Origin of the sequence: Arenimonas malthae CC-JY-1 (assembly GCF_000747075.1) — a bacterium.
GTDB lineage: Bacteria > Pseudomonadota > Gammaproteobacteria > Xanthomonadales > Xanthomonadaceae > Arenimonas > Arenimonas malthae.
In genome coordinates this window covers 1-57,176 of record NZ_AVCH01000150.1, presented here as the reverse complement: position 1 = coordinate 57,176, position 57,176 = coordinate 1, and the positions used below count along the sequence as shown (strand labels likewise).

The 57,176-nt window shown below is 63.2% G+C and carries 53 protein-coding genes and 3 pseudogenes (1 of these 56 running past the window's edge); 24 read left to right on the top strand and 32 right to left on the bottom strand.

The genetic code is table 11. The features are described from left to right. From N790_RS15615 to N790_RS07100, 3 genes are all read right to left on the bottom strand, one after another. Positions 1–517, bottom strand: the start of a protein-coding gene (locus tag N790_RS15615; protein ID WP_211251965.1) for a HesA/MoeB/ThiF family protein. 653 nt of this gene lie to the left of the window's left edge; the window shows 517 of its 1,170 coding nt (coding positions 1–517); it begins with the start codon at positions 515–517; its stop codon lies off the left edge, out of view. A 269-nt stretch (positions 518–786) separates the two neighbouring features. Then, entirely contained in the window at positions 787–1,191 is a 405-nt protein-coding gene (locus N790_RS16865; RefSeq protein ID WP_084062742.1) for an E2/UBC family protein, read from the bottom strand. A 2-nt stretch (positions 1,192–1,193) separates the two neighbouring features. Next, positions 1,194–1,436, bottom strand: a complete 243-nt coding sequence (locus tag N790_RS07100; RefSeq protein WP_043802548.1) for a multiubiquitin domain-containing protein — start codon at positions 1,434–1,436, stop codon at positions 1,194–1,196. A gap of 167 nt (positions 1,437–1,603) precedes the next feature. On the opposite strand from N790_RS07100, the gene N790_RS07095 reads away from it, so the two are divergent. The 7 genes from N790_RS07095 (at position 1,604) to N790_RS07070 (ending at position 5,885) form a co-directional block, all read left to right on the top strand. After that, positions 1,604–1,822 carry a hypothetical protein gene (locus N790_RS07095; protein ID WP_043802545.1) on the top strand — a complete coding sequence of 73 codons (219 nt, stop codon included), beginning with the start codon at positions 1,604–1,606 and terminating at the stop codon, positions 1,820–1,822. A 12-nt stretch (positions 1,823–1,834) separates the two neighbouring features. Then, positions 1,835–2,446, top strand: a complete 612-nt coding sequence (locus N790_RS07090; RefSeq protein WP_043802544.1) for a hypothetical protein — start codon at positions 1,835–1,837, stop codon at positions 2,444–2,446. Between the two features lie 14 nt (positions 2,447–2,460). Next, a complete protein-coding gene (locus tag N790_RS15995; protein WP_043802542.1) occupies positions 2,461–2,931 on the top strand; it encodes a helix-turn-helix domain-containing protein in 471 nt (156 codons plus the stop codon). Between the two features lie 4 nt (positions 2,932–2,935). After that, a complete protein-coding gene (locus N790_RS15605; protein ID WP_084062740.1) occupies positions 2,936–3,829 on the top strand; it encodes an ImmA/IrrE family metallo-endopeptidase in 894 nt (297 codons plus the stop codon). Positions 3,830–4,050: 221 nt separating this feature from the next. After that, positions 4,051–4,500: a hypothetical protein gene (locus N790_RS07080; RefSeq protein ID WP_043802576.1), complete on the top strand. Its 450-nt coding sequence runs from the start codon at positions 4,051–4,053 to the stop codon at positions 4,498–4,500. Between the two features lie 340 nt (positions 4,501–4,840). Then, positions 4,841–5,218, top strand: a complete 378-nt coding sequence (locus tag N790_RS07075) for an antitoxin Xre-like helix-turn-helix domain-containing protein (RefSeq protein WP_043802539.1) — start codon at positions 4,841–4,843, stop codon at positions 5,216–5,218. Beyond that, positions 5,178–5,885, top strand: a complete 708-nt coding sequence (locus tag N790_RS07070) for an RES family NAD+ phosphorylase (protein ID WP_211251964.1) — start codon at positions 5,178–5,180, stop codon at positions 5,883–5,885. Before N790_RS07075 ends, N790_RS07070 begins: the two co-directional genes overlap by 41 nt. Here the strand turns inward: N790_RS07070 and N790_RS07065 are convergent, their stop codons facing one another. From N790_RS07065 to N790_RS07040, 6 genes are all read right to left on the bottom strand, one after another. Continuing rightward, on the bottom strand, positions 5,886–6,938 hold the full coding sequence (locus N790_RS07065) for a two-component system sensor histidine kinase NtrB (RefSeq protein WP_043802536.1): 1,053 nt from the start codon (positions 6,936–6,938) through the stop codon (positions 5,886–5,888). It abuts the gene before it with no gap. Between the two features lie 39 nt (positions 6,939–6,977). Then, positions 6,978–8,111: an acyltransferase family protein gene (locus N790_RS07060; RefSeq protein ID WP_156969979.1), complete on the bottom strand. Its 1,134-nt coding sequence runs from the start codon at positions 8,109–8,111 to the stop codon at positions 6,978–6,980. Further along, positions 8,108–8,785: an ABC transporter permease gene (locus tag N790_RS07055; protein WP_043802533.1), complete on the bottom strand. Its 678-nt coding sequence runs from the start codon at positions 8,783–8,785 to the stop codon at positions 8,108–8,110. The genes N790_RS07060 and N790_RS07055 overlap by 4 nt, the downstream gene beginning before the upstream one ends. Continuing rightward, positions 8,782–9,666 (bottom strand): ABC transporter ATP-binding protein, encoded by an 885-nt coding sequence (locus N790_RS07050; RefSeq protein ID WP_043802531.1) that lies wholly within the window; start codon positions 9,664–9,666, stop codon positions 8,782–8,784. Before N790_RS07050 ends, N790_RS07055 begins: the two co-directional genes overlap by 4 nt. Continuing rightward, entirely contained in the window at positions 9,663–10,067 is a 405-nt protein-coding gene (locus tag N790_RS07045) for a GntR family transcriptional regulator (RefSeq protein WP_052385760.1), read from the bottom strand. Before N790_RS07045 ends, N790_RS07050 begins: the two co-directional genes overlap by 4 nt. A gap of 505 nt (positions 10,068–10,572) precedes the next feature. Next, on the bottom strand, positions 10,573–11,934 hold the full coding sequence (locus N790_RS07040; protein ID WP_043802530.1) for an IS1182 family transposase: 1,362 nt from the start codon (positions 11,932–11,934) through the stop codon (positions 10,573–10,575). A 254-nt stretch (positions 11,935–12,188) separates the two neighbouring features. On the opposite strand from N790_RS07040, the gene chrA reads away from it, so the two are divergent. Next, entirely contained in the window at positions 12,189–13,448 is a 1,260-nt protein-coding gene (gene chrA / locus N790_RS07035) for a chromate efflux transporter (protein ID WP_084062739.1), read from the top strand. Between the two features lie 176 nt (positions 13,449–13,624). On the opposite strand, the gene N790_RS07030 is transcribed toward chrA, so the two are convergent. From N790_RS07030 to N790_RS07010, 5 genes are all read right to left on the bottom strand, one after another. After that, positions 13,625–14,158: a DUF6197 family protein gene (locus tag N790_RS07030; RefSeq protein ID WP_043802526.1), complete on the bottom strand. Its 534-nt coding sequence runs from the start codon at positions 14,156–14,158 to the stop codon at positions 13,625–13,627. A gap of 166 nt (positions 14,159–14,324) precedes the next feature. Then, positions 14,325–15,083, bottom strand: coding sequence for a hypothetical protein (locus N790_RS07025; protein WP_043802524.1), 759 nt, complete (start codon positions 15,081–15,083; stop codon positions 14,325–14,327). 135 nt (positions 15,084–15,218) lie between these two features. Continuing rightward, positions 15,219–16,367 carry a phospholipase D-like domain-containing protein gene (locus N790_RS07020; protein WP_084062737.1) on the bottom strand — a complete coding sequence of 383 codons (1,149 nt, stop codon included), beginning with the start codon at positions 16,365–16,367 and terminating at the stop codon, positions 15,219–15,221. Then, positions 16,364–17,353 carry a TerC family protein gene (locus N790_RS07015; protein WP_043802520.1) on the bottom strand — a complete coding sequence of 330 codons (990 nt, stop codon included), beginning with the start codon at positions 17,351–17,353 and terminating at the stop codon, positions 16,364–16,366. Before N790_RS07015 ends, N790_RS07020 begins: the two co-directional genes overlap by 4 nt. Positions 17,354–17,434: 81 nt before the next feature. Next, positions 17,435–17,755: an HPF/RaiA family ribosome-associated protein gene (locus tag N790_RS07010; protein ID WP_169742156.1), complete on the bottom strand. Its 321-nt coding sequence runs from the start codon at positions 17,753–17,755 to the stop codon at positions 17,435–17,437. 104 nt (positions 17,756–17,859) lie between these two features. On the opposite strand from N790_RS07010, the gene N790_RS07005 reads away from it, so the two are divergent. Then, the gene (locus N790_RS07005) at positions 17,860–18,816 is read left to right on the top strand and encodes a LysR family transcriptional regulator (protein WP_084062736.1); all 957 of its coding nucleotides are present in this window, start codon (positions 17,860–17,862) and stop codon (positions 18,814–18,816) included. Positions 18,817–19,275: 459 nt separating this feature from the next. On the opposite strand, the pseudogene N790_RS16425 reads toward N790_RS07005, so the two are convergent. The 4 genes and pseudogenes from N790_RS16425 to N790_RS06995 form a co-directional block, all read right to left on the bottom strand. After that, positions 19,276–19,500, bottom strand: a pseudogene (locus tag N790_RS16425) (hypothetical protein); the annotation flags it as partial. After that, a complete protein-coding gene (locus tag N790_RS15990; RefSeq protein WP_156969978.1) occupies positions 19,497–19,823 on the bottom strand; it encodes a TraR/DksA family transcriptional regulator in 327 nt (108 codons plus the stop codon). The pseudogene N790_RS16425 and the gene N790_RS15990, both read right to left, overlap by 4 nt. A gap of 20 nt (positions 19,824–19,843) precedes the next feature. Further along, positions 19,844–20,725, bottom strand: a complete 882-nt coding sequence (locus tag N790_RS07000; protein ID WP_043802515.1) for a universal stress protein — start codon at positions 20,723–20,725, stop codon at positions 19,844–19,846. A gap of 10 nt (positions 20,726–20,735) precedes the next feature. Beyond that, positions 20,736–22,214: a SulP family inorganic anion transporter gene (locus N790_RS06995; protein ID WP_043802513.1), complete on the bottom strand. Its 1,479-nt coding sequence runs from the start codon at positions 22,212–22,214 to the stop codon at positions 20,736–20,738. 253 nt (positions 22,215–22,467) lie between these two features. On the opposite strand from N790_RS06995, the gene N790_RS06990 reads away from it, so the two are divergent. The 3 genes from N790_RS06990 (at position 22,468) to N790_RS15600 (ending at position 24,594) form a co-directional block, all read left to right on the top strand. After that, positions 22,468–23,010 (top strand): NUDIX hydrolase, encoded by a 543-nt coding sequence (locus N790_RS06990; protein ID WP_043802510.1) that lies wholly within the window; start codon positions 22,468–22,470, stop codon positions 23,008–23,010. Positions 23,011–23,121: 111 nt separating this feature from the next. Then, positions 23,122–23,745 carry a tyrosine-type recombinase/integrase gene (locus tag N790_RS06985; RefSeq protein ID WP_043802508.1) on the top strand — a complete coding sequence of 208 codons (624 nt, stop codon included), beginning with the start codon at positions 23,122–23,124 and terminating at the stop codon, positions 23,743–23,745. 378 nt (positions 23,746–24,123) lie between these two features. Next, complete coding sequence (locus tag N790_RS15600) at positions 24,124–24,594, top strand: very short patch repair endonuclease (RefSeq protein ID WP_084062734.1); 471 nt, start codon at positions 24,124–24,126, stop codon at positions 24,592–24,594. Here the strand turns inward: N790_RS15600 and N790_RS15595 are convergent. After that, complete coding sequence (locus N790_RS15595) at positions 24,572–26,077, bottom strand: DNA cytosine methyltransferase (RefSeq protein ID WP_084062733.1); 1,506 nt, start codon at positions 26,075–26,077, stop codon at positions 24,572–24,574. The two genes, N790_RS15600 and N790_RS15595, sit on opposite strands and share 23 nt — an antisense overlap. 207 nt (positions 26,078–26,284) lie before the next feature. Between N790_RS15595 and N790_RS15590 the strand changes: the two genes are divergently transcribed. From N790_RS15590 to N790_RS15575, 4 genes are read left to right on the top strand one after another with little or no spacing between them, the layout of a single operon-like run. Then, positions 26,285–27,790: an ATP-binding protein gene (locus N790_RS15590; protein WP_084062731.1), complete on the top strand. Its 1,506-nt coding sequence runs from the start codon at positions 26,285–26,287 to the stop codon at positions 27,788–27,790. A gap of 21 nt (positions 27,791–27,811) precedes the next feature. Continuing rightward, positions 27,812–30,523 (top strand): Z1 domain-containing protein, encoded by a 2,712-nt coding sequence (locus N790_RS15585; protein ID WP_084062730.1) that lies wholly within the window; start codon positions 27,812–27,814, stop codon positions 30,521–30,523. Further along, entirely contained in the window at positions 30,513–31,484 is a 972-nt protein-coding gene (locus tag N790_RS15580) for a PD-(D/E)XK motif protein (protein ID WP_169742155.1), read from the top strand. Before N790_RS15585 ends, N790_RS15580 begins: the two co-directional genes overlap by 11 nt. 11 nt (positions 31,485–31,495) lie before the next feature. Then, a complete protein-coding gene (locus tag N790_RS15575) occupies positions 31,496–33,550 on the top strand; it encodes an AIPR family protein (protein ID WP_084062727.1) in 2,055 nt (684 codons plus the stop codon). Positions 33,551–33,641: 91 nt separating this feature from the next. Here the strand turns inward: N790_RS15575 and N790_RS06970 are convergent, their stop codons facing one another. From N790_RS06970 to N790_RS15980, 5 genes and pseudogenes are all read right to left on the bottom strand, one after another. Next, positions 33,642–33,929 (bottom strand): hypothetical protein, encoded by a 288-nt coding sequence (locus tag N790_RS06970; RefSeq protein ID WP_043802500.1) that lies wholly within the window; start codon positions 33,927–33,929, stop codon positions 33,642–33,644. Positions 33,930–34,144: 215 nt separating this feature from the next. Continuing rightward, positions 34,145–34,912, bottom strand: a complete 768-nt coding sequence (locus N790_RS16690; protein WP_245593755.1) for a hypothetical protein — start codon at positions 34,910–34,912, stop codon at positions 34,145–34,147. A 159-nt stretch (positions 34,913–35,071) separates the two neighbouring features. After that, positions 35,072–35,521, bottom strand: a pseudogene (locus N790_RS16860) (TniQ family protein); the annotation flags it as partial. Beyond that, positions 35,503–36,321 (bottom strand): hypothetical protein, encoded by an 819-nt coding sequence (locus N790_RS15985; RefSeq protein ID WP_156969977.1) that lies wholly within the window; start codon positions 36,319–36,321, stop codon positions 35,503–35,505. The gene N790_RS15985 and the pseudogene N790_RS16860, both read right to left, overlap by 19 nt. Before the next feature lie 206 nt (positions 36,322–36,527). After that, positions 36,528–39,041: a PDDEXK family nuclease gene (locus N790_RS15980; protein WP_156969976.1), complete on the bottom strand. Its 2,514-nt coding sequence runs from the start codon at positions 39,039–39,041 to the stop codon at positions 36,528–36,530. 537 nt (positions 39,042–39,578) lie between these two features. On the opposite strand from N790_RS15980, the gene N790_RS15975 reads away from it, so the two are divergent. From N790_RS15975 to N790_RS06950, 5 genes are all read left to right on the top strand, one after another. After that, entirely contained in the window at positions 39,579–40,505 is a 927-nt protein-coding gene (locus tag N790_RS15975; RefSeq protein ID WP_156969975.1) for a hypothetical protein, read from the top strand. 856 nt (positions 40,506–41,361) lie between these two features. Continuing rightward, complete coding sequence (locus tag N790_RS06965; protein ID WP_043802497.1) at positions 41,362–42,339, top strand: CBASS cGAMP-activated phospholipase; 978 nt, start codon at positions 41,362–41,364, stop codon at positions 42,337–42,339. Between the two features lie 15 nt (positions 42,340–42,354). After that, entirely contained in the window at positions 42,355–43,494 is a 1,140-nt protein-coding gene (locus N790_RS06960) for a CBASS cGAMP synthase (RefSeq protein WP_043802496.1), read from the top strand. A 6-nt stretch (positions 43,495–43,500) separates the two neighbouring features. Then, positions 43,501–45,180 carry a ThiF family adenylyltransferase gene (locus tag N790_RS06955; protein WP_043802493.1) on the top strand — a complete coding sequence of 560 codons (1,680 nt, stop codon included), beginning with the start codon at positions 43,501–43,503 and terminating at the stop codon, positions 45,178–45,180. Continuing rightward, positions 45,168–45,638, top strand: coding sequence for a Mov34/MPN/PAD-1 family protein (locus N790_RS06950; RefSeq protein WP_169742154.1), 471 nt, complete (start codon positions 45,168–45,170; stop codon positions 45,636–45,638). Before N790_RS06955 ends, N790_RS06950 begins: the two co-directional genes overlap by 13 nt. A gap of 68 nt (positions 45,639–45,706) precedes the next feature. On the opposite strand, the gene N790_RS06945 is transcribed toward N790_RS06950, so the two are convergent. The 3 genes from N790_RS06945 to N790_RS16420 form a co-directional block, all read right to left on the bottom strand. Beyond that, on the bottom strand, positions 45,707–46,315 hold the full coding sequence (locus tag N790_RS06945; RefSeq protein ID WP_043802492.1) for a Cap15 family cyclic dinucleotide receptor domain-containing protein: 609 nt from the start codon (positions 46,313–46,315) through the stop codon (positions 45,707–45,709). 2,071 nt (positions 46,316–48,386) lie between these two features. Next, positions 48,387–48,752, bottom strand: coding sequence for a cupin domain-containing protein (locus N790_RS06940; RefSeq protein WP_043802489.1), 366 nt, complete (start codon positions 48,750–48,752; stop codon positions 48,387–48,389). Positions 48,753–48,793: 41 nt separating this feature from the next. Further along, complete coding sequence (locus tag N790_RS16420) at positions 48,794–49,447, bottom strand: CPBP family intramembrane glutamic endopeptidase (RefSeq protein WP_052385758.1); 654 nt, start codon at positions 49,445–49,447, stop codon at positions 48,794–48,796. Positions 49,448–49,540: 93 nt separating this feature from the next. Here N790_RS16420 and N790_RS16415 point away from each other — a divergent pair, with 93 nt between their 5' ends. Beyond that, a complete protein-coding gene (locus N790_RS16415; protein ID WP_052385757.1) occupies positions 49,541–50,182 on the top strand; it encodes a TetR/AcrR family transcriptional regulator in 642 nt (213 codons plus the stop codon). Positions 50,183–50,298: 116 nt separating this feature from the next. Further along, on the top strand, positions 50,299–50,790 hold the full coding sequence (locus N790_RS06925; protein WP_043802486.1) for a YybH family protein: 492 nt from the start codon (positions 50,299–50,301) through the stop codon (positions 50,788–50,790). A 6-nt stretch (positions 50,791–50,796) separates the two neighbouring features. Here the strand turns inward: N790_RS06925 and N790_RS06920 are convergent, their stop codons facing one another. The 4 genes from N790_RS06920 to glnA form a co-directional block, all read right to left on the bottom strand. Beyond that, the gene (locus tag N790_RS06920) at positions 50,797–51,057 is read right to left on the bottom strand and encodes a hypothetical protein (protein ID WP_156969972.1); all 261 of its coding nucleotides are present in this window, start codon (positions 51,055–51,057) and stop codon (positions 50,797–50,799) included. Positions 51,058–51,164: 107 nt separating this feature from the next. Next, positions 51,165–52,544, bottom strand: a complete 1,380-nt coding sequence (locus tag N790_RS06915; protein ID WP_043802482.1) for a sensor histidine kinase — start codon at positions 52,542–52,544, stop codon at positions 51,165–51,167. Then, on the bottom strand, positions 52,541–53,899 hold the full coding sequence (locus N790_RS06910; protein WP_043802479.1) for a sigma-54-dependent transcriptional regulator: 1,359 nt from the start codon (positions 53,897–53,899) through the stop codon (positions 52,541–52,543). Before N790_RS06910 ends, N790_RS06915 begins: the two co-directional genes overlap by 4 nt. Positions 53,900–53,973: 74 nt before the next feature. Next, positions 53,974–55,383, bottom strand: a complete 1,410-nt coding sequence (gene glnA, locus N790_RS06905) for a type I glutamate--ammonia ligase (RefSeq protein WP_043802562.1) — start codon at positions 55,381–55,383, stop codon at positions 53,974–53,976. 312 nt (positions 55,384–55,695) lie between these two features. Between glnA and N790_RS06900 the strand changes: the two genes are divergently transcribed. Beyond that, positions 55,696–56,490, top strand: coding sequence for an undecaprenyl-diphosphate phosphatase (locus tag N790_RS06900; RefSeq protein ID WP_043802476.1), 795 nt, complete (start codon positions 55,696–55,698; stop codon positions 56,488–56,490). A gap of 19 nt (positions 56,491–56,509) precedes the next feature. Here N790_RS06900 and N790_RS16410 read toward each other — a convergent pair. Next, positions 56,510–57,176, bottom strand: a pseudogene (locus N790_RS16410) (hypothetical protein); the annotation flags it as partial.

Below are 57,176 nucleotides of genomic sequence, written 5' to 3'. Positions count from 1 at the left end.
CGTCCACGAATCTTGCAAGCACATCAGCCTTGTACTCACCGACGTCACTCTTGCGAGCACCGCGTACACGGTTAAGATTGGTTTCATCCAAGCAATCGTTGTCGATTATTAGGATCTCCCCCACGCCGGCTCGTGCGAGAAGAGTGATGACTGGGCTACCAGTACCACTTGCGCCAATGACGCCAACTCGAAGGGATGCGAGTGCTTCAACGAAAGGCTGACCAAACGCGGCGGCTTGGCGAGATCGGAACCCAGTTGTGTCCTGCTGCGCAAATGAACCCAGCTGAATTCGGCTTCCGATGATTGCGATGTGGCGAGCCGGCACGGGAAAGTTTGGCGCGGAGGAGGAGCGAACTCGGCCCTTCCACGTGCCGTTCGCTAGCAGAAGAGCGACCAGATTGACGTGGCCACCGTTCCTATTGCTCAGCGCCTCCAATAGTGCACGCTCATTGGCAGAGTCAATCTCGGAGAACGCCTCGTAGCCAGTTGGATGATTGTGCGCGAAGCCTAAGGCCAAGCCGTCTTCCTCACACCGACGAAGAATCTCACGGAGAGGACCTAAATTGAACGAGACGTGAGTTGGCGAACTTCCGGTTACCCAGGGCTCTTCCATGGGTATGACGTCCACAGCCACGTACCTGTCAGAAACTGCGAGGTCAGGTACGACGAAGTGATGCCGTTGGAAAAGGACCATCGCGGCCCGCTCATTCCCCCTAGGATCCGCCTCTAGGAATGATCGGAGCTTAGCGTCCAGACTAGACAACAAAGTAATTCGCGGTCCATCCATCATGTATTTGGATTCCTGAGCGCCCAGTCAATTCTTCGGAGGATCGAGGAAACATCGTCCTTCCCACTTCGCCACGCACTGCGACTTCCTTCTGGCCAATGCCGCGACCACCTGCAGTACTCGCGTCCATCTCGCATGTGGTTCTCGCTGGCGCCGGCATTTGATGTGTTGGGAATTTGCACCCCGTCCCTGCGGACGAGTCGCGGGTGAGTCCAGAACATATCGTTCCCCGACTGGTTATAGCTGACGGGGATAAGTACGAGCACCTCGCACGTGTCGACCTGGTACAGATCCCGAGGCAGCGCTAGCTCCTTGAAAACCAAGTGGCGGGTGCGCTCATCTTCGTCGAACAGGACCCCCTGTTCGACGAGATGCTCGTAATCGACGTCGAGGAGCAGGCCCATAGTCAGCCTGCCTGTGACCCGACGGCCTGGGTGGAGAAACGCTCCGGGCCAGGGCGACTGAGATCGACAGTGGTGCCCGGAAGCACCTCCCTGTCGGGCCTCCCAGGGACCTTCTGAAAGATGCTCACCCCCGCCGGCACCGAGGCGAGCTGTCGCAGCTGCGCCTCAGTGATGATGCCCTCGGGCCATTGATAGGGCTCGTTGTCGACAAACAGCTCGGGATTCTTTGCGTTTTCGTTGTGCATTACACGTTCTCCATATCCGGGAGGCGGAAGGCTCACGGTGGATGTATAGTAAATCCACGGATTTGGTATTGCAACTGGTGTGTAACTGTTGCGCAAATAGCCTGTTCCTATTGACAATCTGGTCATAAACGCTATACTCTCGGACTGCCCCACCCAAGGAGACCCGCATGAACACCGCATCTAAGCGCGCATTAACGGTTGTCCTCTCGGACGCAGAAATGAGCGTCCTGGAGGCCCTTTCGGCGCAACGCTCCCTCACCAAGGTTGGTGTGCTGAGGCAGGCCCTGCGCCTTTATCAGACTGTCGATAGCCGCCAGCAGCGTGGCGAGAAGCTTTTTTTTGAGAATGAGCGCAGCAAGGAAAAGGCTGAGCTAATGCTGATCTGAGTTCGTTCGCTCGTGATTCAGCTTTTCAACCGGCAGACAGGCCAGTTCGAAGACGCCGAACTGTCGCCGATCGAAGCGCAAGATATCGCCGACTACCAGAAGCTGTGGATGCCGGTGATAGACGCGCGCGTCCAGCAGCTGAGAGCGAGTGGGCAGCTCACGCTCCAGGCGCTCGGAGATGCGAACATCGAGGACGCTGGTTGGGAGTGGGCGAAGAAGCACCAGGCCCGAACCGAGCTCCGGTGGCGCTCTTTTGCCCTTCGATGCGATGGGCGAACTCAAGGGCTGATGTTTGTGGATCTGCTTCGCCGGTGCCGCTTGCCAGAAAGCGCGGACGACCACCTCGTCTATGTCGACATTTTGGCTACCGCTCCTTGGAACAGGGAAAGACTGGTCCCTCAACCGCTTTACCGCGGCGTCGGCACGGTGATGATGGCGGAAGCAATCAATCTCAGCTTCGAAGAGGGCTTCGATGGCCGCGTGGGATTGCACGCACTTCCGAAAGCGAACGCTTTCTACTCCCAGAGGTGCCTGATGGAGAACATGGGCCCCGACGAGAAATACGACGACCTTAACTATTACGAGCTCTCGGCTGCACGCGCCGATGAGTTCCTGAGCCGCTAACTCAGGAGGAAGAAATGGCTGAGAGACGAGTCCTGGACGCAAGCTGGTACAGGCGAAACATTGAGAGAGCTGGGGATTTGGACTTCATGGCAGGTCCGGTTTCCCCGCTTGAGTACCGAGAAGAGGAGCTTCCAATCACCATTGCTTTTGGCACGCTGGTGAGGCTTGAGCGTAGAAGTAAAGGCCTTACGGTTGGCCAGTTGGCGAGGAAGTTGGCCATCGACGAAGACGAGGTTCGATTGATTGAGCATGATTCTTCATATCGAGCTCGCCCTCGAACTATTGTATGCATTGCCAAAGAGTTTGATCTTCCAAGCAAAGAGGTAATGAAATTGGCCGGTGCCGCTAGATCCAAAGATCATGCGCTGGAGGAGGCCGCCTACAAATTCGCTGCATATTCGGACGACTTGGGCGCACTAACATCAGAAGAACAGAAGATGCTGATGAGCTTCGTGGCGTTTTTGAAGGACAAGGCGAGGATCTGAAGAATTGAAAGAGCTTGTCGGCAATCAAGAGCAGCGAGAAATCGACAAGCTTGTCGATAGGATTCTCAAAGATCTTGGGAATCCCGAGCCGCCACTGAGCCTTCCGCAAGTCCGGCAGCTGCTTGCCCTGGATCTCACCTACTACTCTTCGACTGATGTCGGCCCGCTCACTGAGTTTGCGCATCGTATTCGAGTAGCCGGAAAACAACTGGCCGCTCGTCCTTCGCTATTGCTCGACGTCGTGAAGAAGGCAAAGTTAAGCGGCCTCTGGATGCCAGACAATCGACAGATTTTCATTGACCAAGAGGTTCCGAAACCGAAACATCGCTGGATCGAGGCGCACGAAATCACCCACAGCTTCATTCCTTGGCACGCGGATTTTCTACTCGGTGACGACGAGATGACGCTGGATCCTACATGCCATGAGACCATCGAAGCAGAGGCAAATTTTGGTGCCGGAAAGCTGCTTTTCCTCGGCAACCAGTTTTCCAGGGAAGCCAGGGACTACAACCCATCCTTCAAGAGCATCTCGGCGCTGAAGAATCGCTTCGGCAATACACTTACATCAACATTCTGGCGATTCGTGGAGGATCGAGACCCCGGCGCTGCCGTTTTTGGGCTGATCAGCATTCACCCGCGACACCCTCACGTCGGGGCCCGCGTGGACGGCTCTCCTATCCACCACTTCGTGACGTCGGGTGGATTTCGAACCCGATTTCCCGCGATTGGCCCACTGGACGTGTACGAGCTGGTACGTCGTAATTGCACCTGGAATTCGAAGGGTCCTGTGGTCGGCGGGCATGACGTTCTGCTTGATGGAGCCGGCACCCCTGTCCGCTTCGTATTGGACGGCTTCTCGAACACTTATCAAGTTCTAACCTACGGTATCGCGCTTTGAAATTTGGCTGAGGGCTAATAGGAAGAAGCACCTCGTCATTGATTCCGGGAGAGCGAGAGATCGCGGGGTCGAGTTGGGGCACTAGGAGCCCAGCACTTTGGCGGCGCCGACCCTAAAGAGGCGTCATCGACTCCGCGAAGCGCCCCAACGAACCAATCGGCTACGATTTAGCTATGCCCGTCTCAGATGCCAGAGCATTCGCCCTACTTCGCGCCTTCGGGATGCTGGAGTTCAGCCTAAAGGGCCCGGCGGGCTTTCTTACAGGTGATGGCAACGCACGAGGCAACCAGCGCGTGAAGGCAAAGGTGGATTGGCCTTTGTTCGATCGCGTGGTGGCTGAGTTGCGGCCGGAGCACTTCCTTGATCGAGTGTCCACGCCAACTCGCGTCAAACTTCTTGGCGGAGGCCGCAATCGACCGAAGGTGCAGTTCCTCCAAATCGCGGCCGACGGCAGTAGGAGCGTGAGCTACGAGGACAGCCCTTTGCCACACAACGACGCCTTAGCAATGGTGGTTGCCATGCGGCGCGTGCGTAACAACTTATTCCATGGTGGCAAGGAGGACCCGTTGCAGGAGCCCTACCCAGGCGACGACGAGGAATGGGTAGTTTCTGCCCAAGAAGTGGTCGACCTGCTGCTAGATTTGCTGGACCGTCGGCTACTCTCGCCCTAGGCAAGTCAACGACTGGCACTTAGCGCCTATGCAAAGTGAGCACCGCAGCAACGATCTGCCTGCGCCCTAAGGTCACGACGCAATAGGGGGGAGGAAGCAAGGTGGGGCATAACGTCCGGTCCAAAGCGGAAGTAGGCAGCGGCTTCGCCGACTGCGGCTTGATTGGCGTAAGCATAGCTCGGGTCAGAAGGTGCCGGAGCCGGTATTGTTCCGCTGAGGGAACAACAATGGCCGATCAACCTTTGCTTTTACCAGGGAAAAACTATTCTTGTTTTCGGATCAGCAAAAATCTTGCATGTGCAATTCCATGCGCGCAGTATTGCCTTGGAAAGGAGGAGCCATGCGCCAGCCCGCCCTCGAAACCCCCTCGCCCGACCCGGCCGCCGTGCTGGCCAAGGCCGTCACCCGCGCCGCCGACCACCTGGGCCTGCCCAAGGTGGCGCTGGGCCGCATCCTGGGCCTGAGCCAGGCCACGGTCACCCGCCTCTACCAGGGCCGCTACCGGCTCGACCCCGCCAGCAAGGCCGGCGAACTGGCGCTTCTGCTGCTGCGCCTGTTCCGGTCGCTCGATTCCATCGTGGGCACGCCGGAGGCCGCGCGCGCCTGGCTGGAAGGCGAGAACCTGGGCCTGGGCGGCCGCCCCCGCGACCTCATCCTCGGCCCGCGCGGCCTCGTGCATGTCACCGACTACCTGGACGCCCACCGCGCTCGCGGCTGAGGCCCGCCCCTGGCAGGGCCGGGCCTGGCGCTTGGTCGAGGCGCAGCACGTGGTGTCGACCATGAAGCTGGTGGACGACGTGGCCGAACAGCGCCTGCTCGAGGACCTGCTCGAAGCCGCCAAGCCGCCGCTGCCGGCCGCCGCGAAAGGCCTGCACTACCTGCTGGCGACGCCTTTCCGTTACCCGCCGCTGCCGCGCGGTTCGCGTTTCCGCGCCGCCGGCGAACCGGGCGTGTTCTACGGCGCCGACGCGCTGGCCACCGCCTGCGCCGAGCTGGGTTATTGGCGCTGGCGCTTCCTGCGCGATTCGCCGGCGCTCGAACGCCTCGACGCCATCGCGCACACGGCCTTCCTGGCGTCCATCCGCACCACCGCGCTCGACCTGCGCGCGCCGCCCTTCGACGCCGAGGCCGCACGCTGGACCGCGCCCGACGACTACACCGCCACGCAGGCGCTGGCCCGCGTGGCGCGCGACGCGCCGGTGGGCGCGATCCGCTACGACTCGGTGCGCGACCCGGCTCGCGGCGCCTGCATCGCGCTGCTCACGCCAAAGGGTTTCGCGTCGAAGTCGCCGGTGGGCGCGCCGCAGACCTGGTGGCTGGCGGTGCAGCCGCGCCAGGCGGTGTGGCTGCGCGACCGCGAACGGCTGGCCTTCGCCTTCGGCTGATCAGGCCTCGGGCGCGGGCGCCTCGTCGTCGCCGTCGGGCACCGGGATCAGCAGCGTGAACACGGTGTGCCCCGGCCGCGAGCGGTAGCCCAGCGAACCGCCGTGCTCGCGCGCCACCTGCTGGGCCAGCGGCAGGCCGAGGCCCGTGCCTTCGGCGCGGCCCGACACCAGCGGCAGGAAGATGCGTTCGGCCAGGTCCTCGGGCACGCCGCGGCCGTCGTCGGCGATGTCCACGCGCACGGCCAGGCGGTGCGCGCGGTCGCCGATCAGCACGTGGTGCTCGGCGCGGGTGCGCAGCTGCACCTGCGAGGCGCCCGATTCGAGCGCGTTGCGCACCAGGTTCCACAGCGCCTGCACCAGCCGGTCGGCGTCGCCGGGGAATTCCGGCAGCGAGGGATCGAAATCGCGCACCAGCTTCACCGCCCAGCCGGCTTCCACTTCCGCCAGCTGGCGCACGCGTTCGAGCACGGCGTGGATGTTGGTGGGCGCGAACGCGCGCGGCGGCGCCGGGTTCATCAGGCGCTCGACGAGCGCGGCGAGCCGGTCCACTTCCGAACCGATGAGCCCGACCAGCTCGCGCGCATCGTCGCCTTCCACGCGGCGCGCCAGCAGCTGCGCGGCGCCCTTCATGCCCGCCAGCGGATTGCGGATCTCGTGCGCCAGGCCCTTGAGCGCGGCGGACAGCGCGGCCGGCAGCGCGGTGGCGGGATCTTCGCCGGGGAATTCATCGGCCGGGTGCGCTTCCACCCGCACGCCGCCGTCTTCTCCGCGCGCCAGCCACAGGTCGGCGAAGTGTTCGCCGGCACCCGGGAAGGCCAGGCGCGCGCGCCGCACGCGCAGCGCCTCGCCCGACTCCGGCAGGCGCGGCAGCAGTTCGGCCAGGCGCCCGGCTTCGGCATCGAGTTCGGCCAGCGCCAGGCCCTGCAGGCGCCGCGCGCTGATGCCCAGCCAGCTGGCGAAAGCCGGGTTGCAGCCCTGCAGCCGGCCTTCGGCGTCGAGCCAGGCCAGGGGCGTGGCGAGCTGTTCGGGTTGGGGCGGGGAAGCGGGCGGCATGGCCGCCAGCATAGTGGAGCCGGCGCCGCCTGCGCGGCCCTAGCCGACGAAGCGGCGCAGCGGCGTGTGCCTCACCAGCGCCTGGTAGGCCAGCAGGCAGCCGGCGAGCGTGCCGGCGCTGGCGAGCGCGAATTTCAGCGGCCAGGCCCAGTCCAGGTCCATCAGCAGGTACTGCAGCGCGAACAGCAGCGGCAGGTGCAGCAGGTAGGTGAAGTAGGACGACTGCGCCAGGTAGCGCATCAGCGGGTTGGGCCGGTCGAGGAAACGCTGGCCCAGCCCCAGGCACAGCACGGTGAGCCAGGCGCTGAGGCCGGCTTCGAGCGCGGCCACGCCCCAGGACGCGGTCAGGCGCTCCGGGCCCGGCGGTTCGACGCCCAGGCACCACAGGAACAGCACGTAGAACACCGCGCAGGCGAGCGCCAGCCGCGGCAACCACGGTTGCACCCGCGCCAGCCAGTCCGGCGCCGCGTGCAGCAGCGCGCCGAAGGCGAAGAAGGCGCCGTAGAATCCGATCGCCCAGAACTGCGGGAGGAATCCTTCCGGCGCCGGATGCGGGGCGCTCACCGACGCCAGCGCCGGCACCAGCAGCAGCGGCAGGCCGGCCAGCAGCCAGGCCGGCGAACGCCGCATCAGCGCCGGCGCGAAGCGGCCCAGGTCCAGCGTGCGCAGCACCCAGTGCAGCACGGTGAACAGCAGCAGGTAGTACAGGAACCACAGGTGGCCGGTGGACAGCGGCGCCGGCGCGGCATCCGGGCTTTGCATGTGTTCGCGCAGCATGGCCAGCATCGGCGACGGGTGTTCGACGTTCAGCGCCGCCCACACCGTGCTGCCGGCCAGCGCCGCCATCACCAGCGGCCAGGCCAGCACGAAGGGCACGGCGATGCGGCGAACGCGCTGGCGCAGCAACGCCGCCTGGCCGCGGCGCGCGACCACCCACGCGGCGAAGAAGCCCGCGACCACGAAGAACAGCGGCATGCGCACCAGGTGCAGGCCCCAGGCCAAGGCATCCACCCACGGACTGGCCTGGCGGTCGGCGGTGGGAAACCACGGCTGCATCAGCGGGCTGTAGGCCAGCGCCGCGTGGAACAGCACGCCCGCCAGCATGGCCAGCGCGCGCAGGTGGTCCATGTAGTGCAGGCGCGCGTCCACGGCGGGGACGTGCGGGGCGTTCAATAGAAGGCCGCCTTGCGCGCGTGGTGCCAGGCGGTCGCGCCGAGCACCCCCACCGACAGCCCCGCCAGCGTGGCCAGGATCAGCACCGCGGGCGGGGACCAGGCGATCGCGTCCTGCTCGATGCGGCCCTGGATCTCCGGCACCTGCCCCAGCGCCATCAGGTAGGGATTGATCAGCACCATCGTGCCGATCATGGCGAAGGTACCCCAGCCCTCCGATTCCACCGACATCACCACGGCCAGCGACACGGCGTAGGCGAACGCGATGTAGGCGAACACCAGCAGCGCGTACACGACCAGGCCGTCGGGCAGCGGCGTCAGCAGCACCGTGGCCAGCGTGCCGGCCAGGATCACCAGGAAGGGCACCGCGAAGGTGAGCAGGTTGCCCGCCAGCTTGGACACCGTGAAGTCGAGCGGCGACACCGGCAGGCTCATCACGAAGGCCAGGGTCTGCTCCTTGCGCTCGGCCATCAGCGAGGTGCCGATGGAAAAGCAGGCGACCGACACCAGCACGATGATCAGCATCAGCGAACCGACGTAGAAGGCCCACGGCTTCGCCAGCCCCAGGAAACACAGGGCGACGATGCCGGCCAGCACGTAGAAGGCCAGCTGCTTCTGGAACAGCTGCCAGTCCTTGGCGACCAGCAGGCGGATGACAGGCGTGTTGAGTTTCATGCCACGGCTCCCGAACGCACGGCGGTGATGAAGATGTCCTCCAGGCTCATCGGGTCGGTGCGCTGCACCTGCAGGCCCCGCGCCGACAGTCGCGCCGGCAGGTCGTCGCGCCAGGCGCGCGCCTTGATCTCGACCAGGCTGCCGTTGGCGCGCACGCTGGCGATGTCCGGCCAGTCCGCCAGGTCCGCGGGCAGCGGGCCCTGGCAGACCAGGCGCCGCCAGTTTTCGAGGAAGGCGTGTTTGTCCGCCGAAGCCACCAGCCGGCCCTGGTGCAGGAAGGTGATGGTGTCGGCGAGCTGCTCGACGTCGTGCGTGTTGTGCGACGAGAACAGCACGCTGCGGCGTTCGTCGCGCAGCACGTCGGCCAGCGCTTCGAGCACTTCGATGCGGGCCACCGGGTCGAGGCCGGTGGTGGGTTCGTCGAGCAGCAGCAGCCGCGGCCGGCGCGCCAGGCACAGCAGCAGCAGCGACTTCACCCGCTGGCCGTGCGAGAAGCCGCCCACGGCCTGGTCGGGGCGCAGGTCGAAGCGCTGCACCAGCTCGGCGGCGTAGGACTCGTCCCAGCCCGGGTAGATGCGGCGCACGAGTTCGATGTGCCAGCGCAGGCTCTGGCCGCGGTACAGGCGCATGTCCTCGGAGGCGTAGCCGATGTCGGCCTTCGCGGCCACCTGTTCGCCGGGCAGGCGGTGGCCCAGCACCGTCACCTCGCCGGCGTCGGGCGCGGCCAGGCCGGTGAGCAGGCGCATCAGGGTGGTCTTGCCGGCGCCGTTCACGCCGACCAGGCCCATGACCTGGCCTTCGGGAAGGGTGAGCGACACGTCCCGGAGCGAAAAGTCCGGGTAGTGCTTGCTGATGCCGGCCAGGGAAAAGGCGGGAGTCATGGCAGGGGTCCTTTCGGGGTTCCGGGGTCGGCCGCGGGGTCGTCGGCCTGGTCGAGCAGCCGCTGCAGGTCGGCGCGGGTCAGTCCGAGCCGGGCGGCGATGGCGAGCAGCGCCTCGAGCTGGCGCCGCAGTTCGTCGTGCATCAGCGCCGTCGGCAGGTCGCTGCGTTCGGCGACCACCGAGCCCTTGCCCTGGCGGGTGGCGATGACGCCGGCGCGCTCGAGGTCCTCGTAGGCGCGGCGCACGGTGATGACGCTGACCCGGCTGGCCGCGGCCAGTTCACGGATCGAAGGCAGCGACTGCCCGGGCGCCCAGTCGCCGGCCATCACCTTGGCGGTGACCTGGTCGACGATCTGCTGGTACATCGGCCGCGGGTCGCTGGCCGAGAGGAACAGTTCCATGGGCACGCGCTAACTGTGCTGCTGTGATATGCACAGTATGCACAGCCATGGCGACCCGGGCAAGCCCCGCCGGGGCCACCCCCTCCTGGGCAGGACTCCATAGTTTGTACGGATTGCACAGACTATGTGCTTGGGCGCGGGGCCGGCTCTCCGGCGGCGGGAGGGCCCTGAAAACGAATACCGCTTCCGTCCAGCCAGAATGTCCGGGGCTGTTACACGCGCCTAGAGCCAGGTCCATCGAGGTGCCTGACCCTCGCAGGGCCACCAAAGACCACGCGAGTGCAGACGCTGGTCAACTTTGACATCTACGCCGGAAGGGGCTGCCCAGCGATTCTGGTGCTGACCGAGCCAGTCCATTGGTGCGGGCGCCGGCTGGGGTCCGCTTCCGGCCTATTCCGTTGAAAAACTCACTTTCTAGCGGGCGGCTGGGTCCGGCGGTTGGGCCGGACCAGTGATTATTTGGCCAGCGGCGACGGGAAAATGGGCGGGCAAGCGCCCTTTGTCCTCAAAGGGTCGTTGCCATTGCCGCTTCGGGGCTTTTCGGCATCAACCACGCTGCCATTCTTCGTAAATTCTGTGCGGTTGCCGCCAATAGGAACTCATCTCTGGCACTTTTCAGGCCGCGTAGCCGCAACCTGTCTAATCGCAAGATGCGTTTGAGGTGCGCGAACAGCATCTCGACCTTCTTCCGATGTCGCCGTGACTGGGCGTATCTCTTCGTCGTCGACAGTTGGCGCGCCACGTCTCGTGCGGACTCGTTCACCTGGCGGGCGATCCTTCGGTGAGTCGTGTTAGGGCAGCACTTCGACTTCAGTTCGCAGCGGGCGCAGTCGTGAAGGTTGCTGCGATAGATCAGCGTGTTGTCGGCGGTTGGCTTACCGCTGGATAGCAGTGGCTTGCCCTTGGGGCAGCGGTATTCGTCCGCGTCCGCGTCCCAGCGGAAGTCAGACCGCCCGAGCGACCCATCCTTTCGCTCGGCTTTGTCCCAGACCGGCACGTGGGGCTCGATGCCCTTTTCATCCACCATCCAGCCCAGAATTTCCGACGTGCCGTAGGCGGTGTCGCCGATGAGCCGGGTCGGCTTGAGGTCGAAGCGCTGCTCGACCCGATCGACCATGTTCCGTGTCGCTTCGACCTCGTCGGTCTTATACGCAGGCGTGGCCTCCACATCGACGATGACGCCCGCCTTTACATCGATCAGGTAGTTGGTCGAGTAGGCGTAGAAGGCCGGGCCGCCGGGCGCCGCCGTCCACTGCGCCGCCGGGTCGGTTAGCGACACGTTTTTGGGCGGCGTGCGCGGTGCCTCGGCCTCGTCGAGCGCCTCCAGGTACTCGCGGACCGGGCGCGTGAGCGGCGACTCCCGGTCCCAGGCGGCATCAACGCCTGGTACGCCCCGCTGCCGGTTGGCATCGGCCTTGATCACGCTGGCGTCGATCGCGAAGCCCTCGCCGCCAACGAGGCCTTCGGCCAGGCAGCGCTCGAGCACCTTCTCGAACACGAAGCGCAGGGTGTCGTTGTCCCGGAAGCGGCCGTGGCGGTTCTTGGAGAACGTCGAGTGGTCCGGCACGGCATCTTCCAGACCCAACCGGCAGAACCAGCGGTAGGCCAGGTTCAAGTGGACCTCCTCGCAGAGCCGGCGCTCCGAGCGGATACCGAAGCAGTAACCCACGATCAGCATTCGGATCAGCAGGGCCGGATCAATGGAGGGGCGGCCGGTGTGGCTGTAGTGCGGGGCAAGGTGCTGGTGCAGCTCGCCCAGGTCAAGGAACTGGTCGATGCCCCGGAGCATGTGGCTCGCCGGGATGTGGTCTTCGAGGTTGAAGGCGTAGAACAGGGGCGCTTGCCCGGCTTCCAGACGTCCCATCATCGCTGCGATTTCCGCTGGATCGATGGGCAGCTAGTGGACCAGATTAAAAAGCCAGAATCAACGCTCTGAACCAATGCTGTTGTCCAGCTCGGCTACTTCTGAGAACGCGCGCTTGTCTTCGACGGTCAGATCCGGCTACTGCGGCGAGAGCTCCACGACGCGCATGACGGCGCGCCGGCAAGAATTCTGCCCAAGGCATATCATCGCTGCCATAACATGCTCATTATTGGGCTGTCTCGACTGGATGGTGACGGATGAAACCGAGTGGCGCTCCTGTAGCATCAGATTCACTTGACGCTCAATCCGATTGCCGCGTTCCTCGCGAATCGATGTGGCGGCTATTCCTGCGGTTCCTGCGTTTCGGCGCATTGGCCTGGGGTGGCCCAGTCGCGCAAATCGCGATGATCCGGCAGGAACTGGTCGATGAGGAGCGCTGGATCACTAGCGACCATTTCAACCGCGTTCTCGCGCTGTACCAAGTCTTGCCTGGCCCAGAAGCGCACGAGTTGTGCGTCTACTTTGGAATGCTGTCACGCGGACGCTGGGGAGGCATCCTGGCCGGCCTCGGGTTCATGCTGCCCGGCTTCCTGCTGATGTTTGCGCTGTCCTGGGCCTATGTTCGCTACGGCCTGGATACAGGTAGCGTGGTGGCTGTCTTCGCTGCAGTGCAGGTCGCGGTGGCTGCCCTGATCGTCCGGGCGGTAATCAGGATCGGCGGACACGTCGTCACCAACCGCTGGCTATGGGCGATCGCCCTCCTCGGTGCCGGCGCACAACTGGCGGGAGTGCACTTCGGGTTGATTCTCATCGGGGCGGGACTGATCTACGTAGGTGCGCGTCGCGGCTTCGTGGGGACTGCGGTCGCCGTGATCGGGTTGGCCACCACTGCAGTTGTCGTTCTTGCCTGGCGCAACGGCGGTCTAGACGGATTGGATGCGCTCAGTCTGGGTGGATCCGTTGGCGGTTCGCCGGAACCCGAAACGGTGTCGTTGCTGCTGCTGTTCTGGGCTGGCTTGAAGGCGGGCATGCTGACTTTTGGCGGCGCCTACACCGTCATCCCGTTCTTGCAGCGCGATGCCGTTACCCAGGGTGCCTGGATGAGCAACACCCAGTTCCTCGATGGCATCGCGCTTTCCGGGCTGCTTCCGGCGCCCCTGATCATCTTCTCCACGTTCGTTGGCTATCTCGGGGGCGGGCCATGGGGTGCCGTGGCGATGACGGTAGGCATCTTCCTGCCCGCCTTTGCCTTCACGCTGCTGGCGCATGACCCCTTGGAGCGGCTGGTCCAGCAGCCCCGCATCCGGCAGTTCCTGGAAGGGGTTACCGCGGGCGTCGTGGGCTTGATAGCTGGCACGACCTTGGCGCTGATGCGTGTGAGCCTGGACGGACTTGAGGCGCTGGTACTGTTCGGCATCGTGCTGGGATTGCTGTTCGCCTCCAAGGCGCGACTGTTGATTCCCGCCGTGATAGCAGGTGCCGCCTTGTGGGGGTGGTTCGCGCAGGTGATCGGGTAGACCCGTTCTCTAAGCACCATCGCGAGTTTTTCAACAGAATTGGCCAGGAGCGGACATCTCCTTTGGATGGCTAGGCAAAACGCCAACTCCAATTTGATGCGCCACTCACACTCGGGAGGACGTCGCCTATTGGCGATAAAGGTGTCAGGGATAATTTCTGGGGTTCAGTCGAAACATCAATTCGCCGACAGTCTCGCCCGGACGCGCGTAGTCGCTTGTGCGAGCACGTGCTTGATGTCGGCGAGCGTAGTGTCAGGCAGGTTGTTGAAATCCATCAAACGGTGGTTGAGCTCGCGCCCGCGCGTGGCTTCTTCCACTGCGAACCGGACCTCCTGCAGCGCCACCCTGCGATGATCAGCGATCTTGTACGGATCATGTGAGCCATACACATCCGCGGAAGCCCGCTGCAGCGCGCAGAACAAGCTGCGCTTTTCCATCGCTTCATCGTCGGCGCACTGGCGGTCGTCGTTGCGATTCCACGCGGACTCGCTGCCGAGCAATGCAGCAGCGCGCTCCAGCGTTTGCAGGTCCTGGACCGTGACAGGCAAATCGCGGACCTCGTATTGCGCCGGGTCGCCGAACTTGTCGCGGGATTGCGCGGGTGCCGTGGCTTCCGCCGCGACCTGGGTGCTGCCTTGGCCTGTCGCGCATCCGGCAAGGAAGCACACGAACAGCAGAGGCAGGGTGCTTCGGGATAGCCGGTTGTCCATGTCGGGTCGCCTCTATGTTCGCGGATTTATTGTGTGATTTAGAGCGAACGCCAAGGGAACCGCTTGTCGGCCATCAAAGGGTGCAAGGGTCCCGCCCTGTGAGACAGGCTGGACGGTCCAGGCGGGGTGGGCCGTGCGTCATGGGCACCCTCAGTGACCCCGCCCATTAAGGATCCGGGCGCGCCGGAACCGCCAGCGTCATTTCACGCACGTCGAGGTACTGCTGCCCGTCGCGAGTTGACGCCGACAGCACCAGCTGCCGGTCTGCGCGATAGACTGCTTCCAACGCGCCATCCGCTTCGGCGATGACGTGCTCGGTATAGCCCTGCTCGACCAGGCGCTCCCGCAGCTGACCCAGGGTGAAGCCTTCAGTGGCCACATAAGCGTACTCCGTCGCCCTTTCGCCCTTGCGGTAGTGGATCTGGCGCAGCGCGAGTCCGGTCGGCCAGGAGGTCGGATCGGGGCCTGCCAAAGCGTTCAGAGCGCGATTCGCAGCGTCTGCCCGCTCAGAGAGCACCGGTAGCGCGGCGGCCGCTGCCGCCGCTGCGGACCGCTCAAGGTCCAGCGCGACCGCATCGGTGACGCGGTTAAGCGCCGCCTGAGGCTCAGCGAGAGCCTCTCGTGCGTCGGCGACGGTGGTCCTGGCTTCCTCCAGCGCTCGGGCGGTCTCTTCGCTCGATGTGGCCGCCGTCGCCACTGCGGCAGCGACGTCGCCCTTGGCCTTCTCCAGTTCGCGGGTAGCCTCCTCGCGCGTCTGCGCCACCACGGCCGCCGTCGCGTCGGTCACCTTGTCCAGAGCGGTCGATCCCCATCCCAGGAGGCTTCCGAGCGCAATGACCACGGCCACCAGCGCCAGCAGTCCAACCGCCAGCAGGCCGGCGATGCCTAACAAGATGGTACGGCGAGAGAGATTGAACGGGCGCATGGTCTTGTCCTCAGTGGGTAGAATTGGGGAAGAAATCGTGTTTTCGAGTTCGATAACGGCCTTAGTCGACGCCGGCGCATAGCAGCGCGCCGGTGGCGCTCACAGAAATGAGCGGGTAGACCCGGAAAGGCTTCATCACGACAGAAGTCGGAGTTTGCGGCGGGCGATGTAGGGATCCAGCCAAGCCAGGGCGGCGTAAGCAGTGCGCTGGCGCAGCCTTGCGAGAGGGCCGGGATTGCCGCACGCGTAGGGTTTCGAGTGGCTTTGGATTTCATCCACAATGCCGCGCGCCTGGGTGGAGATCTCCGGGTCCTCAATCCGGAGCATCAGGTCAAAGTTGATCCGAAGGCTGCGCGGATCGAAGTTGGCCGATCCCACGTACACGGCGTGATCGGCGATCACGAGCTTGGCGTGCAGCATGGCCGGGACGTACTGGTAAACCTGGATGAGCGAGGGAGGCAGGCCACGAAGCACGTGCGCGGATGCATGGTGGGCGAGCGGGACATCCCCCATCGCCGGCACGATGACGCGCACCCGACCTCGTCGGGCGGCCCGACCAAGTAGCCCGCGCACGCGGGTCGTGGGCACGAAGTAGGCGGCCACCACGTCGATCTGACTGGCGGCGGCCAGATCCCGGTGGAGGCAGCGGCGATAGCGTCGGACCCCGCGCCCTGCCCCGGCGACGAACAATTCCCAGCGGTCGCCGCGCGACGCTTCTGGCATGGAATCGGCCACGGGCAGGTGGTCGAATGGCGCCATTGCCCACATGCGGTCGAAGGACCGTGCCAGAGCGATCACGCACGCCGGTACACGCGTACAGATCCCCAGGTCACGCCAGCCGGCCTGGACGCCGTCGCCGTCGTACTCATCTGCCACATTGCAGCCGCCAAGCAGGGCATGGCGGCGGTCCACCACGACGAGTTTGCGGTGATTTCGGAAGCTCAGCCGGGCCCAGCGGCGCGGGTTGAACCAGCTCACCACGATTCCGGCTTGCTGGAGGATGGCCACCGCGGGGCCGGCGTGTTCGCTGCCGAAGGTATCGAGCAGGAGGCGGACGCGGCACCCCCTACCAACGGCCCGGGCCAGCGCGGCATGAAGTCGCCCCGCCAGCCGTCCCGGTGACCATATGTAGAACTCCAGATCCACCGTGGACTCCGCGCGTTCTATCGCCGCCACGACCGCATCGAACCAGTGCGCACCGCTGGCGTGCCAAGTGAACCCGGCCTGTAAACCCGACAGTCTGGGTTCCGGGCCACCTGACAAACTGGCGATGGTCGCGCTCACATGTCACCCGCCGGCGCCACCGCTGTCTTGCGGGTCTTGAGCCAGGAGAACACCACGCCGCCGGTAATCAGACCCACCGTGACGCTGAGCGATACCCACGAGGGGAACTTGCCGGTGATGTTGACCAGGAAGATCTTGGAGCCGATGAAGACCAGGACCAGGGCCAGCGCATACTTGAGGTACTCGAACCGGTCGATCATCGCCGACAGGGCAAAGTAGAGCGCCCGCAGCCCCAGGATCGCGAAGATGTTCGAGGTGTAGACGATGAACGGGTCTTGGGTGATCACGAAGATCGCCGGTACCGAGTCCACCGCGAAAATCAGGTCCGCCGTCTCGATCAGGATCAGTGCCAGGAAGAGCGGCGTCGCGTAGCGCCGCATCGAGCCGTCGGCATCAGGCTGGCGAACGAAGAACTGATTGCCGTGCAGTTCGTCGGTGACGCGCATGTGGCGGCGAAGCCAATTGAGCATCGGATTGGATGCCAGGTCGACCGGCTGGGAGGAGGCAAACAGCATCTTGAGGCCGGTCAGTAGCAGGAACGCACCGAACACATACAGGATCCAGCTGAACTGGCTGACCAGGGCGGCGCCCAAGCCGATCATGATCGCCCGCAACACGATGACGCCGATGATTCCCCAGAACAGCACGCGGTGCTGGAGCGCCCGAGGAATGGCCAGGTACGAGAAGATCATGGCGATGACGAAGACGTTGTCCATCGACAGCGACTTCTCGATCAGGTAGCCGGTGTAGTACTCCGCGGCCGAGGTGGCGCCCAGTTGGTTCCAGACCCAGAGGCCGTAGGCCAGGCCGATCGCGATGTAGCCGCCCGACAGCAAGAGGCTTTCGGTAACCGGGATCTCACGCTGTTTGCGGTGCAGTACCCCCAGGTCGAAGGCGAGCAGGGCCACCACCAGCACCAGGAAGCTTAGCCACAGCCAAGCGGCTTGGCCCAGGAAGGGGGTCATCAGCAGGGTAGAAAGGTCCATCAGGCAGTGATCTCAGGCAGGGTGAACGGGGGCCGGGTGGCCCAAGGGGAAGAAAGCGGGGTGCGCAGGCCGCGTTCGGCGTTAGCGGTGCATTCCGCGGTCCACGTCGCGGCTTCGGGCCAGGCGCCGGGCGATGGCCCGGTCGACGCGATCGGCGGCGCGGTCGATTGCTACATACAGGTCGGCGTCTTCCTCGCGCACGATGATCGGGGAGAAGGCCGGCCCGCGAACCTCCACCAGGCACTGCTTGTCGACACCGCCGCGAGGCCCATTGATGTCGTTCAGACGGACGTGCGCCGAATCGACCGCTTGCGGATAGCGACCCAGCGCGGTCCGAAGGCGCTTTTGGGCGTAGGTACGGATCGCATCCGTCATTTCGATCCCTTTGGCAAGAATTCCCATCCGCATGCTTGTCGTCCCCGGGGTTTGGATGGGGGCATCCTGAGTGTGCGGGTTACTTCGATCAATGTGCTAGATTCAAATCATTCCTTCGGAAAACCCGAACCATGAACCTGAAGCACCTGCGCTACTTCTGGGCCATCGCCCGCTTTGGCGGCTTGTCCCGGGCCGCCGAGCAGCTCAAGTTGTCGCCGGCCACGCTCAGCGGCCAGGTTGCGGAGCTGCAGCTGGGGTTGGGGGTGGAGCTGCTCCGCCAAGTAGGCCGCGGCCTGGAGCTCACCGACGCAGGCCGCGTGGCGTATTCGTACGCCGATGAGATCTTCGGGCTGACCGATGAGCTTGAATCGCAGGTGCGCGCCATGCCCAGTGGCCGGGCGCGCCTGTTTCGCGTCGGGATGACCGACGCCGTCCCGCGCTCGCTTGCGTATCGACTATTGGCGCCGCTGATGGAAGATCAGGGCATCCGGCTGACGGCCAGCCATGAACGACTCGATGTCCTGCTGGCCGACTTGGCGCTGCATCGATTGGAGGTCGTCATCGCCGATCGCCCGTTACCTACCGGTAGTGCAGTTAAGGCCTACAACCACGTGCTGGGGACAACGCCCATGGGAATGTTCGCTGCGCCAGCGCTGGCCAAACGCTTGCGGCAGGGGTTTCCCGCTTCCCTGGCGGGCGCCCCGCTGCTGGTCTCCGGGCGGGACAGCGTGGTGTACGAACAACTGCGGCAATGGCTGGAGACCCATCGCGTAGCGGCACGCATCGTCGGGGAGTTCGACGACGGGGGACTGATGAAGACGTTCGGCGCGTCGGGCATCGGCGCCTTCCCGGCGCCGCTAACCGTCCGCAGCGAAATCGAGCGTCTGTACGGCGTAGAGCTGGTCGGGGTCCTGGAGGGCGTCACTGAGCGCTATTACGCCATCTCCACGGAAAGGCGTGCCACCGATCCGCAGGTCGTCCGGTTGCTCGCGCTGGCCGATGAACTGCTGTCGGAGGCACCTGCGCCGGTGCCACCAGGCCAAGCCGTGAAAGCACGCACGCGCAAACTCGCACGCAAGGCCCGCTGATGCCAGCGATTGCGGACGCACGCATCGCCCCGGTCCGGCGAATGCGGACCCTACGGCGCGGCTGCGTACACGCGCAGGTAGGCCACTGCGGCCGCCTCTCCCAACACATTTTCGGCCTCGGCATGCGTTGAGGCGCTCAACACGGCGGTCGGCCGATCCGGTAAACAATCCGCAGCAAACACGGACACCACGCCTCCCTATCATCCGTGCTCGGAGGGTCTCGAGGAGCGCTTGATTGGATGGCTGGATGTCCGCTATGGGGCGGCAGCCGCCCTCCCCCACCCCCGATAACGTCCCCTAATCACACATCAGCGCTCGCCCGCTTACGGCCAAAAGCGGACTACTGCCCTCGACAGACTGGCATTTGAAAGCATCGCCTTTCGGCCCTTAATTACTCCGGCTGCTCTGTCCTCGCTGCCTCACTTCCGGCGAGGTCACCAAGATCCCGCGCTCTTTCTACAACGTCATCCTGTCCGACGTGGCGTGCTTGCGCACATTGCGGGACGTGACGCTGCCGGCCTGGCGGATGGCGCTGCCGAACAGGAGCGGTTCTTGGGTCAGGGTCGTCTTGCCGACGTCTGGGCAAGAGATGACCGCGAATGTCCGGCGGCGGCGGTCTTGCTCGGTAATGGAAGTTATCGGTAGCGGGGTTGGTCGGGACACGGCGCTGCCGTGCCGCGTCATCGGGGCGGGACCGCCCCGCTGGCGCTTTGGCAGCCGCCGCATAGGGGTGCGGCGGGATCGGCGGCGAGTCGCTCGCCTTCAACCGGCTGGCCGCAGCGGCAGCACTGCCCGAAGCGGCCCTCGAACCAGCGCCGCAGGGCCGCATCAATCCGGTTCAGCTCGATGGCCGCCTGGCTTCGGCTGGTGATCACCAGGTTCGCTGCCTTGACCTGTGGGACCGGTCGAAGCGTCGAACTTGCCAGGTCCCAGTCCTGCATCCAGCGTGACAGGCGGCGACGTTCCCGCTCGAGTCGGGCGACCAGGTCGATGGGGTCAGCGGCCATCGCAGGGGCCCCGGCCCGGGTCACCGCAGCAGCAGAACCGGGATCGGTGAGCTGCGCAGGACCTGGGTGGTCGTGCTGCCGACAATCAGGTTGCGGATGCGCGAATGACCGTAAGCGCCCATCACCAGCAGGTCGATGGCGAATTCCTTCACGGTGGCGGGAATCACGGCGTCCGGGCTGCCCTCGATATAGCGGGAGTGCGGGTGGAAACCAGCCGCCTGCAGCTGCGCTTTGGCCCATTGCATCTGCTGCCGGCGCTCCTCGGTGTCTTCGCCAACCGTCAGCAGTTCGCAGTCCAGGCCCTTGAGCAGCGGGCTGGCGCAGACCATCTGTACGCAGCGTCGGGTCGTCGGGCTGCCGTCGAACGCGATCGTGAAACGCTGGATCGGCTTGAAGGCCCGCGACGCGATCAGCACCGGTCGGTGCACGGCGCGCATGACGCGCTCAAGGTTGCTGCCCAAATGCCCCGAGGCGAAGTTCGCATGCTCGCCGCGCTTGCCGATGACGAACAGGCGGACCCCGGCCTCAAGATCGAGCAGGGTTTCGACCAGGCCGCCATTGCGCTGGGCCAATTGGGCGCTGACACCGAACAGGCTGGCCGCGCGATCTCGAACCTGCTCGAGGAGGAGGCGGCCCCGGGTTTGGGCGAGGCGGCCATGCTCCGCATCGAGGTCGGCCAGCTCCTTCAGCAGGTCCTCCTGGGCACCCAGGGAAAGGTTGCCGCTGAGGTTGAGGCCGGCCGGGTCGCCATGGCGTCGATCGATGGCGTGCACGAACTCCAGGGGTGCGCCGAGCCGACTGGCGGCCCAGGCCGCGTGGTCGGCGACGCTGGCGGTGTAGACCGAAGCATCAATGGCGGCCAGCACTTGGCCGTTCTCGTGGATCAGGGGTTGGGTTTCCATGATGTCTTCCTCAGTGGCCCATGAGCCGTTCGACGGCATCGGGCTTGTCGTGAACGCCCAGCTTGTCCACCAGGGTGGCGCTGGCCTCGTTCATGCCGATGATCTCCACCACCGTGCCCTCACGGCGGAACTTGAGCACCACCTTGTCCAGGGCGCCGATCGCGGTGAGGTCCCAGAAATGCGCCCGCGAGACATCAATGACGACGCTCTGCAGGACTTCCTTGAAGTCAAAGCCGGCGAGGAAGCTCTCGGACGACGCGAAAAAAACCTGGCCGGTGACGGTGTAGCGCCGGGAGGTGCCGTCCGCGGAGGCGGTGGATCCCACGTGCAGCACCTGGCCGACCTTGCGGGCAAAGAACAGCCCCGAGAGCAGCACGCCGGCACCGACGCCCTTGGCCAGGTCATGGGTGGCCACGGTGACGACCACGGTGACGATCATCACCAGGCTCGAGCTCTTGGGGTGCTCGCGCAGATTCTTGATCGAACCCCAACTGAAGGTGCCGATGGAGACCATGATCATCACCGCCACCAGCGCCGCCATGGGGATGCGCTCGACCCAGGGGCCGGCGAAGACAACCATCAGCAGCAGGAACACGCCCGCGGCCAGCGCCGAGAGCCGGCCGCGACCGCCGGACTTCACGTTGATCACTGACTGGCCGATCATCGCGCAGCCCGCCATGCCGCCCAAAAAGCCCGAGGCGATGTTGGCGATGCCCTGGCCGGTGGCCTCGCGGTTCTTGTTGCTGGGGGTATCGGTGAGGTCATCGACGATGGCCGCCGTGAGCAAGGACTCGAGCAGGCCGACCACCGCAAGCGTCGCCGACACCGGCAGGATGATCCACAGGGTCTCGAAGTTCAGCGGCACCTCTGGCAGCAGGAACACCGGAAGGCTGTCGGGCAGCTCGCCCATGTCGCCCACCGTGCGCACGTCCCAGCCCAGCCAGATCGCCAGACCGGTCAGGACCACGATGCATACCAACGGCGAAGGAATCGCCTTGGTCAGGTAGGGAAAGCCGTAAATGATCACGAGACCCGCCAACACCAGGGCGTAAACCAGCCAGGGGGCACCGATCAGCTCTGGCAACTGGGCCATGAAGATCAGGATGGCCAAGGCGTTTACGAAGCCGGTGATGACCGAGCGCGAGACGAAGCGCATCAGCGCGCCGAGCTTGAACGCGCCGGCCAGGATCTGAAGCACGCCGGTGAGCAGGGTGGCCGCCAGCAGGTACTGCAGGCCATGGTCCTTTACCAGGTCGATCATCAGCAGGGCCATGGCACCGGTGGCGGCCGAGATCATGCCTGGGCGGCCGCCGGTGAACGCAATGACCACGGCGATGCAGAAGGACGCGTACAGGCCGACCTTGGGGTCGACGCCGGCGATGATGGAGAAGGCGATGGCCTCGGGGATCAGAGCCAGGGCCACGACGGTGCCGGCGAGCAGGTCACCACGGACATTGCCGAGCCAATCGTTATGGAAGTTCTTGAACATGCACAATCACCTGCCCGACGCGGGGCGCCGGGACACAAAGAAAACAGAAGAAAAAGGGGGAGTAGGAACGAAGAAGGACGCGGGTCAACAGCGTCCGGGCCAGCGAGGGCCGGCCGGGCAAGCGTCAGGGTGGCGTGGTGCCGTGCGTGAGCGTCATGGGCCGGATTATAGCCCGCCCGGAGCGACTGATGCCACCCGCGAGGTTGCTGCTCGGCAATAATGTGCGGTGACTCACATCAGAGATCGCCGGCAGATGGACTGCATCCTCGACCTCCAGCATCCCGCATATCCGGAAGCGCCACGCGCCATTGCGCAGCGGCGTGCCGTGCGTGGCGTGGTACTGCGCGACACGCGCATCCTGCTTCTGTACACACGTCGGTACGATGACTACAGCCTGCCCGGAGGCGGCGTCGATGCCTCCGAGTCACTCGAAGACGCCTTGTTGCGCGAGATGAAGGAAGAGACCGGCGCCCGAGCGATCCGTCTGTTGGCGCCCCTCGGGAGGGTTGATGAGCGACGACCGCACTGGGGCCAGTTTGACGCCATGCACATGCAGTCCTTCGTCTTTCACTGCGCGGTAGACGGAGAACTTGGCGAGCCCGCCATGGAGCACTATGAGTCCGCGAATGGCATGAGGCCCCTGTGGGTTGAACTGTCGGAAGCCATCGATCACAACCAGGCCGTGATCCAGCGAGCGGCAGCCAGCATGGGCACGAGCATCATCCGCGAGACCCGACTTCTGCAGTGGGTCCAGGAGAACCTGTTGCCGCAGAACCAATCCAGCCGCAGTCGCTGAGGCCTGCTCCGTCCCGCCAGGCGGGCGAAACCTGGTTCGTGCCGCAAGCGCGCCTGCGTTCCGTCATTGCGTGCTCCGGTCCAGAATCGGACTCCCGGCCTGGAGACGGCCATGAACGCGACAGCCACGCATCCATCACGAGCCCCGTGGAACAGGGGAAGACTCACAGGCCAGAAAGCCCCACTCAGACTTCACGAGATCTACGCCATCCGCGTTCGTCTCCAGCTGGCTGGCCGAAAACGAGACCTGGCTCTTTTCAATCTCGCCATCGACTCGAAGCTGAGAGCTTGCGACTTGCTCAACCTTCGCGTCCAAGATGTCGTACACGGCACCCAGGTTGCTTCACGGGCCATCGTGATGCAGCAGAAGACACAGAGGCCCGTGCAGTTTGAAATAACCGAGCAGACGCGCCGCGCCCTCACCGAATGGATAGCCCAGTCAAAGCTTGCAACGGATGACCACCTGTTCCCTGGACGCTCCCGTGTGGCGCGCCATCTCACTACCCGCCAGTACGCTCGGGTCGTCCACCGCTGGGTTCGCGAAATCGGCGTCGATGACACAAATTACGGAACACACTCGCTGCGAAGGACAAAAGCCACCCTCATCTACCGCCGAACCCACAACCTCCGTGCGGTACAGCTTTTGCTTGGCCACACCAAGATCGAAAGTACCGTCAGGTACCTTGGTGTGGAAGTAGATGATGCGCTGGTTCTGGCCGAGCAAACGGAGATCTGAATGGGAGCAATGTGACAGTCGGCGCAGAACTGGGGCGGCTGAGTACAAATGTCCGCTTTGGGTCTATTCTGTTGAAAAACTCGGGTCGCGAGAATTTGCCTCGGATTTGCGCTTGGCAGTGCTCGCGACAGTGCGTTTCTGAGTCTCCAGATGACTGCCGAGGGTCCAGAAGTTAACTGTCGCGAGCGTCGGTCGGGTGGTCGCCCAAGCGGACCGAGTTTTTCAACAGAATAGGTCGGAAGCCGAAGTGGGCAACCGCCCGGGGTCGGCCACAGGCAGCATCAGCGACATGGTCAGCATCGACCGGCACGGAAGATAACTGAGCCGGCACCCGCACTCACCTGTTTTCGACGAATCGTCTGGCGCACAATTGCAACCATGGCAGAGAAGATTGCCCAAGAAACCCGCTCCCGCATGATGGCGGGAATCCGTGGGGAAAATACAAAGCCAGAGTTGATAGTTCGATCCCGTCTACATGCAGACGGATTGCGCTTCCGGCTGCACGATCGCGAGCTTCCTGGAAAACCGGATTTAGTACTCCGGCGGTGGAATGCCTTGGTTTTTGTTCACGGTTGTTTCTGGCACGGCCACGGTGGCTGCAAGTATTTCAGGTTGCCACGAACAAGACCGGAGTTCTGGCGTCAAAAGATCGAGGGGAACAAAGCCCGGGATTTGAGAACACTTGATGCGGTCGCTCGCATTGGTTGGCGAGTGGCAATCGTATGGGAGTGCGCCATAAGGGATGATTGCCAGCAATCCCTGTCGAAGTTGGTGAGCTTTGTCCGCTCCGAGTCGCCGCATGTCGAGATTGGGTCGCCCGAGGGCGCTATTTCAGTGCCTGATGAATGACCCCGGCAATCTGATGTCCCAGCCACGGCGGAACCGCGTTCCCAACCTGCTTTCTCTGTGCGCCAGCCTTTCCTTCGAATATGTAGTTGTCAGGGAATGTCTGCAGACGGGCAGCTTCCCGAACGGTCAAGCTCCGGACCTGGAGTGGATCCGGATGAATGAAGTAGTGCCCATCCTTGGCCAGATGGCTAGTGACAGTTGAAGAGGGCCAGTTGGCGCGTTGAACCTTGAACCGGTCGACGAAACGGTTCGGCGCTCCCCAGCTCTTGTGTTCAGGGTGAAGTTCTTCAGGGAACTCCTTAGCGCCCTTCGGCGACCGATCATGAATCTGCGCGAAAGCCGCAGCAAAGGCATAACGCATAAGATCGGACTTCATATGGCTCCGGGCTTCATGCTGAATGACACCATGAAGTCGAGGGTCACGAATGAACTGGGCGAGATGGGTAGGTAGCTTCCCAGCCACCCTTCCCGCGATCCAAGGCCCGCCTGTGCCAGGGTCGTCTCCCAACCCCGCGATTGAGGACATAAGTCGGAGATGTTTTGCCGTCTCCCTGTCGAACGGTCTGGCGATCCGGGAGCACTCCGCCAACAACTTGGGCGCGAAAGAACTCCAAGAAGAGATTGGCGTGTCGGTCGAGCCGCTCCTCAGTTCCGGCAGTCCAAAGATCATCTCGCCTACTGTCGGCGCTGAGTCGAGCTCCATCAGGGGCTTAATGTGGTTCGGGATGTCGTCCCGAATGCCAAGCAGGATCACGCGATGGCGCGTTTGCGGCATACCCAACCGCTCGGATCGGACGAGGAAGTCTTTAGGCTGCCAGTCGCCGTCCTGCCTCCCCGACTGCACCACGGGAACGATGCGATACCGAGGACCGCTCCGACCTCCGGGACGATGCAAGCTTTCAAAGATCTCTTCGAACAGCGTGTGTCCGTCGATCTTCGTTGAGAGCATGCCCTTGACATTCTCTAGGACGAATGCAGCCGGCCGGTGCCTGGACAGGATCTTGAGATAGTGCTCATAAAGGTAGAAGCGATCGTCTGCTTCGGGCACATACGCACGGTTGCCTCGGTTCCTTGCCCTACCCACCAAGGAGAAGGCTTGGCATGGCGGTCCGCCGACCAGAACCCATGGTAGGTTGCGGCGTTCCGCCCCTGCTGCAATCTGCCGGATTCGCTCATCCAGGGTTCGGTCGTCAGCCTTGTCCCCCAACTTCAACTGGCAGGCTCGGTTCGACGCCTGGCGCCAGACCTGCTCGGTATCTTCGGTCCAAGGGACTGCACGTCGGCCCGCAGCATAGTCGTAGTAGCTACGGGGGACGTCGGGAGCACTGAAGCTTCGATAGAAGGCGCGAGTGCGCAATGTATCGACTGCGTGCGGGTCCATCTCTGCGGACAGTGAGACGGTGAAGGGTCCCGACTCTTCCTGTCCGCGGCCGTATGCCTCGAATCCGTCGCCGAGTCCGCCCGCGCCAGCAAAGATGTCCACAACGGGGATCGGATTTCGTGGCTTCACAGTAGAAAAGTCAGATTCTTGGAGGCGCGCCAGGATCGCAGGCCCACAGCCTAGTTGTCAAAGGTCTCAAGGCCTGAGACAAACTCGTGGCGTAATCGGATCCGAACTTGCGCTACTGTCGGCAAGCGGCGCCGGAGGGCTCAGGCAGAGGCGCGTGTAAAACCCTTACCGAGGCGGGGAATGAATTCAGACAACAAGGGCGAACTAACGCTCAGGCCCAGCGCAGCAAGACTCCTGGAATCCATGCGGGATATTGGCTACTCGTTCGAGAGCGCCCTTGCCGACATTATCGACAACAGTATCTCTGCTGGCGCCAAAACAATAGACGTTGTGAACGATCTCGATGAGGAAACCGGTCCTTTCCTTGCCGTACTTGACGATGGCCGGGGAATGTCGCCGGCCGAACTTACCTCGGCCATGCAGCATGGCAGCCGAAGCCCGCTTGAAGTGCGTGATGCCGGCGATCTCGGGCGCTTCGGCCTCGGACTAAAGACTGCCTCATTCTCCCAGTGCCGCCGGTTGACGGTCGTTTCTCGCCAAGGCGGGCAGCTCACCGGCCGGTGCTGGGATCTCGACCTGGTCAAGGCCAGAGACGAGTGGATCCTCAAGCTACTGGATGACGACCAGATAGCGGGTCTGCCGCTCGTGGGCAGGATTGGACCGCAAGGAACGCTCGTACTTTGGCAGAAGCTGGACCGGCTTGATGCTTTGGGCGAGGAGCCCGATCAAGCCTACGCAGCACTCAACGCCATGTTCGGCATCGCCAGACCGCACTTGGCGCTGACTTTTCATAGGTTCATTGCACCCGAGCCGGGCGACGGAACCAGCGCGGTGGCGTTACGGATCAACGGCGCAATGGTTCAGGCATTGGACCCGTTCTGCAGGCTTGCCAGCCCCAGGTCGGACGCCCACGCCCTCGAAACCCTGCGCATGGGACAAGGCAATATTGAAGTACAGGCGTTCACCCTACCGCATCATCAGCGGCTGTCCATTGACCAGATAAAGGCTTTGGAAATGGGATCCAGCCTGATGGAGACCCAAGGGCTCTATGTATACCGCGCCAAGCGCCTGATAGCGGGTGGCACTTGGCTGGGCCTGGCACGCCGTGCCGAGCTTACGAAGCTGCTGCGCGTACGTGTGGACGTACCTACGTCGCTGGATGCGGATTGGAGCGTCGATGTCCGGAAGTCACGCGTCAGACCTCCTGCCGCGGTTCGATCCAAACTTCGTCCGCTCGTTGAAAAAATGACCGAGAGCGCCAGGCGCCCCTACACGTACAGGGGCACCCGCCAAGCGGCCGGACCCGGGCTACCACTGTGGTCGAGGGTCGAGGAAAGAGGACGGATCCGGTATGAGCTTGCGCGAAGCCACCCCCTGATCACGAGCCTTCAAGGTCCAGACCATGCCCCAAGGGACCTCGAGCCCCTGCTTCTCGCCGTAGAAGCCTCAATTCCGCTGGACAGCCTCTTCTCTGACATCAGTTCCAATCCACGAGCCTTGGCACAGGCTGAACTGGAGGCCTCGGGACTCGAGTTCCTGATGGCCGCCTTCGTGGAAGCGGTTGCGCCGAACTCCGACAGTATCTCTGCGAGTGCTGCCGAATCATTGCTGCAGACCCACATCTTTGCCGGAAGGCCTGAAGCGCGACAGATTCTTCAGCGGCTACGGCGTATTGAATCTGCATAGCGTTCTAGTCAAGGAATATCCATGAGTCACAGCGAACTGCTTGCACTGGCGCGCACGGGAATGACTGTGCGGCCCACGTCCACCCCGGAAGAGGTGGAGGCACTCGTACGACGGATGTCGGCCGCCCTATTGGATCCTGTCGACGTCGATACGATAAAGGCCGTGTCCCAGCAACTTGAGCGAGAGTTCTCCGTTCGCCTCGGGCCAGCGCATACGCTCTCCTCAGGGCACAAACCTTGGCTCCGGGCAAAGGCACATGAGATCGATTTCCGGTACTGGCGGCGCTATCGAGAGTTGCTGATGCAACAAGGGTTTGGCGGGAACGTAGTAAACCGGCTTGCCGAGATAACTGATGACATCCTCGATCTCGCGGGAGACCCAGAGAAGGAGGGCGACTGGTCCAGGCGAGGCTTGGTCGTCGGCCACGTCCAAAGCGGCAAGACCGCCAACTATGTGGGCGTTATAAACAAGGCGGCGGATGCCGGATACAAGCTTATCGTGTTGGTTGCAGGCATTCACAGCAATCTGCGTTCGCAAACCCAGGAACGCGTGGACCAAGGCTTCGTTGGGCGCGACAGCGACCAAGTCCTGAGCAGGCAAGCCAATGCAACGATGCTAGGCGTGGGGGAAATCAATCCCGCGTTCACGGCAGTCGCTTACACCAGCAGGGCGCTCGACTTCGCCCGGAATAGAGCCGATGGGCTGGGCATTCCGATCCACAATCTGGCACAACCCGCCATCTTCGTCATCAAGAAGAATCCCTCAATCCTGAGAAACCTGGTTGAGTGGTTGAAGGGTACGACAGCAAATGCAGGTCGCCTTGAACTGCCAATGCTGGTCATTGACGACGAAGCCGACAACGCGTCTATAAACATATCCAAAGACCCTGAGCGGCCCAATACGATAAATCGCCTAATCCGGGAACTACTTAGTCTGTCTACCCGCAACACCTACATCGGCTACACCGCAACACCGTTCGCAAACATCTTCGTAAATCCAGATTCCACTGACGACGCCTTGGGCGACGACCTCTTTCCCCGCCACTTTATCGTCGGCCTGGACGCGCCGAGCAACTACGTCGGCGCCAGGGAGTACTTTCTGGGCGACGACGACAATCGCCTGACGGTGCCGCTGGAAGACACGGAAGATTGGCTGCCAACGACACACAAGATTACCGCAGAGATTGATGCCCTGCATCCTTCGCTAGAAAGTGCGATGAACTGCTTCGTGCTGTCAAAGGCGATCCGCACGCTCCGTGGACAGGGCTCCAAGCATCATTCAATGCTGGTCAACGTCTCTCGCTTCACAAGGGTGCAGAGTCGCGTAGCCAGCCTAATTGCGGCACGACTGCAGTCAATGAAGGACGCGATCGAGAATCGGCATGCTTCCCCTCAGGAGGCGGCCCTCCGTGATCCTTACATTCGATCCCTGCACAGCACTTGGATCGAGCACTACGAGAACGAGCCTGAATCTTGGCCCTCTATCCAGGCAGCCCTGCACAAGGCGGCTGCCGGCATGGTTGTGGCAGAGATCAACGCCAGCCGAAGCTCCGGAAAGCTGGACTATCGGTCTCACGAGGGAATCGGCCTGAACGTGATTGCGGTTGGCGGAAATTCCCTTTCTCGAGGCTTTACGCTTGAGGGACTGACAGTCAGCTACTTCCTTCGAAACACTCAAATGTATGACACGCTCCTGCAGATGGGGCGATGGTTTGGATACCGCGATGGTTACGGGAGCATATGCCGCCTGTTCATGAAGCCCGAGGCCAGCGACTGGTATGCGTTCATTGCCGAAGCAACGGAAGAACTCCGGGACGAGATAGCCCGGATGGAGGCAGCGGGACTGACGCCACAGGATTTTGGGCTTGCCGTACGAGCTCATCCGGGCAGCCTGCTGGTCACAGCAAGGAACAAGATGAAGTCTGCCAGCCAGGTTGTACGGCAGGTTGGCTTGGCAAGTAGGCTCGTCGAGTCCTCGGTGCTGCACGCAGACACCAGCCCGAGGGAGTTCAATGTTGAAAGGGCCGAGAGGCTTTCAGACCTGCTCCCCACGGAAGCAGAGCGGCAGGTGCGCGTCAGCGCTCGTGATGCGCTGTCCAGCATCCTGTACACGGGCGTCTCCCAACAGGTAGTTCTTGAGTTTGTATCGGCATTCGCAGTTCATCCCGTGAACACCGAGATGCAAGCAGGTCCTCTCTCCGAGTACATAAGGGGTCGGGGATTCGAGAAGTGGGACGTTGTAGTGGTTTCCAACTCGGATGCCACTCCTGACGAGCAGATTACCGTTGGCGGCTCAAGTATCGGCCTCCAGCGCCGCTCCATGATCAAACACAAGAACGCACTTCATGTTTCCGGCACAAAACGAAGAGTTGCGTCACGCGGACTGGAAAAGGCTGGCCTCAGCGACGATGAGATTACGGCCGCCGTAGCAGAACACGCCAAGGCCATGGAAGCTGGCAAAGCAGGAAGCACAATTGCGGATCACTTCTATCGCAAGCAGCGAAAACGCCCACTTCTCATGGTTCACTTCCTTTCGGCAAACAACCCAACTGGCGACAAGGACAAAGAGACTCATGGGGTCCGCCATGCCGCATATGGAATTAGCTTTCCTGGGCTTCGGGAAGGCGAGTCCGAACGGCACGTTGCGTATGTTGTGAACCTGGTCGAGTTCAGGCGAATCTATGGGCAACTTGACGCAGATGGCGACGAGGAAGATGAGAACGATGACCTCTGACAACCCATGGGCGGACATTGGCGCCAGCCCAGGTGAGTTCGTCGGCCGACGTATTAACGACGCACATCCTCTGGCCGTCTATTGGATAAAGAGCAACGACGGTGCCCCTGGGTTACTAGTGCGTGGCGTGCATCCCGATTCGGTTCCGCGCGCGCTCCCCCGGCCAAAAGGAATTGCCATCCAGCTCAGCCCTGCGGAAGACACCAAGCCGTGGGTCAGGCTCATCCTGCAGAACCGTGAGAATGTCGATGTGTTTCTAGCACTCTGCCGCGATGTCATTGACAGGTCGTCCGGAGAGGCAAACGCCAGCGCTGCGACGACGACGTTCTTCCAGAGGTTGGCCCGCTGGCATGCCCTCCTTAGTCGGGGAAGACCAGCCGAGATGGGCCCCCAAGAGATTCGTGGGTTGATCGGCGAACTTTGCCTTTTTGAGAGCCTGGCGGCCTTGGTTGGTCCCCAGGCTGCGCTCGCCAGCTGGGTGGCACCTGACGATCACCCGCAGGATTTTGCGTTAGCGTCGTCCATAGTGGAAGTCAAGACTCGCCTTTCCGGGTCCAGGCCGCACATTCAGATCTCGTCACTTGAGCAGCTGGAGACATTGCACTTGCCCCTTCGCCTGGCGGTCCTGGAGCTCGCGCCCTCCGATTCAAATCACTCATTTTCTCTTAACGATATCGTTGCTCGCATTCTTGCCATGTTTCAACCGCTGGGAACCGCGCTAATCGAGAAGGCAGAGGTGGCCTTGGCTTCGCGCGGCTACATGCACAAAGATGCTTATGACGCGGATCGCTATGTGCTCGCAGGCTCCCGCGCGTTTAATGTTGGAGCCACCTTCCCAAGAATTCTCCGAAGCGCCATCGACAATCGCGTACGCCAAGCAACATACGTTCTGGACCTGACGTCTCTTGTTGAGTACGAAATCGACTTCAGTTCAGTTTTCTCGTCAGCGATGCCTGAGTGAGCAAGTAGATCATGGATGAAGAAGTAGCCAAGTACCGGGAAGCATTGCTGGGAGAGATAGGTGCGGACGCCCATGTAGGAGGCGACTACACAAGCACCCGATTCATCGATCGCGCTTGCCAGGTACTGGAAGAGGGCGAAGAGTTCACTGAGTACCATATCTGTCGCGCTCAAGGTCAGTCACGGAATCGTGGCCTGGTCCAAATCGATGCCTACAGTTTCTCGCCAAGCGATGGAGTGCTCAACGTAGTTGTTTGCGACTTCTCCGGCGCGAGCGAGCCACCTCCCCTGTTCACCGAGGATGTGCGCCGACTTGTGCAAGCCGGCTTCCGATTTGTTGAGGGTAGCGTCCACGACTCATTGGCCGATCAATGGGACGAGAGCAATCCAGCTCATGCCTTGTCAAAGGAGGTGTTCTCGTTTGCTACCTCCGGGGAAATGTCCAAAGCATGCCTGTATGTCATTACAGACCGTCCGGCCGGCAGCTCGATAGGCAAGATACCCGAACTCTCCATTGGTGCGCAGGACGTCGAAGTCCACTTATGGGATATCGCGAGACTAGCTCGAATGGAAGCCTCGGCTCGAGGCCGGGAGGAAATCGAGATCGACTTTTCTTCCGAGTACGGTCATGGAATTCCGGCCCTGAAGGCGGGCCTTGAGGGTGAAAGCAGGTACGACTCTTACATGTGCGTCATGCCCGGGGCCGTGCTCGCCGGGCTTTATGACCGCCTTGGCGGGCGAATCCTCGAACAGAATGTTCGCGCCTTTCTTGGGGACACACGCAAGGTTAACAAGGGCATTCGAGAGACCCTCAGGACCGAGCCCGGAATGTTTTTCGCCTTCAACAACGGGTTGACAGTAACAGTATCGGACTTGGTGCTAAGCAGGCACCCAGATGGCAACGAGGAGATCACCTCAGTAAAAGGCTTGCAGATCGTCAACGGCGGCCAGACTACCGCGTCACTCTACTGGGCCAAGAAGGCCGGCGTGGATCTGTCACAGGTCCGCGTACAAATGAAATTGTCCCGCCTGCCCGAAGAGGGATTTGAGGAGGCGGTACACAACATCGCCCGATTTGCGAATGCGCAGAATGCGGTTTCGGCCTCGGACCTTTTCGCCGGCCATCCCTATTTCAAGCGAATCGAGCAGATTTCTCGCCAGACTCTTGCGCCGCCGTCAAGAGCAGGAGAGGTCAATAGCTACTGGTACTTCGAGCGAACCACGGGCAGCTACAAGGTAGAGCTGCGGCGCAAGAATGGGCTTGCGGCCAAGACATGGCAGATGCTTAATCCGAAGAAGCAGGTTCTGAGCAAGACTGACGTGGCTCGCTATGAGGCTACTTTCGATTGCCTCCCTCACGTCGTCAGTTCAGGCGCACAGAAGAATATTGCGGCGTTCGGGAAGATCGTTTCTCAGGCATGGAACGCAAGCCCAGAAGGCTTTGACGTAGCTTACTTCCAGCGCGTTGTTGCCAGAGCCATACTGACCAAGGCCATAGATTCCGAGATTCCTGCTCAAAGTTGGTACCCCGGATCAATTGTGCGGCCGCTCTCAAGCTACACACTTGCGCTATTGAGCAGCCGGATGCGCGCCGCTGGGCTTCAGCCTGACTACGATGCCATTTGGCGCACGCAGAAGGCGCCTTCAGGGTTCATAGCCGAGGCAATGCGCGTCGCCAAGAAGGTTCTCCCGCTTTTGATGGAGATCCCTGAGGAGCAAGTCAGGAATCGACTGGTCACTGAGTGGGTGAAGCGAGAGGCCTGTTGGTTGCGGATTGAGTCCTGCGATATAGAGCTCAGGGAGGACTTCTTGGAAACACTGATTTCTGGCGATGTTCGATCTGTTCGCCCCAAGCCTGGAGACTGGAAGGCGCGCGCTAATCAGCTATGGAGAGAAGGCGCGTGGAAGCGACTTCATGAATGGAACAAGGTCGAAGCGGTTCTCACCGAGGGCGAGGCGGACTTGGTTGAGTGGGCGGCGATTGCTTCGGGCTTTTCTCCCAACAAGTTCCGGCTTACGAAGCTGAAAGAAGCATGGGGGCGGGCAACTGCGCGAGGTTTCGTATGACAAGAGCCGTTTTAACAATTTGCGGTGCGCAGCTCACTTCTTTGCATAGCGGCTCCCACCCACAAGGCGGGACGTCTTCTTCAGTCACCGCTTACGAGAGATTGTAATGCGTATGCGAGAAGTACTCCGTGGTTCCCTTGGGATTTGTTGTTAGGAGCTCAATCACGGGCTGCGGGATGTAGCGTTTAACCTCATCAAACTGGGAGGACGCCTCGTCCCAGCTGAAGACCTGCAGGCCAGCATGGAAGAACTCCGGGACATTTTCGCGGAACACCTTCTCCGCATGGCTCGCACTAGATCCAATGGCAACAAAGATGGTTACTCCCTCGCCGGTAGCGTAGTACAGCGAAAAGGCAACATATGCTTGGTTGATGTCCACAAGTACTCTTGGTCGGTGACAGGCATGGATAAGAAGTAATGACCGCTTTCGCTGGTTTTGGGTTGGTGCTGTACTGGACGACCCTCAAGTACACGAAGTTCACTCTGCGACACCCTGCTCCAGCGGGTGGCGTGACAGCGCGCCGCTCCCCGTCCACGACAGCTGGGCCTTCTGGAGTCGTGCAACAAGCCTCGCCAACAGCGTGCCATCCCAGATCACGACGGATCAGCGCTAGCGGCCCATCGCTCCGTTTTTTTAATGCGGTGCTTCTCAAAGCGAATGAGCTCTGCCTCATCTGCGCTTAGAACAAGCGCCTTTCTCAGATTTGCGCATGCATTGGCACAGTGACTAGACCCCGCATCATCAAGCCCGTAGTTAGTCCTCAGGTGTTCGCGTAAAGACACTTTCTGCTTGCTATCGCTGGCCGAACTCTCGAGAAGCCTCATGCACGACGTGGCCGCCCGCTTGAATCGGTCTAGGCCCATAAACGTCCTCTGTGCGAGGAACTTTTCCCTATATGCCTGGTGTTCATGCGGGCAATAGCCGCGCACACCGTTGCACCAAAGGCCAAGCTCTGCCCAGACAACTGAAGGCGGGGGAACAGGTCCCTTGCCCACGGTCAGCTTGGAAATAACGTAAACGACCCTCCTGTGAGGGAGCTGCAGATCCCTGCGACGAAACAGGAGACCGTCAAACCGTGCCGCGCTCGGCACCAAATGACCAGATGCAGCAAACGTCGGTTCGCAAAGAATGTCTTGGACCGCGACACCTTGATAGGCAGCGAAGTTGAGCAGCGTGGCCAAAGTGGGAAGAGATCGCTCTTGGACAGCTTTGTCTAGTTCCCATCTAACGTATGTCTTAACCACTTGCGGCAGCCCTTCCTCTTCCCCACGCCTGTCGCTCATCGCCCGCAGGAACTCCAGAAACCTCGCGTTGGATATGGGCTCATCCACTTCTTCTATCCAAGCAGTGAACTGAAGCAAGGTGGAATTCACCCATAGCGCCTGCCTGTCGGATTCCTCGGCTCCATTCTTGTGGCCAAGTGGCGAGCCACACTGTTCGCAGAAGCGCCGCTGGCGGTAGCCGACGGAGAATGCCTGAGATGCGGCACAGACGTGGCAGCGGGACTCCAGTTGTACGCCGTGAACGGCGCATGCGCTCAACATCTCAAATGCCCATATCAAGGGTTCACAGGACGACTCATCTTCCCATTCCAGATAGCAGACCGGACACCAAACACGTCCTTCCCCTCGAATCTGGCGGCGACGTGTGCCACCTCGTCCTACGACGTCTGCGATTACGTGGAATGTACCGTTCTGAAGGTTGCTCACGCCGGTGTCTCTCTGCAGCGCGTCCAACAACGTGCGGAAGTTGCTCCTAGGCCCAATCCAACTACTTGGGAAAGCGGCATTGCCGGCCTTCGGCGCCCTCGGGTCGTCGCGCAGCAAAAACTCTTCCAGTTTACGTATGGACATGCAGCATTGCGCCGCAATACGCAGGGCGTAGTGGTGAAGAGATTCTTGGAGACCAGGACCGGCGGACCTTAGGGTACTCGGCGGCAATGGCTTGAATATCACCCTTCCGTCTGGCATGGCAGCTTCCCTTCCAGATGGGCTTGATGGATTGCCATGAGCTCCTTACCAGTGGCTGGTTTGCTGATGTGGCTCAGCAGTCCCGCCTGGCGCCAGAGAGCTGTGATGTGCTCCGTTGTCTCGAATGCCCCTAGGATATCGTTCGCTCCGATTGTGGCGCTGCCGCGGCTGCGGGCATTGACCTCTGCCCTTGCAAATAGCTTCTCAACTGGGCGCATACTCGTGGCGGTTGCGATGGCTATTTCATTGATATGGCTCTGAATAACTTTTTCTGACTCAAGCTCGTAAGCGCTTGCTACCTTCAGAACAACTTTCGTCGCGAACTCCGTGAGTTGATCTTTGTCGCAAATATCGTACGGGCGAATGAAGACACGCTCAAGGCGTTCAGCAATTTCCGGACGGCCGTCCCACAGGCGGTAACCTTCCGGGATAAGATTGAGAATTCCCATGCACCCGGTCGTCTCAAGAAGACTCATCAGGTTCCAGAGGTGATCTTTCGGCTCTTCGCCTTTGGCCGTGGTTCCAATGGCCGCCGCGTGCTCGAACAAGACGTACTTGATCTTCCGCTCGGTCACCACCTCGCCGAACGACTGCCAGTACTCGTGCTCGGCCGTCCTTAATGAGGCGCGACTCGAGCGCCACGCCTTTTCAGCGGCTTGCAGTGAGGAAAGGTAGCTTTCGCTCGCTTCATCACTTGAATCGCGATACAGCGCACGCAAGTCTGGCCTCAGGACTGCCCGGTGCGCGCGCGCAGCAAACGCTTTTGATGAGAATTTTGCGTTTGCGTCAAGCAGAACCATTACCTCCGTTGCCGGTATGAACCCCTCGCCCCAGGCGTCCGGCGACCCCAGAATGTCCCTCATAACCTCGTTTCTAAGGAACGTTTTTCCGGCGCCTGGCATTCCGCATATCCCCACCATCCCGCCTGGAATGTGCTGCCTAAGCGCATACCTAAAATGTGCGCGCGCATCTGTGTAGTGTTTGTGGTCCACCGGCTCCTTCATCATCAGGCCGCACTCGCTGCTTTCGCCCAGTCGACCGCTGGGTAATGGATCTTTCTCTCAACCTCTGTCGATGCACTTTCCGGGACTGCGTCAGCCAGGTGCTCTTTCCCCGCCATTGCCTCCGCTTTTTCAGCTTCTCGCCTCTCCGCCGTGAGCCTTCGCTGCTCTTTATTGAAGCTTGCGGTTTCTGAACGCCAGAGCGGCTCATTGAGCAGTTTGAACAGTTTATGCGCCGCCGACACTGAGAGCAGTGGGGCGCAATCCCTTCGGAATGCGCGATACCAGTTCCCGTTTGCCTTTGCGTACACGACAGCTGGATTAATGCAGTCTTTCCTCAGCTCCGTAATGTGTGAGTCGTGAAGAGCGGCGTTCAGCGCAGCACCGGCATACGTGCCCTCGACTAAGCGGATTCCTCTGGACGAAGCAACGGTTCGAGGGACGTCTATGCTGATCGACGTCAGCACGCGGAAGCCGTCGTCGAACTGGCACGGAATGCCTCCCTGGCCAGCCACCTCGGCTAGATGTTCGCGCAGGTCCTCCGGACTCATTGCCTCCTTTCCGACTCTTGTTTTCGCTAGCTCCCCGAAGAAGTAGCCCTCAAACTGGCGAACGATCTGCTCAAAGCTCTTGATGGCCGTCTTCCTGCTCTTCATGCGGCCATCCGCCGCTCGGCCATGTTGGTCCGGCAAGGTACTTCCAGGGCCCTTGTGGGCCACAAAGTGGTTGACGCGTCCAATCACATTCTCTGCAAGCCCGTTGTATCGGCTTCCGCCCGTTGGAGGCCAACGGAGCTCAATGCCGAAGTGGGACGCGAACCCCATAATCCAGCGACCCGTATTCTCCGGGCCCCTGTCCAGTTGGATGCAGCGCGGCAAGAATCCATGACGGCAAACGAAGTCGCGCATAAGTATCGCCAGACCATCCGTCCGGGCTGGCCCGAACATCAGGGCCTGCGCCATTGGATAGCCCGTGGCGCCATCGCAGCCGGCGTAGAACCGCGGGACTGAGGACGGGAAACTAGTTAACAGATTCGCGGCAATGCGCTGATCGAAGTTCGACGAGTCGATGATCAGTGTGTGGCCAAAGAGAATGCTCGGCAGGCTGCATTTGCTCCCGTCTGTGCGCGCCTTGTCCTTTTGATACTGACGGATTCCATCGATGATCAGCGTGCGACGCGTTTGGTTCCTTTTTCGAATCTCCCTGTTCAGCGTGCTTTCGTGCGGAGTGGGTTCGTTGTTGGCAAGGCAAAGCTTCTCCATTGCGAACCATGCCGCCTCGCGGTTCGGATGCTCTCCCTTGCTCCATTGTTCCGCGACCGTCTCGAGGGCTGCTAGCTGCTGAGTGCTGAGTCTTCGACCGGAGTTCCCGCATTCTGAGTGCCTGGTTAGGCAAGCCTCCAATGGACTGGAACCGTCCGCAATCTCTGCCGAAACGGCGCTTGCAAGGGCAGCCATGCGCCGAGTGGGGGCTTCCTCACCACGTGCAATACGCTGAAGCCGCGACAATCGGCTCTTCGCTAGTTCAATGTGCTTGGGCTTTGCCAGCAGCAGACGATCGCTTATCCGTAGCTCGGCCGTCTCATCTAGATGCTCGATCCATAGCTCTGCGTCAATTGCGTCCCGCTGCAATGCCGCGCTGAACAGCAGAAAGGAATCCACATCCCCCAGGGATACGATTCGTTCCAAGCCAAATGCGCTCTCGTCCGCCAGCATTTTCGCCGCATGGCGGATGGTGAACCCTGGAACGATCGCTGCGGTCTCTTCAATGGTTAACGGCCTGTCGCGAAGGGCGGAGACTGCGGCGCGCCGCAATCTTTGATCTGCGTCCGTGTCCTCTGCCCTAAGCTCAGCGTCGATCAACTCAGCATTCTGGAGCTCAATTGAGAAGAGCCTGCTGCTGGCATGAACCTCGGCGTCAATGCCGAGGCTTTTGGCATACTTGATGTGAACTGCGTTGATCCAGTTCTCATCCTGATTAATCCACTCGAGCTCCTTCTTCTTTGCCAGCTTCTCCAGATGCTCTTCAGTCTTACATTCGACAAGAACTATGCGGTCCTTGTAGAAGACCAAGAAGTCTAGGGTTGGATTGGACGTGTGCGCCCCAGTTCGTACCTGTCGGGTCACCCCAGGGCATCGGACTTGGGTAACGAATCCAACGACACTCGGGTCTCGCTCAAGCCTGTAGTAGAACAATCTTTCAACCGTGTGGCTTTCGAGCCAACGCGGCCCACCGTTCTTCTTCGAGTAGACGAGGGTGATGAGATTGTCGAGTGCGCCCTTGCCCGGCGTTCTGTTCGGGGCGTCGAGAACCATCGCTTCGAGGGCGTTGATCTGGCTCTCGGTCAGGCCGAGCTTTTTGTAGACCGGATCTCGTAGTTCGCGGGTGAACGCTTCCTGGCTTGGTGAATTGGCTGGCTCATCGGCCACGCCACGCAGCGCCTTCCCTAGCGCTTGGGCAACCGCTTCGACTACCGCCTTCCGGGTTCCCAAAGGCAGATCAATGGTGGAGTCGAGCATATATGGCGGCCTCGATTCGGCACTGTCCGGGATAGACCGGGACAACGCAGAGACGACTTGACATGTCGGGCCACCGCCGTAAACTCGCTCTGTCACGCCAATGACCAGAAGCGGTTCCGGAAACGGTCCGTTCGAAATAGCGCCGGCGCCCCAGGGCGCCGGTTTTTTGTTTCGCGCCTTGGGTTACTTCATGTCGGCTTCTCCTTGGTCGCGCTGACCTTGGGACTCGAGCCAGTCGACTACCTCCTCGACTCGGGCAAATCGACCCCTGCGCCCTTCGATTCGGAACACACGAAATCCCAGGCGCCCCCGTTGCTCGGCAACGCGCAGGGCATCCGTGCTTTTGAAACCCGCGAGCCTTGCGAGATCTCCACCGGAGATCAACGGTCCGTAGGCCTCGACCAACTTTGCCTTCGTGGACATCTCGACAATCCGGGTCAGTTCGGTTGTGCCAAGATATTGCCTTGACGATTTTCGCTCCACGGGAAAATGTCGTTCCCGTTTTTTCCACGTGGCGCCACCAGTTTGGGCACAGCCATGGATCTGAAGCCGGCGAAGGCGCTGTATCGAGAGCTGATTTCGGCTGCTGTAGACGCTGAGCTGGCGAGAGTCGCTAGATCCTGGAATGTCGACGAGATTGAGTCCTACGTCCTGCAACGCAAGTCAGGGTTGTCCCACGCTGCCGCGCTAGCTGAGCGGCGTGAACGCACCGGGCCAAGGCGGGGCAAGAAGACATTTCATGCAATCCGGGATGGAGGTGCTCTGAAGCCTGGCCATGCGGAGCGACTTCAGGCACTCCTTCCGAAGTCCAATTTGGCGCTCTGGTTCGCCCATCCGCTGGCCGATGTCTTGTGTCATCCGGCGCTGAGTGCTGAATCGTTGATGGACTACCTGCGACGGCTACCTTTTGGCGCGGTCAGAGCCTCTGTCTGGCGCGATGCTGCGATACAGACCAAGGGAATGCGCCTGCTATCACTAGCGCCGTGGGACGCGCAGCTCCGCGCTTCACTTGAGCGAATTGGCACGCCGACATCGCTGTTTGCACTCCTTGCCCGACTGAGACTGGAGCAGCTAGTTGGCAACTCAGACGGAGGCCTCGATGCAACAAAGATCATCTGGCGGGTACTACCCAGCGCGATTTCCAGGTGCACGCACCTGCTCGTCTCGAAGGACGCGTTGATTGCGGCGCTGGATCATTTTCTTGGCTGGCAACCCTTTGCGGACGCCCGGCTGTACGAGATGGTATGCATCGAACCCGCAATTGGTCGACGGGCCGCCTTGGAAGCGTGCGATCGCGTCTGGTTAGCTGACTCGCGCATCCCTGAAGAAGTGAAGCTTCTACGAAAGAGCCATGTGACTGCAGCCATACTTCCTGATAGCACTGACGGCTTGGGCTGGTGGGGGATTTTTTTCCGTCCCGACGCCTTTGAGGATCCATCAGCCAGTCACTACCCCGAGAACTAGCGCGATCGGGAGCGCTCGGCGAACTCTTCCTGAGCTACAGCCAGGACAAGCGCTGGATCGGATTCAAGCACCTGTGCAGGACTCAACCCGTCTAGCAGGACGTGGAATGAGATGAACCACTCAACCTCTCCCCACCCCGTGGAGGGGAGCCCAATGTCCATCCCATTGGGCGACCTCAGTAGCGTAAGCAGCGCCGCAACCTCAGGGATCGGGCTGCCTCGTTCGCCGAACTGCCACGGTGGGTACAGAAACCGCTGGCCGCTTGGCAGCCATGCCCCTAGGAGTTCGCCCGCCTTTCGGAGCGCAGTTACTTCGGCTGGCACCTTCCCTAGCCGCGCGCCCACGGAGGCCGCATCCAGCCAGTCCTCAGAAGCCCTCCGTCGTTGGGCTTCCTCATATTCATCATAAGGGGCAGGAACGGGGGCCATGCGATGCCCTTCTTTGGCCTTTTATCCCCTTCACTCTATTACGATTCTCGCGGACTTAGCCCGTCTTGCGGATGTGGACATTGGTAGCAGCGGGTGCGGTCATATCGGCCGTCAGCTCGGGTGTGGAAGCCGTCCCGGGGCCGCAATCGGCCAGAATTGGGCACGGTTGCCCTGATGAATGCCCGGCCAGCTGACCGATAGCAATCCTTCGGATTGCTCAGTATGCCGCTGCCCCGCGCCGGCGGGCAGACCGCCCTGCCAAGGGTGCTTTTTGCCCATATTTAGGGCATTGACGGGGCGGCGCGCCCAACATGATGCGTTTGGCCTTGAATCTATTTCCGCTGCCCCCAGTTTGGATTTAAGCCCAGTCGCAGGCTGTGCGACTGGCGCCATATAGGGTTGAACCGTCCTTTTGGGAGGGGAACGGCGTGGAACAAGATCCGGCACATTTCCAGGCGCTGGCCCTGTCCGGGGGCGGATTCCGCGGCTTGTATACAGCCCAGCTGCTGGCCGACCTCGAACAGCACTTGGGCGAGCCAGCCGCCACCCGATTCGATTTGATCGCCGGAACCTCAATCGGAGGCATCTTGGCTTTGGCGCTCGCCTGCGAAATCCCGGCCGCGCGCATCGTCTCCCTTTTCCAAGACCACGGTGCGGAGATCTTCCGCCGACGCAGCCTGTTCGCCTACTTCAAGTCCAAGTACGCCAGCACGCCGCTGCAGTCCTTGCTGGCTGATTCCAGCCTGTTCGGCGAGCGTCAGCTAGGGGAGTGCCGCCATCCGGTCCTGGTCCCAGCGATCAACTACACCACAGGCAAGCCAGTGGTATTCAAGACCGCACACCACCGCAACTTCCAGACCGACAAGCACTTCCGGCTGGTCGACGTCGCACTGGCAACGAGCGCCGCGCCCACCTACTTCCCGCGCCACGTATTCAACAACTGCCAGTACGTCGACGGCGGCCTGTTCGCTAATGCACCGGGTCTGCTGGCCTTGCACGAGGCCGAGTTCTTCTTCGGCCGTTCGCCCGATCGCGTGCACCTGCTCTCGGTTGGCACCATGTCGACAAAAGCCACGGTCGATCCGCGCAAGAACCGTAACGGCGGCATGACGAGCTGGGGCGGCATCAATCCGGTCGATACGCCCGGGCAGCTGTTTGGATTGACGCTCTCGGCGCAGGAGTCGTTGGTACATTTCATGCTCACCCACCGCCTTGGTGAGCGCTACATCCAGCTCGATGACGATCTTACCGACGCGCGGGCACGGGCCGTGGCGCTGGACAAGGCCACGCCGGCGGCAACTGAGGTGCTGATCGGCACCGCGCACGAGCGGGCGAAGTGGGCGATCGGCAACGACCGCCTACGCGCGCTGCTCGACCGACGTTCGAACACTCCCACCTTCTTCTAGCGTCAGGACGCCGCCATGCTCAAGTGGAACAAGCTGCTGCTCAACGATGGCGACCTGGAGGCATTCGACGAACGTATCGAACCCTCGGCGCGCCAGCATGATTACCTCGATGCCTGCCGTATCAAGATCCGCGAACATCTGCGTGAAGGCATCCGTAAAGCGTCTGTCTCAGTGCTCGGTCTGGACCACGCGGTCGCTCCGCGCTTCCGAATGCAAGGCTCATGCGCGTACCGGACCTGCATCCAGCGGGCGCATACCCACCAAGAAATGGACCTGGACTACGGCGTGTACCTGCCGGTGAGCGCCTTCGAGGACCGTCGGCCGCGTGTCGCGGCTAAGGCGTATTTCGAGCTCGTGGAATCCTTGCTACGCCGCCTGTGCCAGACCGAAGGCTGGACGCTGGATGACAGCAAGGACACCTGCGTGCGACTGAAGGTGAGCACCTGGGCGCACATTGATGTGCCGCTGTACGCCGCGCCTGAGCATATCTTCACTACGATCGTCGAACGCGCGGCGGTAGCCAAGGCAGAGTACGCCGACTTCGACGCCGGATCTGATCTGACGGAAAGCTTCTGGGTTGAGATGGACGAGATCCATCTGGCACAGCGCGACGGCACTTGGAAGCCCTCTGACCCAGCCGCGGTGACGCGCTGGTGGCGCACGCTGGTGGAGGAGCACGGCCCTCAGCTTCGCCGCATCTGCCGCTACGTCAAGGCATGGCGCGATTTCTGGTGGCCGAACGGCGGGCCGTCCTCGGTGGCACTGATGATCGCCATCGCCCGCGATTTTTCCGCACGCCCGCGGCGCGATGACCTGGCACTGGAAGATGCGGCCGCCAATATGGCCGAGGCGTTGAGCGGCGAACTGCGCGAACGGGGCATCGATTTTGGCAGGGAGGACTTCCTGAAGGGCCTTTCGGCCGAGGAAAAGCGCATCGCAGTCGAGCGTGCCAACCAGCTAGCCAAGCGCCTGAGGCTTGTGCGCAGCTATGGACCGAACCTGCGGACCGATGCAGTCGCTGATGTCCGCCAGCAGTTGGGCGATCGCATCCCCAACAGGCCTGACTGGTTGGAGTCTGACGGCTCGGCCGATGTGCGCGCCGCGGCTGCCACGATCGTCGCCGCGCCGGTCGTCAAGGCCACCGAATCGGGCTGATCGCGCATGCCCGCCGACGTGCCGCTGGGTCCGGCGCTGCGCCAGCTGCGAGCGCGTGGCTTCTCGCGCGTGCAAATCAGCTCGAAGGTGCACAGCTTCGAAGGTAGCTTGCCCTGCGCAAAGGGCAAGGTGCCCGTGCTCTTGAATGTGCGCGACTGGGATTTTCTGACCTACCCCACCGTACAGTTGCTGGAGCGACCGGCCTTCCTGCCGAAGGTCTTGCCGCATGTGTCGGCGGACGGCGTGTTGTGCCTTTTTGCCGAAAGCTCGGTCGTGCTCGACCGCTTCCGGCCTGAACTTGCCGTAGCGCAGTGCTTGGACAAGGCAACTTGGCTGCTCGACCAGATGGTTGAGAGCCCCGCTTTCTACGAGGCCGAGTTCCATGGCGAATTCCTCGTGCACTGGACCAATGCCGACACCGCGAGCGGATACGGCGGCCTGGTGGGCGAGCATTCCAAACGCGCATCGGCCATGCAGTGGTACGACGTGGGCCCGGTCGGCGAGCACCGCTTGTTCGTCAGTGCTCAGCTTGATGAGGTTACACGGTTCTGCAAAGCCGCGGGCTGGCCGCAGCCGACCAAGATCCCCATTTCCGGCGCCATGTTCACTTCCGACCGCTATCCGGCCTGTCCGGCGTTCGGGCTGCCGAAGACCTTGTCGGAGGCTTTCGCCTGGCTCAAGGCATGGGACCGGCGCGTCTACGACGATGTGCAGGACCACCTGCTTGATCGCAAGTTGATCAAAGATGGTCGCCGGGAGTTGCTATTCGGTTCGCCGGCGGGCTGGTTTGGCATAGGCTTCTCGCTAGACCCCAAGGTTGTCGGGAGCTTCCAGCGCGGGCGCGCTTACCGGCACTACCTGCACGCGCACGCCAAGGACATCGCGGTGGAACGGCGCTCGTTCCAAGAAGCAGGTAGCACGCACGTGCACCAGCGCAACCTCATGCGCCTGGACACCAAGTCGCTGGCGGGCAAGAAGATCGCCCTGGTGGGTTGCGGCGCGATCGGCGGCTTTCTCGCCGCCGGACTCGCACGCCTGGGCGCGGGCACCGCGGGTGGCGTGCTGCGGTGCTACGACGGTGGCCAGCTGGAACCTGACAACCTCGGGCGGCACTGGTTGGGCTACGAGAGCCTGTTCCGCAACAAGGCCCAGGCTGTGGCCGAGCGCGCTAAAGCGCAGTTTCCCTTCTCCCGTATCGAAGGCGTGGCGCAGCACTTGGTGCCGAGTGTCCTGCCAAAGGCCGACCTGATCATCAACGCCACCGGTGAAGCTACGTTTGCCGAGGCACTCAATGCGCACCACGTCGACGGAACGCGCAATACACCGGCGTTGCACCTGTGGGTTGCCGGCAACGGCGAGGCCGCGCAGGGTCTGTGGGTCGATGCCAGCCGCGGCGGCTGCTATCGCTGCCTGAAGCTCGATGCTGGCGAGGATTTCGGCAAGCCGCGCTTCCCTCTGCTCAAGGTTCCGCCGGTGCGCGCCTTCGTCGGCTGCCACGCTTTCACGCCCTACAGCACGACCACGCCCACGGTCGCGGCCGCGCTGGCTTGCGATTTCGTCATGGACTGGCTAGATGGCGAGGTATCGCCGCGGTTTCGGACCCGCGTGCACGAGCACGCGCAGGTGTTCAAGGTGAAGAACCACGACATCGAGCGGCTCAAAGGATGCCCGGCGTGCGCGCGCTGATTGGCCACTTGCCGCGCTCGCTCGGGCGAGTGTTGTTCGAACCACGCATTACTGCGGTCGTGGACACGCATCGCCAGGTCACCGCGACCGCGCCCGAGGCCGGTGGCATCTTGCTGGGCTTTCGCCGGCCACCCCATCTTCACGTGGCCGATCTGACCGAGCCGTTGCCGACCGATGAGCGCACGCGCATGTGGTTTCATCGGAACCAAAACGGCCATGCTCAAGCCGCGCTGCGTCATTGGGAACGCACCAATCGCACTGGGGACTATCTCGGCGAGTGGCACACGCATCCGGAAGACTGGCCCAATCCTTCAGGCAAGGACTTGCGCGAATGGCGCATGTTGTTGCTCGAACAGCGTCGTCCCCTAGTGTTCTTGATTGTGGGCATAAAGGGCCGCTGGGTGGGCGTAGGGAGCGGATCGGCGATTGCGCCGATCGAGTGCGTCGAGGTCGACTGAGCGACGCATTCGTGACGCATGTCCAGCGCACCATAATCATCGGTCAGATCGCGAGCTTGTCGCGCTGGCTAGATGCGCTCGAGCGTGAAGTGACCGTGCCTCATCCTGCTCGTAAAGTAGTTGCCACGCAGACGAGGGCCGGGACCGGCATCGAACCTCAGAATGGCTGCGCCTTCGTAAGGCGAAGCTACTTTGGCAGTCGTTTTCCTCGGGATCACGCGATATAAGTAGTAGATCATCGGCCGCCCGGACTCAGGATCCTTTCGAGGCTTCGCGATTAGTGTCTCGGAATCAGAGTCGTGTGACTCTACTTCCATACTCAAATGCAAGAGGGTCTGCTTGATGCTTGCGGTCGCTTGGACCGTACCCTGGGCGGGGATTCCTTTGTCGTCAACCCCCGACCATTGGATAGCCATACGCCAATCCCCGTTTAGGTCTGGAAACAAGGCCGTACTCAAGATCGGATATCGAGCCCAAAGCTTTCGCCAGAGAAAATAGGCTGTCACCCACAGGGCAGCATCGAGCAAGAGCGCGAGAGAGAAAACAACGCGCAGGAGTAGCTCAGTCTCGATGCCGGGCCATAGCCACTCAATCAGCAGCCAAATAATCGCGCAGAAGCCCGCATACGCTACAGCGATGAACTTGATGATCTTGAGTGGCGAAATCAAAGAGATCATTTAGAGTGTCTCGAAATGAACTTCGCGACCATGCCTAAAGATGGCGATGCCTAGCGAGGTTGTTGCGATTCCGCACAGCTCTACCCCGGGAAGTGCAGAGCCAAACTGAGCGGCCAAGTACCTTCCCCCGAATCTTCGGTCCCAGTTGATCTGCGGGTTGGCGGGAACTGGAGGCGAAAAGTACTGAGCGACTGCCGAGATTCGCCAGTCCGTAGTCAGCAAGTGAAACCCGTCATGCAGGTCGCTCCCATTGGAAGCAACTGTCGCCAACGAGTGTTCTACGCTGTCACCGCTCGGCACAGCCGAATGGAGGCGCAAAGGATAGATGGGGAGCTTAGCATCTGGCCTATGGACGATTATCCCGATGCCGGAAAAATCAACGCCGGCAAGTGCGCAAACCCCTGCAAGAGTAGCTCTCAATCGCGCAATCACGGCGCTCCCCGACTCGGATCCAAGATCAATAAGTAGAATTGCATCTGCTGGGTTATGGCTTGGCGTCTGCTGCAGAAGTGACGAGGCGTAGATTGCGAGCTCCTGATCGGCTTTACGGCCGCCGGCTCGCCACCCGATGATACCTCGCGAGTGTATTCGGGCCGCGTTCGGCAAACAATTCAACGCAATCCCGGAGGCACTCTATTGCTCAGTTTCACCTGTTTCGCGGTCATTTCCGGCCGGAACAATTGGCTAAGCGCTGAACCGCGAACGACAGCTTTGGGTCAGAATCTGCCCCGATCTCAAGTCCCTCTACGGTCGGTAGCGGACGATGGGAAAAATCCAAATCAAGTCGCGCCAGGAATCCGCGTCGGCTTAAACGGTTCTCTAGGCTGGAGCCGTGTATTTCGCGATCTCGTCAGGGTCTTCGATCCAGTGACTGTTTCTGACCTTCGAAACCTCCCAGACTCTTGCGCTGCACAGGACTCCGGTTGGATCTAGAAGCGAACACGTAGCGGCTAGCTTTGTACGAAATGAACTTGCGATTGGTACTTTCCCATTGAGCGCTTTCACCGTTGCTCTAATCGATGGGCAATCAATAAGCTGGTTCAAGCTCCATAGTTCTGAACTGGTGGACTTGAGTTTGTCGACAATTGGCTTGTCACGACCTCTTGTGTCGGTCGTAGCTGTCCATGAGTCCGTAATGGATAGTAGTGCGACGAAAGCGAAAGATTCGCTCATGTTGTAGAGCGCGGCAGCACGCACAAAGTCTCTTACGAGATGTGTGCGCCGGTTGCTGCTATTTCTGACATCAGCTTGTCGCCACCATTTGAGTTCAGTCCCCCCAACCAGGGTCTCAGTCGCTCCTGACACTCGATAGATCATGAGATCAACCGCGGCGTCAGTCCATCCACTGGGCTCGATCTCGCGACTCAACAGCCACGCCCTTTTTTGCTTAGCTCCGATTGACGCAGCGGCAACTATCAATGCGTCGCGAAGCGTGATTTCGCCAACACCTTTGATTGAATCTGTCGACATGCCGTGAGCGGCATGAGAACACAGCATCCAGGCAATCGATTCGGCAAGAGCCGAAATTTGTGAAGGTTGCACTCGGAGTCTCCGTCATCAGCCTGACGACTAGATTTGGGGGCCGCCGGCCGGTGGCCCTCCGAATCAGTCTATCTCAGCGCCCGAGACGCGCCACGGGACGGCCGCAAACCTTTCCTTATGGGTCGAACGCGCGAGTGGGAGGCTTCCGGGGCCTTGCCGTCGGCAGAAGCAGCAACCTGGTCAGCATTGGCAGGCTCCGACGATCAACTCCTCCCGCACCCGCTGCGTCAGTCCCTTGGAGGACATCGTTGGGCATTGAAAGCATGGACACCCCAGCGTGCGGCCACGCTCTCTCGGGCACCAGCATGTGCGGTTGGGACTTGTTGGCCCCGCCACGCCGAGGAAGAGGACCGTACGGACTATGCGCGTCCAGAGCCTACCTGCGCCCCCGATAAGTCTATGTTTTTGTTCTCGATTGCATCGGGATAGAGGCTGCGAAGCGCATACTTTGTGCAAAAGTTGCCCCTGTGGGCACAGGCTATGTCAGCCCGGAGGCACAAGCTCTCGGATCATGGCCACTCCCGCCGCCTCAGCCCCCGCCGGCCGGCTCGTGGATGACGAAGCGCTTGGTGGTGGTCTCCAGCACTTCCCAGGTACCGCGGAAACCGGCCGGGATGACGAAGGCGTCGCCGGCGCGCACGGTCAGCGCGGTGCCGTCTTCGGCGGTGAGCACGCTGGTGCCTGAAAGCACCAGGCAGTACTCCTGCTCGGTGTAGGCGATGCGCCACTTGCCCGGCGTGCAGCGCCAGCGGCCGACGTAGAAGCCGCTGCCTTCGTCTGCGTATTCGAGCCAGGTGCTTTGCACCGGTTCGCCCGAAAGCACGCGGTCGGCGGCGACGGGCGATTCTTCGTGGGCCACCGCGACCGGCAGCGAAATGACATGCGGGCTGGACATGGCCGGCAGTATCGGCCAAATCCGCGCCCGTCGCCGGCCGCTTACTGCGCCGGCAGGCGGCCCGCGTAAAGCGCCAGCAGGCTAAGCGTGTCGATCAGGCCATGGGCGATGACCAGGGGCCAGAGCGATTTCGTGCGCAGGTAGAGCAGGCCGAACACCAGGCCCAGGCAGCCGGTGACCAGGATGCCGGTGGCGCCCTGGTAGGCGTGGGCGAGGCCGAACACCAGGCCCTGGGCCGCCGCGGCCAGCAGACCGGCACCGCGGCGCGGACCCAGCAGCGCCTGCAGCCGGCCCTGCAGGAAACCGCGGAACAACAGCTCTTCGCCCAGCGCGGCGGTAGTCCAGGCGATGGCCAGCAAACCCAGCAGCGCCGGCAGGCTGCCCTGCACCGAACCGAGCCTTCCGGACTGCATCGGCGGCCAGCCCAGGACCTGCGTGGCCACCACCGTGGCGACGATGGCCGCCGCGTAACCCAGCACCGCGATACCCAGCGAAGCCGCCAGCAGGCGCAAGGGTCGCGAAGGCCGCGCCAGCCCCAGCGCCGGCCAGGATTCACCGCCGCGGCGCAGCAGCGCCACCGCCGCAACGCCGGCCAGTACCACGGCCACCGGCCCGGCCATCGCCAGGCCCAGCGCAGGCAGGCCGAGATAGGCCGCCAGGAAGACGAAGGCAACGACCAGCAGCTGGAGAACCATGGCGGACTCGCGGGTTGGGGGCACGCAAGCAGCCTGCGGGAAGCAAAAGCGAACCGCCCTATACTTTTCGCGCCCCCGCCACCGGAACCGCGCTTGGCGCCACGTGCCCGCCCTTCGCCGGATCGCCCCACGCGCCAACCGCGCAGCGCCGCCACGCGCGACCGCATCCTGGCCGCCACCGAGGCCCTGCTGGCCGCAGGCGACAGCGAGGCGCTGACCATCGAGCAGGTAGCCGAACGCGCGCATGTGTCGGTGGGCGCCATCTACAAGCGCTTCCGCGGCAAGGATTCGCTGCTGCCGCTGGTGCTCGAACGCGTGCATGCGCAGCAGTTCCAGCACCTGCGCGACATGCTGGCGCAGCCGCGCTGGGCCAGGGCCGGCCTGGGCGAGCGCATCGACGGCCTGCTCGCTGGCTTCGCCGACAGCCAGGTGGCGCGACAGCGGCTGATCCGGGCGCTGGTGGTGGGTTACTGGCAGTCGCCCGACCAGCATGGCCAGGCCGAACGCAGCGCCGAACTGATGGCCACCATGCACGCCTGGCTGTTGGAGCGCGCCGGCGAGATCCGGCACCCGGAGCCGCGGCTGGCGATTTCGCTGGGGCTGTTCACCACGCTGCAGACGCTGCAGTCGGCGATCGTGCTCGAACGCATCCCGCCGGAACTCGGGCTCCCGCGTTTCGTCGCCGAACAGGCGCGGATGTTCCGCGCCTACCTGGGGCTGGACCCCGGCGGCTGAACAGGCGCGGCCCGCCGCGTGCCGGCCACGTTTCACCGCATCCGCGCTGACTGCCCGCGGGCCGGTCGCTAGGCTTCGTGTCCCCGCCGCACCCCCGCGGCCCGACGGAGCCCCCGATGATCAAGCTGTTCTGGACCAGCCTGCTGTTACTGGCCGCCTGGGCCTGCCCCGGCGACGCTGAATGCCGTGAACTCGCCGAAGCCGAGCGCGCCACCCTGCTGGCCATGGCCGCCGAGAGCGACGCGCACTGGGACGCCGCCGACGCCGGCAAGCTGGCGGCGATGTTCGCGCCGGACGCGGATTTCCGCCTGGCCGACCGCGTGGCCTTCGATTCGCGCGAGGGCATCCTCGGTTATTTCACCCGCTCCTTCGCCGGGCGCCCGGCCGGCATGCACCACGTCACCGAAATCGTGGCGCTGCGCGAAATCGCGCCGGGCGTGGTGATGGCCGACGGCCATGTGCGGCTGGAGCGCGAAACGGCCGACGGTGGCCGCGAACTGCTGCGCCGCTTCGTCAACCACACGCTCGTGGTGCGCGAAGGCGAGGGCTGGCGCTTCAAGGCGCTGCGCGCGCACCCGCTGCCCGCGGCGCCGGCGCCGGCCGGCTGATTCGATTCAGCGGCGCAGGTAATCCAGCCAGGCGTCGTCGCCGCTGGCGCCCGGCGCGAGGAACTCGCGCCAGGCCGGGTCGTCGCCGGCGGCGCTCGCCAGCGGCCGCCCGAAGGCCCAGCTGAACTCGGCGCCCGCCGGCACGGCCGCGGTACGCACCGGGGCGTCCTGGGGCGGGACGTCGGCGTCGTCGATGGCGGGCACGTGGCGCAGGTCGTCGATGGGCATGGCGGGCAGGAACGTCCGGGACTCGGTTCCGGTTGCCACGCAATCTCCGTGCCAGCGTGGAAAGCCACTGCTGGCGCGGCTCCCGATGGCAGGCCCCCGACCCGTTCGTGCGAAATGCAATGCGCCGCATTGCAACTTGCAATGCTTCAGGCCCGCGGCCACTCCAGCACGAAGCAGGCGCCGCCGCCGGCGCGCGGCTCGTAGCGCAACTCGCCGCCCTGGGCGCGGGCATGCTGTCGCGCCAGCGCCAGGCCCAGGCCGGTGGACGCCGGCGCCGCCCCGCCCGGTGCCGGCGACAGCGGCACGTAACGCTGGAACAGCGCGCCCCGTTCGGCCTCCGGCACGCCGGGGCCGCGGTCGAGTACGCGCAGGCGGCCGCGGTCGGGCAGGGTTTCCGCCTCGAACTCCACCAGGCCGCCTTCGGGCGCGAACTTCACCGCGTTCGACACCAGGTTGCGCAACACGTGCGCCAGCGCCAGCGGCTGGCCACGCAAGGCCAGGCCGTCGTCGCCCTGGCGCGAAAAGCGGATCCCGCGCGTCGCCGCCGGCGTGGCGAATTCCTCCAGCACGCGGCGCAGTTCGGCGCCCAGGTCCAGCGCCACCACCGCTTCGCCGCGCGCTTCGCCCGCCGCCTGCTCCAGCACGGCCTGCAGGAACAGCAGGCCGGACGCCGCCGAACCCCGCACCGACGCCGCCAGCCGCGCGCGCGCCTCGGGCGCGGCGGCGTCGCGCACCAGGTCCGAAGCGAAGATCAGGTTGCCGAAGTGGCCGCGCAGGTCGTGCGCCACCAGCTCCAGGCTGGCCTGGCGTTCGCTGGCGATGCGCCGGGCCTGCTGGGCCTCGAACGCGGCGCGCTCGGCCTCGCGCTCGCGGCGGCGCAGGCGGCCGATGGCCAGCAGCGCCGTGATGCCGGCGACCAGCGCCAGCCCGTTCGCCGCCAGCACGGTCTGGCGGTTGTGGCGCACGGTGAGCTCGCGCTGGGCGCGCTGGCGCGCGAGGCGGTCGCGTTCATGCTGCACCATGCCGTCGAGGATGGCGCGCATGGCTTCGGCGTTGCCGCTGGCGGGGCTGCCGTCGAACTCGCGGTCGAGCCGGGCCGCGGCCCCGGCGTCGCCCCCGAGCGCGCGGCGCTTGAGCGCGATCAGCTGCTCGGCGCGCTCGATGCGCTCTTCGTGCAGGCGCGACAGTTCCTGCAGCGCCGCCGCCTGCACCGGGTCGCCGCTGGTTTCCCCGGCCAGCTGGGCGCGCGCGGTTTCCATGCGCCGCAGGGTCTCGCGGAAGGCCTGCAGGTTCTCCTCGCGGCCCACCAGCAGGTAGCGCAGCACCTCGCTGTCGCGGTCGCCGAGCAAGCCCCAGAGCCGGTTGATCTGTTCGATCACGCGCTGGGTCTGGCTGACGCTGGCAATGGACACGGCGAGCCGGTCGGCCGTGCGCAGCGACAGCACCGAGGACACCAGCAGCGCCGCCACCGCCAGCACCAGCAGGCCGGAAAACAGCGCGCGGCGGCCCGGGCGCGGCAGGCTCACAGGCCCAGGGCCTTGCGCTTTCGGTAGAGGGTGGAGGCGTCGATGCCGAGCGTGCGCGCGGCTTCTTCCAGCGTCGGCGCCTGCGCCAGCACGGCGGCGATGTGCCCGCGTTCGAGTTCGTCGAGCGTGAGCGCTGCGCCGGGCCCGGCGCCCGGCGGGGTCGCGGCGGCGCCGCCCGCCAGTTGCAGCCAGTCCGGGCCGACCTGTGCGTCCGGGCACAGGATGACGGCGCGCTCGACCACGTTCTGCAGTTCGCGCACGTTCCCGGGCCAGGCATAGGCCCGCAGCGCGGTGGCGGCGGCCGGTGCGAAGCGGCGCGCGGGCCGCCCGTGACGGCGCGCGAACCGCGCCAGGAAACCTTCGGCCAGCGCGTCGATGTCCTCGGGCCGCTCGCGCAGCGGCGGCAGCGCCAGCGCCACCACGTTGAGGCGGTAATACAGGTCGGCGCGGAAACGGCCTTCGGCGACCTGCGCGGCGAGGTCGTGGTTGGTGGCGGCCACCAGGCGCACGTCGGCGCGGCGGGTCACCGGGTCGCCGACGCGCTCGTAGGCCTTGTCCTCGATGAAGCGCAGCAGCTTGGGCTGCAGCGCCAGCGGGAAATCGCCGATTTCGTCGAGCAGCAGGGTGCCGCCCTCGGCGTGGCCGACGCGGCCCGGCGTGCTCTGCGCCGCGCCGGTGAAGGCGCCGCGGGCGTGGCCGAACAGTTCGCTCTCGAGCAGTTCGGGCGACAGCGAGGGGCAGTGCACGGTGGCCATGGGCGCGGCCGCGCGCGGGCTCCAGCGGTGGATGGCGCGCGCCAGCACGCCCTTGCCGGTGCCGCTTTCGCCCAGCAGCAGCACGTTGGCGTCGGTGGCCGCCACCTGGCGCGCCATCGCGATTACCGCCTGCATGGCCGGGTTGGCGCTGGCCAGTTCGGCCGGGTCGGACTCCTGCTGGCTTTCGAGCGCGGCGATGCGGTCGATCAGCCGGCCGGTGTCGAGCTGGCGCGCCACGGCCACGCGCAGCTGCGCGGGCGAACAGGGTTTGACCAGGTAATCGGACGCGCCGCGCGCCATCGCCTCGATCGCGTCCTCGACGCGGCCGTGCGCGGTCAGCATCACCACCCGCAGCCGCGGCGCCAGTTCAAGCAGTTTCGGCAGCGCGTCCACGCCCGAATCCATGCCCAGGTTGCGGTCGAGCAGGCAGACCTGCAGCGGCAGCGTGGCGGCCAGGCGCAGGCCTTCGTCGAGGGTTTCGGCGGTGTGCACGCGGTGCCCCTCGGATTCGAGGAACAGGCGCAGCGAATCGAGCAGGGCCGGATCGTCGTCGATCAGCAGCAGGCGGCCGGTGGGCGCGGGGGTCGGATTGGGCGGCATGCCGCGATGCTATAAGAAAAAGCGGCCCGGGTTTCCCCGGGCCGCCGGCATCCGACGAGACTCGTGGGGGAGGCTCAGACGCCGTAGTACATCTGGTATTCCAGCGGGTGCGTGGCCGCGCGGAACTTGGTCACTTCCTGCATCTTCAGCGCGATGTAGCTGTCGATGAAGTCGTCGGTCATCACGCCGCCGGCCTTGAGGAACTCGCGGTCCTTGTCCAGCGCCTCGAGGGCCTGGTCGAGCGAATGGCAGACGGTCGGGATGTTCTTCTCTTCCTCGGGCGGCAGGTCGTACAGGTCCTTGTCGCTCGGCGCGCCCGGGTCGATCTTGTTACGGATGCCGTCCAGGCCGGCCATCATCAGCGCGGTGAAGGTGAGGTAGCCCGACTGGATCGGGTCCGGGAAGCGCATTTCGATGCGGCGCGCCTTCGGGTTGGCCACGTACGGGATGCGGCAGGACGCCGAGCGGTTCGAGGCCGAGTAGGCCAGCATCACCGGCGCCTCGAAGCCCGGCACCAGGCGCTTGTAGCTGTTGGTGCCCGAGTTGGTGAAGGCGTTGATGGCGCGGGCGTGCTTGAAGATACCGCCGATGTACCACAGCGCGATCTGCGACAGGCCGCCGTAGCCGTCGCCGGTGAACAGGTTCACGCCGCCCTTGGCCAGCGACTGGTGCACGTGCATGCCGCTGCCGTTGTCGCCGACCAGCGGCTTGGGCATGAAGGTGGCGGTCTTGCCGTTGCGGTGCGCGACGTTCTTGACGATGTACTTGAGCATGAACAGCTCGTCGGCCTTCTTCACCAGCGAGTTGAACTTGGTGCCGATCTCGCACTGGCCGGCATTGGCCACTTCATGGTGGTGCACTTCCACTTCCTGGCCCGCGGCCATGAGCAGCTTGCACATCTCGGCGCGGATGTCGTGCAGCGAATCGGTCGGCGCCACCGGGAAGTAGCCGCCCTTCAGGCCCGGGCGGTAGCCGGAGTTGCCGCCTTCGTACTTCTTCTTGCTGTTCCAGTGCGCTTCCTCGGAATCCACCTCGAAGAAGGTGTGGCCCATCTCGTTGGCCCAGCGCACGGAGTCGAAGATGAAGAACTCGGGCTCGGGGCCGAAGAAGGCCTGCTCGGCGATGCCGCTGGCCTTGAGGAAGGCCTCGGCGCGCTTGGCGATGCCGCGCGGGCAACGCGAGTAGCCCTGCATGGTGGCCGGGTCGAGCACGTCGCAGGTCAGGATCAGGGTCGGGTCGGCGGTGAACGGGTCCATCACCGCGGTGTCCGGGTCCGGCAGCAGCACCATGTCGGACTCGTTGATGCCCTTCCAGCCGGCGATCGAGCTGCCGTCGAACATCTTGCCGTCCTCGAACAGCGCCGGCTCGACGATGGAGACCGGGAAGCTCACGTGGTGCTGCACGCCGCGCACGTCGGCGAAGCGCAGGTCCACGAACTCGACCGCGTTGTCCTTGATGAGTTTTTCGATGTGGCTGTAGGGCATGGGAAACATTCCTGGAAGGAGGGACGTGGCCATTGGATTGCAAGGGGCGTGCCAACGGAGCCGGCGGCGCAAGCTGTTGTTTTTACGTCGTTTTGCGCGAGCCATGGGCGGGACAAGCCCCAAAATGGTGCGGCTTTCGCACCAGCTTGCACCAAACCGATACAAACGGACCCTACCCCTGTAGGAGCGGCTTCAGCCGCGACCGCTTTTCGCGAAGAGCGGTCGCGGCTGAAGCCGCTCCTACAACCGCTCCTACAGGGCCTGCGGCGGGCGCGGGTATGCTTGCGGGCTCCACCGCCCACCCGGACCACCGTGACCGACCTGCTGACCGCCCTGCTGCTTGGCATCCTCGAGGGCCTGACCGAATTCCTGCCCATCTCCAGCACCGGGCACCTGCTGATCGCCCAGCACTGGCTGGGCGCGCGCTCCGACCTGTTCAACATCAGCATCCAGGCAGGCGCCATCCTGGCCATCACCCTGGTCTACCGCCAGCGGCTGTGGCAGCTGGCCACGGGCCTTGGCGTGAAGGCGCAGCGCGATTACCTGCTCAAGATCGCCCTGGCCTTCGCCGTCACCGCCGTGATCGGCCTGCCGGTGCGCCTGCTGGGCTGGGAGTTGCCCGAGACCGTGACGCCGGTGGCCTGGGCGCTGGTGATCGGCGGCGTCTGGATGCTGGTGGCCGAGCGCCTGGGCGAACGCGGCCCGCCCAGCGACGCGGTGACCTGGAAGATCGCGGTCGCCGTGGGCCTGGCCCAGGTGCTGGCCGGCGTGTTCCCGGGCACGTCGCGCTCGGCCGCGGCCATCTTCATCGCCCTGCTGCTGGGGTTGAACCGCAAGCCGGCGGCGGCCGAGTTCGTGTTCCTGGTGGGCATCCCCACCATGTTCGCCGCCAGCGGTTACGCGCTGCTGGAGACGGTGCTCGAGGGCACCGCCGGCGACGAGGACTGGCTGGGCCTGGCGGTGGCCTTCGCGGCCGCCACGGCCACCGGTTTCGCCACCGTGCGCTGGCTGCTGGGCTATATCGCCACGCACCGCTTCACGCCCTTCGCCTGGTACCGCATCGGCCTGGGCGCGGCGTTGCTGCTGGGGTTGCCGGCGGGCGGCTGAGGCCCGCCGGCGCGGTGCCTCAGTCGGCCGGGTAACCCAGGCGGGCGGCCACCGGGGCCAGGCGGGCGAATTCTTCCGCGAAGGCTTCGCGGTAATTGCGCCAGTGGCCGGTGGGGAAACGCGTGCCGCGGCCCATCACGCCCGGCAGCGGCTCGCCGAGGCCGAGCGCCTGTTCGATGCGCTGCGCGGCTTCGCCGGCGTCGGTGTCCAGGCGCACCAGTTCGATGCGGCCCGAGGCCTCGGCTTCATCGGCCAGGGCCTCGAGCACCGACGCCAGCCACTCGGCCGAATGGCCGACTTCGTGCAGGAACAGGTAGTTCTGCAGGCTGCCGTGCAGCATCCAGTTGAGCAGGGCATCGCGCGGGTCGGTCAGCAGCGCCAGCACGCGGGCGCCACCGAGCGCGGCGAAGGTGTAGCCGTCCACGTGCGGCAGCCAGTCCACCGAACCGGCCGGCTCCAGGCCCGCCGCGCGCAGGGACTCTTCCCAGCGCCGGGCGCTGCCCGCCTCCGGGTGGCCGGGCGCGAAACGCAGCGCGCCGAAGCCGTCGCCGGCGGCGACGTTGCCGATGCGGTCCAGGCGCAGGCGCTGGCCCAGCTGGGCCTTGGCCTGGCGCAGCACGTACTCGGCGCGCACGCCCGGCGGCGACCACAGCAGGGTGCCGTCGATGCGGCCGGCCGGGGCTTCG

Coding starts and splice junctions, on each gene's coding strand:
- N790_RS07040 (WP_043802530.1), bottom strand. CDS start 11,934: ATGATGGGACGTCTGGAAGCCGGGCAAGCGCCCCTGTTCTACGCCTTC.
- N790_RS07000 (WP_043802515.1), bottom strand. CDS start 20,725: ATGGAAACCCAACCCCTGATCCACGAGAACGGCCAAGTGCTGGCCGCC.
- N790_RS06940 (WP_043802489.1), bottom strand. CDS start 48,752: ATGTCCAGCCCGCATGTCATTTCGCTGCCGGTCGCGGTGGCCCACGAA.
- N790_RS06925 (WP_043802486.1), top strand. CDS start 50,299: ATGATCAAGCTGTTCTGGACCAGCCTGCTGTTACTGGCCGCCTGGGCC.
- chrA (WP_084062739.1), top strand. CDS start 12,189: ATGAAACCGAGTGGCGCTCCTGTAGCATCAGATTCACTTGACGCTCAA.
- N790_RS07080 (WP_043802576.1), top strand. CDS start 4,051: ATGCTGGAGTTCAGCCTAAAGGGCCCGGCGGGCTTTCTTACAGGTGAT.
- N790_RS15980 (WP_156969976.1), bottom strand. CDS start 39,041: ATGCTCGACTCCACCATTGATCTGCCTTTGGGAACCCGGAAGGCGGTA.
- N790_RS06945 (WP_043802492.1), bottom strand. CDS start 46,315: ATGATCTCTTTGATTTCGCCACTCAAGATCATCAAGTTCATCGCTGTA.
- N790_RS07010 (WP_169742156.1), bottom strand. CDS start 17,755: ATGGGAATTCTTGCCAAAGGGATCGAAATGACGGATGCGATCCGTACC.
- N790_RS16420 (WP_052385758.1), bottom strand. CDS start 49,447: ATGGTTCTCCAGCTGCTGGTCGTTGCCTTCGTCTTCCTGGCGGCCTAT.
- N790_RS07050 (WP_043802531.1), bottom strand. CDS start 9,666: ATGACTCCCGCCTTTTCCCTGGCCGGCATCAGCAAGCACTACCCGGAC.
- N790_RS07025 (WP_043802524.1), bottom strand. CDS start 15,083: ATGCGCCCGTTCAATCTCTCTCGCCGTACCATCTTGTTAGGCATCGCC.
- N790_RS07065 (WP_043802536.1), bottom strand. CDS start 6,938: ATGCCGCCCGCTTCCCCGCCCCAACCCGAACAGCTCGCCACGCCCCTG.
- N790_RS15575 (WP_084062727.1), top strand. CDS start 31,496: ATGGATGAAGAAGTAGCCAAGTACCGGGAAGCATTGCTGGGAGAGATA.
- glnA (WP_043802562.1), bottom strand. CDS start 55,383: ATGCCCTACAGCCACATCGAAAAACTCATCAAGGACAACGCGGTCGAG.
- N790_RS07055 (WP_043802533.1), bottom strand. CDS start 8,785: ATGAAACTCAACACGCCTGTCATCCGCCTGCTGGTCGCCAAGGACTGG.
- N790_RS06990 (WP_043802510.1), top strand. CDS start 22,468: ATGGACTGCATCCTCGACCTCCAGCATCCCGCATATCCGGAAGCGCCA.
- N790_RS15975 (WP_156969975.1), top strand. CDS start 39,579: ATGGATCTGAAGCCGGCGAAGGCGCTGTATCGAGAGCTGATTTCGGCT.
- N790_RS06910 (WP_043802479.1), bottom strand. CDS start 53,899: ATGCCGCCCAATCCGACCCCCGCGCCCACCGGCCGCCTGCTGCTGATC.
- N790_RS06985 (WP_043802508.1), top strand. CDS start 23,122: ATGAACGCGACAGCCACGCATCCATCACGAGCCCCGTGGAACAGGGGA.
- N790_RS06960 (WP_043802496.1), top strand. CDS start 42,355: ATGCTCAAGTGGAACAAGCTGCTGCTCAACGATGGCGACCTGGAGGCA.
- N790_RS15995 (WP_043802542.1), top strand. CDS start 2,461: ATGGCTGAGAGACGAGTCCTGGACGCAAGCTGGTACAGGCGAAACATT.
- N790_RS07070 (WP_211251964.1), top strand. CDS start 5,178: ATGTCACCGACTACCTGGACGCCCACCGCGCTCGCGGCTGAGGCCCGC.
- N790_RS15580 (WP_169742155.1), top strand. CDS start 30,513: ATGACCTCTGACAACCCATGGGCGGACATTGGCGCCAGCCCAGGTGAG.
- N790_RS07075 (WP_043802539.1), top strand. CDS start 4,841: ATGCGCCAGCCCGCCCTCGAAACCCCCTCGCCCGACCCGGCCGCCGTG.
- N790_RS15590 (WP_084062731.1), top strand. CDS start 26,285: ATGAATTCAGACAACAAGGGCGAACTAACGCTCAGGCCCAGCGCAGCA.
- N790_RS07030 (WP_043802526.1), bottom strand. CDS start 14,158: ATGGACAACCGGCTATCCCGAAGCACCCTGCCTCTGCTGTTCGTGTGC.
- N790_RS15600 (WP_084062734.1), top strand. CDS start 24,124: ATGGCAGAGAAGATTGCCCAAGAAACCCGCTCCCGCATGATGGCGGGA.
- N790_RS06995 (WP_043802513.1), bottom strand. CDS start 22,214: ATGTTCAAGAACTTCCATAACGATTGGCTCGGCAATGTCCGTGGTGAC.
- N790_RS15985 (WP_156969977.1), bottom strand. CDS start 36,321: ATGGTTCTGCTTGACGCAAACGCAAAATTCTCATCAAAAGCGTTTGCT.
- N790_RS15990 (WP_156969978.1), bottom strand. CDS start 19,823: ATGGCCGCTGACCCCATCGACCTGGTCGCCCGACTCGAGCGGGAACGT.
- N790_RS07015 (WP_043802520.1), bottom strand. CDS start 17,353: ATGGACCTTTCTACCCTGCTGATGACCCCCTTCCTGGGCCAAGCCGCT.
- N790_RS16865 (WP_084062742.1), bottom strand. CDS start 1,191: ATGGGCCTGCTCCTCGACGTCGATTACGAGCATCTCGTCGAACAGGGG.
- N790_RS07095 (WP_043802545.1), top strand. CDS start 1,604: ATGAACACCGCATCTAAGCGCGCATTAACGGTTGTCCTCTCGGACGCA.
- N790_RS07005 (WP_084062736.1), top strand. CDS start 17,860: ATGAACCTGAAGCACCTGCGCTACTTCTGGGCCATCGCCCGCTTTGGC.
- N790_RS07100 (WP_043802548.1), bottom strand. CDS start 1,436: ATGCACAACGAAAACGCAAAGAATCCCGAGCTGTTTGTCGACAACGAG.
- N790_RS15585 (WP_084062730.1), top strand. CDS start 27,812: ATGAGTCACAGCGAACTGCTTGCACTGGCGCGCACGGGAATGACTGTG.
- N790_RS07045 (WP_052385760.1), bottom strand. CDS start 10,067: ATGGAACTGTTCCTCTCGGCCAGCGACCCGCGGCCGATGTACCAGCAG.
- N790_RS06955 (WP_043802493.1), top strand. CDS start 43,501: ATGCCCGCCGACGTGCCGCTGGGTCCGGCGCTGCGCCAGCTGCGAGCG.